47 protein-coding genes and 2 tRNA genes (1 of these 49 running past the window's edge) are annotated in these 57,671 nt (G+C 46.7%); 8 read left to right on the top strand and 41 right to left on the bottom strand.

What is annotated here, in order from left to right:
* The 6 genes from ACMN7X_RS00640 to ACMN7X_RS00615 form a co-directional block, all read right to left on the bottom strand.
* Window positions 1-1,654, bottom strand: the 5' portion of a protein-coding gene (locus ACMN7X_RS00640; RefSeq protein WP_418745581.1) for an NAD(+) synthase. It extends 263 nt beyond the left edge of the window; the window shows 1,654 of its 1,917 coding nt (coding positions 1-1,654); the start codon lies at window positions 1,652-1,654; the stop codon falls past the left edge of the window.
* Between the two features lie 38 nt (window positions 1,655-1,692).
* Complete coding sequence (locus ACMN7X_RS00635; RefSeq protein WP_418745603.1) at window positions 1,693-3,672, bottom strand: fructose-1,6-bisphosphatase; 1,980 nt, start codon at window positions 3,670-3,672, stop codon at window positions 1,693-1,695.
* Window positions 3,673-3,719: 47 nt separating this feature from the next.
* Window positions 3,720-4,478, bottom strand: coding sequence for a 4-hydroxy-tetrahydrodipicolinate reductase (gene dapB, locus ACMN7X_RS00630; protein WP_418745580.1), 759 nt, complete (start codon window positions 4,476-4,478; stop codon window positions 3,720-3,722).
* A 90-nt stretch (window positions 4,479-4,568) separates the two neighbouring features.
* Entirely contained in the window at window positions 4,569-5,459 is an 891-nt protein-coding gene (gene dapA / locus ACMN7X_RS00625; RefSeq protein WP_418745579.1) for a 4-hydroxy-tetrahydrodipicolinate synthase, read from the bottom strand.
* Between the two features lie 223 nt (window positions 5,460-5,682).
* Window positions 5,683-6,186, bottom strand: a complete 504-nt coding sequence (locus ACMN7X_RS00620; RefSeq protein ID WP_418745578.1) for a cob(I)yrinic acid a,c-diamide adenosyltransferase — start codon at window positions 6,184-6,186, stop codon at window positions 5,683-5,685.
* Window positions 6,187-6,240: 54 nt separating this feature from the next.
* Entirely contained in the window at window positions 6,241-6,867 is a 627-nt protein-coding gene (locus ACMN7X_RS00615) for a single-stranded DNA-binding protein (RefSeq protein WP_178042225.1), read from the bottom strand.
* A gap of 287 nt (window positions 6,868-7,154) precedes the next feature.
* On the opposite strand from ACMN7X_RS00615, the gene typA reads away from it, so the two are divergent.
* The gene (typA, locus tag ACMN7X_RS00610) at window positions 7,155-8,981 is read left to right on the top strand and encodes a translational GTPase TypA (protein ID WP_418745577.1); all 1,827 of its coding nucleotides are present in this window, start codon (window positions 7,155-7,157) and stop codon (window positions 8,979-8,981) included.
* A 138-nt stretch (window positions 8,982-9,119) separates the two neighbouring features.
* Here typA and ACMN7X_RS00605 read toward each other — a convergent pair whose 3' ends face one another.
* The 5 genes from ACMN7X_RS00605 to ACMN7X_RS00585 form a co-directional block, all read right to left on the bottom strand.
* Window positions 9,120-10,814 (bottom strand): ABC transporter substrate-binding protein, encoded by a 1,695-nt coding sequence (locus tag ACMN7X_RS00605; protein ID WP_418745576.1) that lies wholly within the window; start codon window positions 10,812-10,814, stop codon window positions 9,120-9,122.
* Between the two features lie 75 nt (window positions 10,815-10,889).
* Window positions 10,890-11,879, bottom strand: coding sequence for an ABC transporter ATP-binding protein (locus tag ACMN7X_RS00600; protein ID WP_418745575.1), 990 nt, complete (start codon window positions 11,877-11,879; stop codon window positions 10,890-10,892).
* Window positions 11,872-12,873, bottom strand: coding sequence for an ABC transporter ATP-binding protein (locus tag ACMN7X_RS00595; RefSeq protein ID WP_418745574.1), 1,002 nt, complete (start codon window positions 12,871-12,873; stop codon window positions 11,872-11,874). The genes ACMN7X_RS00600 and ACMN7X_RS00595 overlap by 8 nt, the downstream gene beginning before the upstream one ends.
* Before the next feature lie 14 nt (window positions 12,874-12,887).
* Entirely contained in the window at window positions 12,888-13,934 is a 1,047-nt protein-coding gene (locus ACMN7X_RS00590; protein ID WP_418745573.1) for an ABC transporter permease, read from the bottom strand.
* 17 nt (window positions 13,935-13,951) lie between these two features.
* The gene (locus ACMN7X_RS00585; protein ID WP_418745572.1) at window positions 13,952-14,869 is read right to left on the bottom strand and encodes an ABC transporter permease; all 918 of its coding nucleotides are present in this window, start codon (window positions 14,867-14,869) and stop codon (window positions 13,952-13,954) included.
* 257 nt (window positions 14,870-15,126) lie between these two features.
* On the opposite strand from ACMN7X_RS00585, the gene ACMN7X_RS00580 reads away from it, so the two are divergent.
* Both ACMN7X_RS00580 and ACMN7X_RS00575 read left to right on the top strand, forming a co-directional pair.
* Window positions 15,127-15,903, top strand: a complete 777-nt coding sequence (locus ACMN7X_RS00580) for an electron transfer flavoprotein subunit beta/FixA family protein (protein WP_418745571.1) — start codon at window positions 15,127-15,129, stop codon at window positions 15,901-15,903.
* An 11-nt stretch (window positions 15,904-15,914) separates the two neighbouring features.
* Window positions 15,915-16,838 carry an electron transfer flavoprotein subunit alpha/FixB family protein gene (locus ACMN7X_RS00575; protein ID WP_418745570.1) on the top strand — a complete coding sequence of 308 codons (924 nt, stop codon included), beginning with the start codon at window positions 15,915-15,917 and terminating at the stop codon, window positions 16,836-16,838.
* 155 nt (window positions 16,839-16,993) lie between these two features.
* Here ACMN7X_RS00575 and ACMN7X_RS00570 read toward each other — a convergent pair whose 3' ends face one another.
* From ACMN7X_RS00570 to thyA, 5 genes are all read right to left on the bottom strand, one after another.
* Complete coding sequence (locus ACMN7X_RS00570; RefSeq protein ID WP_418745569.1) at window positions 16,994-18,271, bottom strand: diaminopimelate decarboxylase; 1,278 nt, start codon at window positions 18,269-18,271, stop codon at window positions 16,994-16,996.
* Window positions 18,268-18,972 (bottom strand): TrmB family transcriptional regulator, encoded by a 705-nt coding sequence (locus ACMN7X_RS00565; RefSeq protein WP_418745568.1) that lies wholly within the window; start codon window positions 18,970-18,972, stop codon window positions 18,268-18,270. The genes ACMN7X_RS00570 and ACMN7X_RS00565 overlap by 4 nt, the downstream gene beginning before the upstream one ends.
* A 141-nt stretch (window positions 18,973-19,113) precedes the next feature.
* Window positions 19,114-20,139: a branched-chain amino acid aminotransferase gene (locus ACMN7X_RS00560; RefSeq protein WP_418745567.1), complete on the bottom strand. Its 1,026-nt coding sequence runs from the start codon at window positions 20,137-20,139 to the stop codon at window positions 19,114-19,116.
* 59 nt (window positions 20,140-20,198) lie between these two features.
* On the bottom strand, window positions 20,199-20,720 hold the full coding sequence (locus ACMN7X_RS00555) for a dihydrofolate reductase (RefSeq protein ID WP_418745566.1): 522 nt from the start codon (window positions 20,718-20,720) through the stop codon (window positions 20,199-20,201).
* Between the two features lie 12 nt (window positions 20,721-20,732).
* Window positions 20,733-21,563 (bottom strand): thymidylate synthase, encoded by an 831-nt coding sequence (gene thyA / locus ACMN7X_RS00550; protein WP_418745565.1) that lies wholly within the window; start codon window positions 21,561-21,563, stop codon window positions 20,733-20,735.
* Between the two features lie 187 nt (window positions 21,564-21,750).
* On the opposite strand from thyA, the gene ACMN7X_RS00545 reads away from it, so the two are divergent.
* Window positions 21,751-22,842, top strand: coding sequence for a GTP pyrophosphokinase (locus ACMN7X_RS00545; protein ID WP_418745564.1), 1,092 nt, complete (start codon window positions 21,751-21,753; stop codon window positions 22,840-22,842).
* A gap of 88 nt (window positions 22,843-22,930) precedes the next feature.
* Here ACMN7X_RS00545 and hflX read toward each other — a convergent pair whose 3' ends face one another.
* The 8 genes from hflX to ACMN7X_RS00505 form a co-directional block, all read right to left on the bottom strand.
* On the bottom strand, window positions 22,931-24,184 hold the full coding sequence (hflX, locus tag ACMN7X_RS00540) for a GTPase HflX (RefSeq protein ID WP_418745563.1): 1,254 nt from the start codon (window positions 24,182-24,184) through the stop codon (window positions 22,931-22,933).
* 75 nt (window positions 24,185-24,259) lie between these two features.
* A complete protein-coding gene (locus ACMN7X_RS00535; protein ID WP_418745562.1) occupies window positions 24,260-25,693 on the bottom strand; it encodes a tetratricopeptide repeat protein in 1,434 nt (477 codons plus the stop codon).
* A 61-nt stretch (window positions 25,694-25,754) separates the two neighbouring features.
* Entirely contained in the window at window positions 25,755-27,824 is a 2,070-nt protein-coding gene (locus tag ACMN7X_RS00530; protein ID WP_418745561.1) for an RnfABCDGE type electron transport complex subunit D, read from the bottom strand.
* Window positions 27,825-27,945: 121 nt separating this feature from the next.
* Window positions 27,946-29,172 (bottom strand): FprA family A-type flavoprotein, encoded by a 1,227-nt coding sequence (locus ACMN7X_RS00525; RefSeq protein WP_418745560.1) that lies wholly within the window; start codon window positions 29,170-29,172, stop codon window positions 27,946-27,948.
* A gap of 11 nt (window positions 29,173-29,183) precedes the next feature.
* Window positions 29,184-31,103 (bottom strand): acyl-CoA dehydrogenase family protein, encoded by a 1,920-nt coding sequence (locus ACMN7X_RS00520; protein WP_418745559.1) that lies wholly within the window; start codon window positions 31,101-31,103, stop codon window positions 29,184-29,186.
* A 92-nt stretch (window positions 31,104-31,195) separates the two neighbouring features.
* Window positions 31,196-31,600 (bottom strand): RrF2 family transcriptional regulator, encoded by a 405-nt coding sequence (locus ACMN7X_RS00515; RefSeq protein ID WP_418745558.1) that lies wholly within the window; start codon window positions 31,598-31,600, stop codon window positions 31,196-31,198.
* 145 nt (window positions 31,601-31,745) lie between these two features.
* Entirely contained in the window at window positions 31,746-32,585 is an 840-nt protein-coding gene (locus ACMN7X_RS00510; RefSeq protein ID WP_418745557.1) for a DegV family protein, read from the bottom strand.
* A gap of 102 nt (window positions 32,586-32,687) precedes the next feature.
* The gene (locus ACMN7X_RS00505; protein ID WP_418745556.1) at window positions 32,688-34,091 is read right to left on the bottom strand and encodes a PLP-dependent aminotransferase family protein; all 1,404 of its coding nucleotides are present in this window, start codon (window positions 34,089-34,091) and stop codon (window positions 32,688-32,690) included.
* Window positions 34,092-34,234: 143 nt separating this feature from the next.
* Between ACMN7X_RS00505 and ACMN7X_RS00500 the strand changes: the two genes are divergently transcribed.
* Window positions 34,235-34,305: transfer RNA gene (locus ACMN7X_RS00500), tRNA-Gly, on the top strand.
* A gap of 72 nt (window positions 34,306-34,377) precedes the next feature.
* Here ACMN7X_RS00500 and ACMN7X_RS00495 read toward each other — a convergent pair.
* From ACMN7X_RS00495 to ACMN7X_RS00480, 4 genes are all read right to left on the bottom strand, one after another.
* The gene (locus tag ACMN7X_RS00495; RefSeq protein ID WP_418745555.1) at window positions 34,378-35,349 is read right to left on the bottom strand and encodes a hypothetical protein; all 972 of its coding nucleotides are present in this window, start codon (window positions 35,347-35,349) and stop codon (window positions 34,378-34,380) included.
* Window positions 35,350-35,419: 70 nt separating this feature from the next.
* Window positions 35,420-35,719, bottom strand: coding sequence for a helix-hairpin-helix domain-containing protein (locus tag ACMN7X_RS00490; RefSeq protein ID WP_418745554.1), 300 nt, complete (start codon window positions 35,717-35,719; stop codon window positions 35,420-35,422).
* A gap of 331 nt (window positions 35,720-36,050) precedes the next feature.
* A tRNA-Ala gene (locus tag ACMN7X_RS00485) sits at window positions 36,051-36,122 on the bottom strand.
* Window positions 36,123-36,319: 197 nt separating this feature from the next.
* Window positions 36,320-37,327 (bottom strand): aldo/keto reductase, encoded by a 1,008-nt coding sequence (locus ACMN7X_RS00480; RefSeq protein WP_418745553.1) that lies wholly within the window; start codon window positions 37,325-37,327, stop codon window positions 36,320-36,322.
* Window positions 37,328-37,525: 198 nt separating this feature from the next.
* Here ACMN7X_RS00480 and trxA point away from each other — a divergent pair, with 198 nt between their 5' ends.
* Window positions 37,526-37,834, top strand: a complete 309-nt coding sequence (gene trxA / locus ACMN7X_RS00475; RefSeq protein ID WP_418745552.1) for a thioredoxin — start codon at window positions 37,526-37,528, stop codon at window positions 37,832-37,834.
* Between the two features lie 99 nt (window positions 37,835-37,933).
* On the opposite strand, the gene ACMN7X_RS00470 is transcribed toward trxA, so the two are convergent.
* The 9 genes from ACMN7X_RS00470 to ACMN7X_RS00430 form a co-directional block, all read right to left on the bottom strand.
* On the bottom strand, window positions 37,934-39,847 hold the full coding sequence (locus ACMN7X_RS00470) for a BMP family ABC transporter substrate-binding protein (RefSeq protein ID WP_418745551.1): 1,914 nt from the start codon (window positions 39,845-39,847) through the stop codon (window positions 37,934-37,936).
* Window positions 39,832-40,809, bottom strand: coding sequence for a carbohydrate kinase family protein (locus ACMN7X_RS00465; protein WP_418745550.1), 978 nt, complete (start codon window positions 40,807-40,809; stop codon window positions 39,832-39,834). Before ACMN7X_RS00465 ends, ACMN7X_RS00470 begins: the two co-directional genes overlap by 16 nt.
* Complete coding sequence (locus ACMN7X_RS00460; protein WP_418745549.1) at window positions 40,775-42,646, bottom strand: alpha-amylase family protein; 1,872 nt, start codon at window positions 42,644-42,646, stop codon at window positions 40,775-40,777. Before ACMN7X_RS00460 ends, ACMN7X_RS00465 begins: the two co-directional genes overlap by 35 nt.
* 70 nt (window positions 42,647-42,716) lie before the next feature.
* Window positions 42,717-43,814, bottom strand: coding sequence for an ABC transporter ATP-binding protein (locus ACMN7X_RS00455; RefSeq protein WP_418745548.1), 1,098 nt, complete (start codon window positions 43,812-43,814; stop codon window positions 42,717-42,719).
* 23 nt (window positions 43,815-43,837) lie between these two features.
* Window positions 43,838-45,457: a glycoside hydrolase family 13 protein gene (locus ACMN7X_RS00450; protein WP_418745547.1), complete on the bottom strand. Its 1,620-nt coding sequence runs from the start codon at window positions 45,455-45,457 to the stop codon at window positions 43,838-43,840.
* 2 nt (window positions 45,458-45,459) lie between these two features.
* Window positions 45,460-47,643 (bottom strand): alpha-galactosidase, encoded by a 2,184-nt coding sequence (locus tag ACMN7X_RS00445; RefSeq protein ID WP_418745546.1) that lies wholly within the window; start codon window positions 47,641-47,643, stop codon window positions 45,460-45,462.
* Window positions 47,644-47,659: 16 nt separating this feature from the next.
* Window positions 47,660-48,496 carry a carbohydrate ABC transporter permease gene (locus ACMN7X_RS00440; protein ID WP_418745545.1) on the bottom strand — a complete coding sequence of 279 codons (837 nt, stop codon included), beginning with the start codon at window positions 48,494-48,496 and terminating at the stop codon, window positions 47,660-47,662.
* Window positions 48,496-49,371 carry a carbohydrate ABC transporter permease gene (locus ACMN7X_RS00435; protein WP_418745544.1) on the bottom strand — a complete coding sequence of 292 codons (876 nt, stop codon included), beginning with the start codon at window positions 49,369-49,371 and terminating at the stop codon, window positions 48,496-48,498. Before ACMN7X_RS00435 ends, ACMN7X_RS00440 begins: the two co-directional genes overlap by 1 nt.
* Before the next feature lie 19 nt (window positions 49,372-49,390).
* Window positions 49,391-50,674 (bottom strand): ABC transporter substrate-binding protein, encoded by a 1,284-nt coding sequence (locus tag ACMN7X_RS00430; RefSeq protein ID WP_418745543.1) that lies wholly within the window; start codon window positions 50,672-50,674, stop codon window positions 49,391-49,393.
* Window positions 50,675-50,891: 217 nt separating this feature from the next.
* Here ACMN7X_RS00430 and ACMN7X_RS00425 point away from each other — a divergent pair, with 217 nt between their 5' ends.
* Window positions 50,892-51,743: an AraC family transcriptional regulator gene (locus ACMN7X_RS00425; RefSeq protein ID WP_418745542.1), complete on the top strand. Its 852-nt coding sequence runs from the start codon at window positions 50,892-50,894 to the stop codon at window positions 51,741-51,743.
* A gap of 54 nt (window positions 51,744-51,797) precedes the next feature.
* Here ACMN7X_RS00425 and ACMN7X_RS00420 read toward each other — a convergent pair whose 3' ends face one another.
* From ACMN7X_RS00420 to ACMN7X_RS00405, 4 genes are all read right to left on the bottom strand, one after another.
* The gene (locus tag ACMN7X_RS00420) at window positions 51,798-52,523 is read right to left on the bottom strand and encodes an amino acid ABC transporter ATP-binding protein (protein ID WP_418745541.1); all 726 of its coding nucleotides are present in this window, start codon (window positions 52,521-52,523) and stop codon (window positions 51,798-51,800) included.
* Window positions 52,510-53,223 carry an amino acid ABC transporter permease gene (locus tag ACMN7X_RS00415; RefSeq protein WP_418745540.1) on the bottom strand — a complete coding sequence of 238 codons (714 nt, stop codon included), beginning with the start codon at window positions 53,221-53,223 and terminating at the stop codon, window positions 52,510-52,512. Before ACMN7X_RS00415 ends, ACMN7X_RS00420 begins: the two co-directional genes overlap by 14 nt.
* Window positions 53,224-53,238: 15 nt before the next feature.
* Window positions 53,239-54,063, bottom strand: a complete 825-nt coding sequence (locus tag ACMN7X_RS00410; protein WP_418745539.1) for an ABC transporter substrate-binding protein — start codon at window positions 54,061-54,063, stop codon at window positions 53,239-53,241.
* Between the two features lie 98 nt (window positions 54,064-54,161).
* Window positions 54,162-54,809: a YigZ family protein gene (locus ACMN7X_RS00405; protein WP_418745538.1), complete on the bottom strand. Its 648-nt coding sequence runs from the start codon at window positions 54,807-54,809 to the stop codon at window positions 54,162-54,164.
* 133 nt (window positions 54,810-54,942) lie between these two features.
* Between ACMN7X_RS00405 and ACMN7X_RS00400 the strand changes: the two genes are divergently transcribed.
* Window positions 54,943-57,537, top strand: coding sequence for a transglycosylase domain-containing protein (locus ACMN7X_RS00400; RefSeq protein ID WP_418745537.1), 2,595 nt, complete (start codon window positions 54,943-54,945; stop codon window positions 57,535-57,537).
* Window positions 57,538-57,671: the final 134 nt, after the last annotated feature.

Raw genomic sequence — 57,671 nt, 5'->3', positions numbered from 1 at the left:
GATACAGGAAAAAGTCGTGGAGCTCATAAGGGCCGACCAAATCCTCGGTCTTCTGAGAGATTTCTCCCTCTTTTGGCGGAATCAATTCCGGGCTTACCGGCGTATCCAGAATATCCAGCAGCACATCTCTCAATGTTCCCGACTCGCAGGTATCCGCATAATAGCGCACCAAATGGCGCACTAAGGTTTTCGGCACGGAAGCATTGACGCCGTACATAGACATGTGGTCGCCATTATAGGTGGCCCACCCAAGGGCCAGCTCAGACAGATCGCCTGTGCCGATCACAAGGCCGCCGCACTGATTTGCCAGATCCATAAGCACCTGGGTCCGCTCGCGCGCCTGACCGTTTTCATAGGTGACATCGTGCTTTTCCAAATCCTGGCCGATATCTCTGAAATGAAGTGAGACCGCCTCCCGGATATTTACTTCCAAAAGCTCTGCGCCGAGTTCCCTCACAAGCTGACAGGCATTATTGTAGGTCCGATCCGTTGTTCCAAAGCACGGCATAGTCACCGCCTTAATTTCTTTTCGCTCAATGCCGAGCAGATCAAAGGCCCGCACTGTCACAAGCAGGGCCAGTGTGGAATCCAATCCGCCGGAAATGCCGACCACCGCATTTCTGCAATGGGTATGGGCCAGCCGCTTTTTCAGCCCCATGGCCTGAATCGACAAAATTTCCTCACAGCGTTTCCGCCTGTCCATATCCGCCGCGGGAACAAAAGGCCGCGGGTCCACACACCGCTCCAGTTCCAACGGCTCAACCTCCGTCTCAAAGGATATACGAACATAGGCGACATCCTCATTTTGGATAAATGTAGTCATACGGCGGCGTTCACTGCAGAGCCGTCCCAGATCCAGATCACCATAGACAATACCCGTCTCAAAGCGTTTCGATTCAGAGAGGCATACCCCGTTCTCGCAGATTAAATTATGCCCCGGAAAAACCAGATCCGTGGTGGACTCACCCTCGCCGGCCCCCGCATAAACATAGCCGCAGATGAGCCGCGCAGACTGGCTGCTCACCAGTTCTTTCCGATAGACATCCTTTCCCGTCGTCTCATCACTGGCCGATACGTTGAAAATTACCGTTGCCCCCGCCAGCGCATGGGATATACTCGGCGGATTCGGCGCCCATAAATCTTCGCAGATTTCTCCGGCAACCACAAATCCCGGCATAGAAGCGCAATCAAACAGAAGATGGGTGCCGAACCATGTCTCCTGCCCGGCCAGGGATATGAGCATCGGTTTTTTCACTCCCCGCTCAAAATGACGTGCTTCATAAAACTCAGAATAATTCGGAATAAAGGTTTTTGGCACAACTCCGAGGATCACGCCGTCCTTAAAGACTACAGCCGTATTATATAACTTGCCGTTCACCGCAAGCGGCATACCGACAACCCCGAGAATATCCATGCCCCGGGACACCTCCAGAAGTTTTTCCAGCTCACTGACACAGCTCTTCAGCAGCAATTCCTGGAGAAAAAGATCCCCGCAGGTATAACCGGTCAGACAAAGCTCCGGGAATACAACCATCCGCGCCTTATGCTCACAGGCTTCCTTCAACATCCTTTCTACCTGTTTCCGGTTATACTCACAGTCCGCCACCTGAATATCCGGCGTTGCTGCCGCTACTCTGATAAATCCGTCCTTCATTCCTGATTCCTCCAACTATTTTTCTCTCCGGGCCTTATCTATTTGCCCGCATTTTCCCGAAGCTTACCATTTCTGTAAGCCTTCAAAAGTAACTCCAGATCATTGATCTTCTTCTGAATGACCTTGCCGTTATCCGTGTCCGCCACATATTTGCGTTCAAGCAGTTTCTCAATGACATTAATGTCTTCGCAGATATCCGTTTCTTCTTTAATGGCCTTCTCCGCGCTCTCGAAAGGCAGATGGGTCACCAGTTTTAAGCCATAAGAATTGTAAACCAGCGTATAGCCTGCAATACCCGTCGTTTTCTGATAGGCCTTCGAAAAACCGCCGTCGATGATAAACAGCTTGCCGTTGCCCTTTACCGGGCTCTCTCCCTTTTTAAGTTTTACCGGCATATGACCGTTAATAATATGGGCCGTTTTCGGGTCCAGCCCGAATTCCCGAATGATATTATCGCAAATTTTCTCATTAACGTTTTCATCTTCAATAAGGCGGTAATACGGGTCTTTCCGCTCTTCATGAGTATCCTTCTCACCGAGGAAATACCGCTCAAAGGTAGCCATCTTCTCTTTGCCGAATACCGGAGAATTTTCATTTGTCCAGGCAAACCACATTAAATCCTGGCCATAGGCCTTCTCCTCGGATTCAGGCAGGTAATAACCCCGGCGGACGTTTTTCTCAATAAAATCATAGAGAGCTTTTCCTCTGTACCCTTTACCCTGAAGATAGACTTCCCTGAAACTTCCGTCCTCATTCATCGGCACACAGCCGTGATAATACAGATTTTGATTATAACATAAATACAGACTTCCCGATTTCAACAGGAACTGCACATGTTTCTGAAGCTTTTCACAATTCTTAAAGTTATGAACCAACCGCTTCATAACCTTCTCTTCCTCTTTTGATAATTGATACGGGTCGCTCCATATAATTGTCGGGAATTTCGTATCCAAAAGCTTATATGTACCGCCGTCGACCTCCACTGTCCAGTTTTCCGGGTCAATCTTATCCAGAAGCAGCCGGTTCTCCATCTTCATTCCCGGGCGCCGCTTAATGAGCTGCCCTTCCAGCTTAAACTGAATGATTGAAATCGCTTTATGCATTTTCATCTCCGTCTGCTCTTCGATCCGGCTCAGCATGTCCACTTCGCCGTGGTCCTGCACATGGAACAATTCACAGTCGTCATCCGCATAAACCTCCAGGGCGAAATTTGCCAGCGGCATCAGATTGATACCGTAATCATCCTCCAGCGTAGCCAGATTGCCGTAGCGGGCGCAAATGCGAATAACGTTGGCGATACAGGCCGCCTGCCCGGAAGCCGCGCCCATCCAGAGCAGATCATGATTGCCCCACTGAATGTCCACCGAATGGTAATTCATCAGATGATCCATAATTTCCGCGGCGCCGGAACCTCTGTCATAAATATCACCGACAATGTGCAGATGATCGATAACCAGCCGCTGGATCAGTTCACACAGGGCAATGATAAAGGCCCTGGACCGCCCGATACGGATGATCGTATCAATGATCCCGTTATAATAAGCCTCTTTATTGGTGATTTCTTCTTTTTCATTGATCAACTCTTCGATCACATAGGCGAAATCCTTCGGCAGCGCTTTCCGCACTTTCGAACGGGTGTACTTGGAAGCTACCCGCTTGCACACCTGGATCAACCGGTGCAGCGTGATCTTATACCAGTCATCCAGCTCCGGCTCCTCTTTTTCAATCAGATCCAGCTTCTCCGACGGATAGTAGATCAGCGTTGCCAGCTGCTTCTTATCCCGAATACAGAGAGAATTGCCAAACTCATCATCGATTTTTGCCCGGACAGCCCCAGAACCGTTTTTCAGCACATGAAAAAACTGCTCCGCTTCACCATGAATATCACTGAGCACATGTTCCGTCCCTTTCGGCAGATTTAAAATTGCCTGAAGGTTGATGATCTCCGTGGACGCCGAGGCGATCGACGGGTACATTTCCGACAGAACTTCCAGATATCTTGTCTGCAATGCGTCAATTTCGCTTGTTTTTTTGCTGTTTCCCATAATTGTAACCCCCATTTGTTTTATCCGGCAATGACATCATTCATCGTATACATGCCCGGTGCTTTATCCTTCAGAAAGTTTGCCGCAGAAATAGCGCCCTTCCCGAAAATTCCTTTTGAATAAGCCGTATGTTTGATCTCAATGACTTCATCCGGGCCGCAGAAAAATACTTCATGCTCGCCGACAATATTGCCTCCCCGAACGGCCTGAATACCAATCTCTTTCCTGCCCCGCTTTGCCCGTTCCTGACTGCGGTCTAATTTATAGGCATATTCTTTATTAAGGACCTCATTCATTGCATCTGCAATCGCCAGAGCTGTCCCTGAAGGGGCATCCAGCTTCTGATTGTGATGCTTTTCCACGATCTCCATATCATATCCGGCCTTTGCCAGGACCTGAGCTCCGATGGCCGCCAGCTTAAATACGGTATTTACGCCGAGAGACATATTGGCCGATCTTAAAATCGCGATCTTTTCAGATGCCTCCGCCACATGGGCCAGCTGGGCCTCTGAGAGCCCGGTCGTGCACAAAACAAGGGGCAGCTGACGCTTCACCGCATAGTCCACCACCGCGTCCACGGCCTTTGCCACGGAAAAATCCACGATCACATCCGCCGGAACATCACAGTCGTCTGCTTTTGTAAACACCGGATAACCGTTATCCATCGTATCCCGAATATCAATTCCCGCCACGATCTCCGCTTCTGTATCTTCCTTCGCCAGCCGGGTGATCACCTGTCCCATGGCGCCGTTGCACCCGTGCATAATAAATCTTACCATTCCAATATTCCTCGCTTTCCAATGTAAACACTATCGTAAAAAGCTGCACCAGATTGTCAAAAATCTGACACAGCTCTTTTTACCAACCCTTTATTTTAACGGAATACCCAAATCTTTCATCGCCTGAATCAATCGGGCTTTATTCGCCTCTTCCATCGGTGTCATCGGGAGTCTCAGCGGCCCCACTTCCATTCCCATCAAATTCATCGCTGTCTTTACCGGGATCGGATTCACTTCGCAGAATAAGGCATGGATCAAAGGAAGCATCTTCAGCTGAAGTTCCCGGCTTCCAACCACGTCCCCTTCCATAAATTTGGCCACGATATCATGGGTCTCCTTCGGACAGACATTGGACAATACAGAAATAACACCCTTTCCGCCAAGGGAGAGGATCGGCACTATCTGGTCGTCATTGCCGGAATAAATGTCAATATCCCCCTGGGTCATCTGCAGAATATCCGCCACCTGGGAAATGTTTCCGCTGGCTTCTTTCACAGCCACGATATTCTCGCAGGAATGAAAAAGCTCAGCCACTGTCTGCGGCATAATATTAACGCCCGTACGGCTCTGAACACTGTAAAGAACCATCGGGAGATCTGTATTCTGGGCAACTTTAGTGAAATGCTGGACAAGCCCTTTCTGAGTTGCTTTATTATAATATGGCGTCACAACCAATGCGCCGTCCGCGCCGGCTTTCTCTGCCTCCTGCGTCAGATAGATCGCTGTATGGGTGCAATTGGAACCGGTTCCCGCAATGACCGGGATCCGCTTTGCCACCTTATCCACAGCAAATCGAATACACTCTACATGTTCCTCCTCCGACAAAGTGGATGCTTCCCCTGTTGTCCCTGTTATAATAATACTGTCTGTGTGGTTCGCAATCTGAAATTCAATGATCTCACCCAATTTATCAAAATTCACCGATCCATCCTGTTTCATGGGGGTCACGATTGCTACGCCGGCACCTGTAAAAATGGCCATAATGAACCTCCTTGTCTTTTAACTGCCGCCCTTATTGATATATTATATTCCAAAAAACTCCGCCCATTCAGGCATTCCCTATGTCAGATGCTTCGCATAAAATGAGCCGGCATCTGCCGGCCCACTACATATTTTCCTATGAATTTTATATACCCAGGCAGCTCTCATCCTACCTTTGATAGTAGCATTTCTGCCATTTAATGTCAACCGTTCACTGACGGTTTTAGGCATCACTATCCGCTTTTTTTACGATTCCGATCTTTGAAATATAATCCGCCTCGGTTACCAGTTCCTCCGGCAGATTCCTGCCTGTGAGGATCAATTCCATCTCCTCCGGCTTTGCCTGAATCAAATGAATCACATCGGACACATTCAAAATTCCCAGATCCACAAGGCCGAGAATTTCATCCAGGATCAGCACATCGCACTCGCCGATCGTCAATACCTTTTTTGCGAAATTCACACCATTGAGTATATTGATACTTTCCTCCCGCTGCTCGTCCTCCGAAAGTTCCTCATAATAGCGATTCATCTTTTCAAAGCGAAATACCTTTACTTCCGGCTCAAGCCGCTTCAGATAATCCAGAGTCCCCGTATGCCGTCCCTTTAAGAATTGTATCATAAATACTTCTTTGCCTTCGCTGGCGCAGACCAATGCCCTTCCCAGGGAAGATGTCGATTTGCCCTGACCTTCACCACAGTATATTTTTACTAAACCTTTTTCCACAACATTCACCTCATTGTATGTTAATACCATATTTCTGAGATGTCGTCAATCCTTTTATTCAATACATTCGATTTTACTAACCGAAATCTCATAAGCGGTACGCCGTTCTACCTGGTCGCCTTCAATCCGTTTCTGATAAGTACGACTCTGAATCCGCCCCCAGAGGTGAATATGGGTCCCTACCTCAAATTTTCCCGCGAACCGGGCATTCCGTCCCCAGCAAATGCACGGAAGATAGTCGGATTTCCCATAGGGCCGGTTGACCGCCAGCAGCAGATCCGCGATCTCCCGTCCGAGAGGCGTCATCCGATAAACCGGCTGTTTGCAGATAAACCCATCCAGAAAAATGCTGTTCGGCTTCACATTTTCCGGCTCCTCCTCCAAAATTTCCACCTCACGCACAAACACCGAAAGAACCAGCCGGTTTCTTCCCTCCTCATGTTTATTATAGGATCGGAATTGCCCGTGGGCTTCCAGCGTCTGCCCTATGTAATTTTCCGTCACATCGATCAGCCGTTCGGAAATTAACAACGGTATTCTATCCACCATATTGCTGAGCCGCTGCACAACAACTTCCACCACATAAAATCCTTCTCCAAAAACCTCGTGACTGTACACAAACTCCGAATCCACAACCCCCACGATCGTTACCTGATTATTATCCAGCACTTTGTCTGCCATCCTTTTGTTCCCCTTTCTGTATATACAAGTTTTCATCTCGTTTAATATACTTATTCGATTCCGGATAGATTTAGAACCGAATTCTTAAATGACTTTAGCATGAATCGCGGATGAAATAAATTATCATTCATCGACAGGAAATCCCATAAAATGACGGCAATCGTCCAATTCCTGAATTCAATTATATTTTTCTTAATAAATTTTCTTGAAAAACCGTGGCATTATGGTAAAATATAAAAGTTGTCAGTAGTACATGTATGAATGGATTGGAAGGAACTGAAGTAATTATGAAAATCAAACGCGAAGATATCCGAAATATTGCGATCATTGCTCATGTTGACCACGGCAAGACAACATTGGTAGATGAATTATTAAAACAAAGCGGCGTTTTCCGAAGCAATCAGGTCGTTCAGGAACGGGTCATGGACTCCAACGATATTGAAAGGGAACGCGGTATTACAATCTTATCAAAAAACACAGCCGTATTTTATAAAAATACAAAAATTAATATTATCGATACACCGGGACATGCTGATTTCGGCGGAGAAGTTGAACGTGTTCTGAAAATGGTGGACGGCGTCATCCTTGTTGTTGATGCTTTTGAGGGACCGATGCCCCAGACAAAATTTGTTCTTAAAAAAGCATTGGAACTGGAATTGTCCATCATCGTCTGCATTAACAAAATCGACAGGCCGGAAGCCCGCCCGGATGAAGTGATCGATGAAGTTCTCGAGCTTTTGATCGATCTGGATGCATCCGATGAGCAGCTCGACTGCCCGTTTGTCTATGCCTCCGCAAAATCCGGCATTGCTATGCTTGAGCTTGACGAAGAAGGGCAAAATATGCAGCCGCTTTTTGAAACGATCATCGAACATATCCCGGCGCCGGAGGGCGACCCGGATGCCGCAACTCAGGTGCTGATCAGCACCATCGATTATAATGAATATGTCGGCCGTATCGGCGTCGGCAAAGTCAGCAACGGCACGATTCAGATCAACCAGGATGCTGTCATTGTCAATGCCCACGACCCTGAGAAAAACCGAAAGGTGAAGATCAGCAAGCTTTATGAATTTGACGGTTTGGAAAAGGTGGAAGTGGAAAAGGCAACTGTCGGCTCCATTGTTGCCATCTCCGGCATCTCAGATATCCACATCGGGGATACGCTCTGCTCGCCGGATTTCCCGGAACCGATTCCGTTCCAGAAAATTTCCGAGCCGACAATCTCCATGAACTTCCTTGTCAACGACAGTCCTCTGGCCGGACAGGAAGGCAAATATGTGACTTCCCGCCATCTGCGCGATCGTCTTTTCCGTGAATTGAACACGGATGTCAGCCTTCGCGTTGAGGAAACCGAAAACACGGACTGCTTTAAAGTCTCCGGCCGCGGCGAACTTCATCTCTCCGTTTTAATCGAGAATATGCGCCGTGAGGGCTATGAATTCGCTGTCAGCAAGGCCGAGGTCATTTATAAAAAAGATGAAAAAGGAAAACTTTTAGAACCGATGGAAATCGCCGTTATCGATGTTCCGGATGAATTTACCGGCATTGTCATTGAAAAGCTGAGCCTCCGGAAAGGTGAACTGATCGGTATGTCCAAGGCCAGCGGCGGCTACTCCCGGTTGGAATTCAACATTCCTTCCCGGGGCCTGATCGGCTACCGCGGTGAATTTCTGACTGACACTAAGGGCAACGGTATTTTAAATACCCTTTTCAACGAATACGGCCCATATAAAGGGGATATTGCCTATCGCCAGACCGGTTCCCTGATTGCCTTTGAATCGGGCGAAACGCTGGCCTACGGCCTGTTTAATGCCCAGGACAGGGGAACTCTCTTTGTCGGCCCGGGAGAGCGGGTTTACGGCGGTATGATCGTCGGCCAGAACCCGAAGGGCGACGATATTGAGCTGAACGTCTGCAAGGCCAAACATTTAACCAACACCCGTGCTTCCGGCTCTGACGATGCTCTCAAGCTGACACCACCCCGGATCTTGAGCCTGGAGGAAGCCCTTGACTTCATCGAAAATGATGAACTTGTGGAAGTGACGCCAAAGAGTATCCGGATGCGCAAGAAAATCCTCGATACAAAAATGCGTATGCGCGCAAATCGTAAATAAGAGTAAAAAAAATCTGCCTGGATTCCTTGAAACGGAATCGGGGCAGATGTTTTTTTGATAAAATAAAATATTCAATATTTGATTATACAACGAGGGCCCTGAATTTTCAAGGCCCTCTTCTTTATTTGACTGCTTTAATTATTCTGCAATGTCTGCATATTCAAAGTGCCAGTATCCATATGGTGAATGCCAGGAACCTGTAATCTTATCACTCTGCAGCCAGAAGTCATTATAGTATGCGATCGGCAGACAAGCCATATCTTCCATCATGATATCCTCTGCTTTGTGAAGAGCTGCGGAACGAGCTTCAGGATCAATTGTTGATCTGGACTCGTCGATTGCTGCATCAAATTCAGGATTGTTGTATTTACCATCATTGTTGCCGTTTGTGGAGTAGAGAAGTTCAATCATGTTGGAAGGATCTGTGTAATCTCCTACCCAGCCGTTACGGGAGATTTCATAATCGCCGTTACGACGCATTGGTGTGAAGCTTGCCCATTCAACAGTTTCAACCTTAAGATCGATACCGATCTCTGCCCATGCCTGCTGTAAGTACTCAGCGACAACTTTATGATAACCTGTATCATTTGTGGAGTATGTCAGCTGTGGAATACCTTCGCCGTTTGGATAACCGGCGTCAGCCAGTAACTGTTTTGCCTTTTCAACATTTGCTTCGAAGTCGGAGTTGTCCATGTATGGTTCTCCATTATTTGCATTTGACTGGAAATCGCTGCCATCTGTATCAACCCAGCCTGGGCCCATGAAGCTTGTAGCTGCTGTATATGTACCCTGCATCAGAGTTTCAGCAACATAATCACGGTCGATTGCAAGGCTTAATGCCTGACGTACTTCTTTGATGTTAAACGGCTCTTTATTCAGGTTCAAGCTTACATAGTATGTTCCGATGATCGGATCTACATAATAATCTTCGTTTCCTTCAAGGCTTGGAATTTCCTCTGTAGGAACATCTTTGATCATAAGAAGTTCGCCGGACTGGTATGCGCTGTAAGCTGCATTGGAATCCTCGATCAGTGCGAATGTCAGTTTGTCAAGTTTGATAGCATCTGCATTCCAGTAGTATGGGTTCTTACTCATTGTGATATGAGAATTTGGTACCCATTCAGTGATATGGAACGGACCGTTAGAGATATAAGTCTCTGCGGAAGTTGCCCATGCATCGCCATTCGCTTCAACTGTTGCCTGCTGTACAGGGCTTAATGTAGCGAAAGCTGCAAGGCTTCCGAAGTAAGTACATGGATTGCTGAGTTCAACGACAAGTGTCTTGTCATCCTGAGCTGTTACAGCAAGTGCTTCGATATCGCCGCCCTCTTCTTTGGCTTTGATAGCTGTGTCATAACCTTTAACCATGCCGAGTACAGTTTCAGCATAAGGTGCGGCTACTTCCGGGTCACATACACGTTTCCAGCTGTATTCGAAATCTTTTGCAGTAAGGTCAGAGCCATCGGACCATTTAAGACCATCTCTTAAATGGAATGTCCATGTGAGACCATCCTCGGATGTCTCCCAGGATTCAGCCTGTCCAGGCTGGAGCTGTCCATCCTTGTCTACAATCAGAAGACATTCGGATACTTCCAGCAGCATATTGCCGCCGTCAACAGCACTGTTCAGTGCAGGGTCCATAGTTTCAGGGTTTGGTCCAATCTGAACCTTGAGTTCTTTTTCGCCTGTTGCTTCAGCAGGTGCTGCGGTTTCTCCGCTTTCTGCGCTTTCTGTTGTTTCAGCACTCTTGGTTTCTGCCTCTTTAGAGCCGCAGGCTGCAAGGCCGAGTACCATTGTTGCAACAAGCAGGATTGATAAAATTCTCTTTTTCAAATCCTTCTCCTCCTTTTTACTTTTTTTATAAACATTATGTTTTCACATAAGTGCTTATCTCATTTTATTCACCGGCTAATTACATTTATCCAGATGATGACAGGCTACGAAATGTCCCTTGGCAGCCTCTTTAAACTCAGGCGCCTCACAGGCACACTGTTCATCCGCATACGGACACCGTGTCCGGAACCGGCAGCCCGACGGCGGATTCAGAGGGCTCGGCACATCGCCTTCCAGGGCGATTCGTTTGCTTGCTCTCGCAGTCTTCGGGTCCGCGATCGGAATTGCGGAAATAAGACTTTTTGTATAAGGATGCATGCTGTGCATCGTCAGCTCATAGCTGTCGGCCAGTTCCACAAGATTTCCAAGATACATAACGCCGATACGGTTCGATATATGTTTTACTACAGACAGGTCATGGGCAATAAAGAGATACGTCAGATTCATGCTCTCCTGCAGATCCTCAAACATATTAATGACCTGTGCCTGAATAGATACGTCAAGGGCCGAGATCGGCTCATCACAGACAATAAACTCAGGGGCAACCGCCAGAGCTCTCGCGATACCGACACGCTGCCGCTGACCGCCGGAAAATTCATGCGGATACCGGTTTGCATGTTCTGAGTTCAATCCGACTCTCTGAAGAATCCGGATAATCCTGTCATAGCGTTCCTGCTTATTCGCCGCCAGATTGTGAATGTCGATCGCCTCACCCACAATGTCTCCTACCGTCATACGCGGGTCAAGGCTGGCATATGGATCCTGGAATACGATCTGCATTTTTTTGCGATATTCCAACATATCGACTGCAATCTTCTTTTCTTTATCAAAAATCACTTTTCCATCATAGATAATTTTACCATCCGTCGGCTCATACAGCCGGAGCAGGGTACGGCCTGTCGTCGTTTTGCCGCATCCCGACTCTCCTACCAATCCCAGAGTTTCACCCCGGTTAATATAGAAGGATACATCATCCACAGCCTTTACATATTTTTTGTTTTTTCCGAAACCGCCCGCCGGAAAATACTGCTTTAAATGCTCAACCTGTACTAACTTATCACTCATTTGCTGCCTCCCCTTCCATCTGCGCCTTCTGATTCATCCAGCACTGGGTATAATGAATCTCACCAAACTCAGTCACCGGAGGCATCTCTCTCAGGCAGATCCGCATACATTGCTCACAACGGGGTGCAAACGGACATCCCTTCGGCGGATTGAGCATATCCACCGGCGTGCCCTCGATCGGCACAAGCCGCTCATGCTTTGTCGCATCCAGTCTTGGAATACTCTTTAAAAGTCCTTTTGTATATTCATGCTTCGGATTATAAAAAATATCATCCGTCGTGCCGTACTCAACAATTCTTCCGGCATACATAACCGCAATTCTTTCACACATACTTGCAACAATACCCAGATCATGGGTGATCATAATGATGGCCATTCCGAGCTTTTCTTTAAGCTCCATCATAAGCTCCAATATCTGCGCCTGAATCGTCACATCAAGGGCTGTCGTCGGCTCATCGGCGATCAGAAGCTTCGGCTCGCAGGCAAGAGCAATGGCGATCATGACTCGCTGGCGCATACCGCCGGACAACTCGTGCGGATACTGTTTTAAACGTTTCTCCGGCTCGTTAATTCCTACAAGCTCAAGCAGCTCTTTTGCCCGCTCGCGGGACTGTTTTTTATCTTTATCCGTATGCAGGCGGATAACCTCTTCAATCTGATTTCCAATCGTATATACCGGGTTCAGACTTGTCATCGGATCCTGGAAAATAATGGACACTTCATTTCCGCGCATCTTGCAGAAATCCTTTTCCGTCATATCATTAATATGATGTCCGTTAAAATCAAGGCTTCCCCCGATCAGTTTTCCCGGGTAGGCCGTCAGTCCCATCAGACTGTAAGCCGTAACCGACTTCCCGGAACCGCTCTCTCCAACGATACCGAGTACTTCACCTTCATTCAAATGTATCGATACATCGTTTAATGCCTTTACCTCACCGGCCGGTGTGAAAAAGGAAAGGCGTTCATGCTGTATATTTACCAAATATTCACTCATACGATACGCGCCTCCTAATTCTTAAGTTTCGGGTCAAATGCATCGCGCAGACCATCGCCCAACAAGTTAAAGCTCAAAATGATCAAACTGATCACCAGCGCCGGTATAAATAACTGATGCGGATTTGTATTCAATCCGTTGATCGCATCACTGGCCAGACTTCCGAGGGACGGCATCGGAACCGCAACACCGAGTCCGAGGAAGCTTAAGAAGCTTTCTGTGAAGATAGAGGACGGAATCTGAAGTGTTGTCGTAACGATCAGCGTTCCGATACAGTTTGTCAGCAAATGTTTTTTAATAATTCTTCCCGATTTAGCGCCCAGAGCTCTCGCCGCCGTTACATACTCGCTCTCTTTTAGCATCAGCACCTGGCTTCGAACCATACGCGCCATGCCGACCCAGTATAAAAGGGCAAAAACAACGAAAATGCTGATAAGGTTTTCGCCCATAACCGACATCCAGCCAAAGCCCGGAACCTGGGAAAGCTTCGCCAGAGGGTCCTTCAGCGCAAAGGACAGCAGAATAATGAGCAGGATATCCGGAATCGTATAAATGATATCCACAATACGCATCATAACCAGGTCCACCCATCCGCCGGCAAAAGCGGCCACCGAACCGTAGATTGAGCCGATCAGCAAAATGATCGCCGCCGCCACGATTCCGACAAGAAGAGAAATACGGCTTCCCATCATGACACGGATGGCATAATCCCGTCCCATCTTATCTGTTCCGAAGATGTGGGGGAATACCTTTTCCCCGGCATCGATCCGCTCCTGCTCTTCCACCGAATATTCCATCGGCTTCAGATTATTGGCGCCCTTGATCTGGGTCTTATAAGAATACGGATAAAAGGACGGAACAACAAAGGCGAACAGCATAATGATGATAACAACGATCAGGCTGACCATCGCCACTTTATTTTTGCGGAGTCTTCTGAAGCCGTCTTTCCAAAAGCCGACACTCTCCCGCATCACCACAAGACTTTCTTTTTCTTCATCCGTTGCCGGAAGAAAGTCATCGGGATTTAATTTTAATTGCAAACTAAATGGATTCTTTTCCATATCTGACTTTCCCCCTTCTATTTCAGCTTGATCCGCGGATCAACAATCTTATAAACAATATCAACCACCACATTCAGAATGATCATGATCGTGGCAAGGAAGATTGTTGTTCCCATGATCATCGTATAATCCCGGCCATTGATCGCTTTGATAAACTCTCCGCCCAGTCCCGGGATGGTGAAAATCTTTTCCACAACAAAACTGCCTGTCAGGGTATACGCCGCCATCGGTCCCACATAGGTAACTACAGGAAGGATGGCATTACGAAGGGCATGCTTAAACAAAGACACCTTCTGACTCAGGCCCTTGGCCTTGGCGGTACGCATATAGTCCTGCCCCAGCACGTCCAGCATGGATGAACGCATCAGCCGCATAATATAAGATGTCGGATAAGCCGACAGCGCAGCCACCGGCATAATATAACTGTTCCACGTAGTCAATCCCAACGTCGGAAGTATCTGCAGTTTAACGCCCAAAAAGTACAAAAGCAATGTACAGATGACAAAGTTGGGTACCGCCATGCCGCAGGTCGCAATGATACTTAATATACTGTCGATCACCGTTCCCCGCTTATATGCCGCAAATACGCCAAGCGGAATACCGAGGCAAAGCGACAGAAGGATTGCTCTTCCTCCAAGTCCGGCGGACACAGGGAACCTCGTCGTAATGATACTCATAACAGTACGTCCGCGCTGTTTCAGGCTGTCCCCGAAATCCCCATGAGCCGCATCTGATATATACGTAAAATAACGCTCGCTAAGTGGCTTATCCAGTCCGTACTTCGCTTCCAAAGCCGCTGTGGCTGCCGGACTGATGGCTTTTTCTGACAAGAACGGTCCGCCCGGAACCAGGTTCATCAGAAAAAACGTAATGGTTGCAACTGCCCATATGGTCACAGCTGCCAATACAATTCTCTTGACTATGTATTTTCCCATTTTTCCTCTCTCCCATAATCTTAATATCTATATCGTTAATTCGCACACATATAAAAACTTTGATGAATTAAAGCTGTCATGTGCAAAACTCACAAAATACAGGTAGTATTATATCATAAATTGTCTCAAATTGAAACTGCTAATTTTTTACATATTCGTGTTTTTGCATGTAAATTTATTTTTTTAATTGATTCTTTAATAAAAATATACTATAATATCAATAATAATTACTATTTTGGTTTTGAAGGAGGATTAAAATGAATATTTATGTTTTGATGAAACAGGTTCCTGTCATCTCAGATATAAAAATCAATCACCAAACATTTAATGTAGAACGAGAAGGCGCCGGAACAATGATGAATCCTGTGGATGTTCATGCCATCTCCGCAGCGGTGGAACTCAAAAAAAATCTCGGCGGAACAATTACCGTTTTAACCATGGGCAATGAAACCTGTGAAGTTCAGCTTCGCGAAGCCGCCGGTATGGGGGCTGACCATCTGGTACGCATCACTGACACAGCCTTTGCCGGAGCTGACACTCTTATCACAGCTAAGGTTCTTGCCGCCGCTGTCCGGCATCTCGGCGCTCCCGACTGTATTTTCTGCGGTCAGGCTTCCCTGGACGGTTCCACCGGGCAGATCGGCGCAAAACTGGCTGCGCTTCTGAATATCGGCCTTCTGAACAATGCTTCTCAGATTGATATTGAAGAAAAGGGCCTTACCATTCATCAGAAGGCAGGAAAGGGATATGATGTCTGGCAGGCCGATTTTCCTCTTGTATGCTCAGTGACAGAAGATGCCAATAAACCGGTGCCGGTGACCATCAAAGGAAAAATGGCGGCAAAAAAAGCGGTGATCTCCGTTTTATCCAATGCCGACTTAAATATCGCACCGGAAGATCTCCATTCCCCATCCCGAATTGAAGCCCTCTTCCCGGCCGCCAGACAGGAGGCCGGCATGCGGATCGCAGGCGGAACGGAAAAAGAATCGGCAAAGAAACTGGCAGATATTCTCTTTGAGAAACATTTTATATAGGAGGATCTATCATGGAAAAATTTAATGATATATGGGTATTTATTGAAATGTCTGAAAATGCGCCGAAACGCGTCAGCCTTGAATTACTTGCCAAAGCATCCGAATTGGCGGAAGAAGCCGGCGTTCAGGCAATTCCTGTGATCTGCGCGGATGCCGCCGACCACTCTCCGGAAACCATTATCAGCGCCTTAAAAGATGTCATCGAGAAATCAGCGCCTTCCGCTTTTCTTTTCGGCTCCACGCCTCTTGGCAGAGAAGTGAGTGCCGGCCTCAGTGCGGTAATGAATCTCGGTATTGCCGCCGACTGCACTAATGTTATGTATCGTGAATCCAATAAGGATCTGCTCTTTATACGTCCGGCTTTTGACGGTAAACTTTATGCTTCGGTCTCTCTGGATACGACACCCCAGATTGGAACTTTTTCTACGGGCATCTTTCCTCTGGAGGGCAATGCGCCGGATATTCAGGCCAACGCAAAGACATTGTCCCTGGCTTCCGACGGCAGCGAGATCAAAGCCCGCCTTGTTAAGTTTATTGAAGACGCCGGTCTGGCTGATTCAAACATTGAGGAAGCCTCTGTCCTTGTTGCCGGAGGCCGCGGCGTCGGCAGCGCTGAAGGCTTTGACAAGCTCCGTGAACTGGCCCGCCTCCTCGGCGGAAATATTGCCGCTTCCCGCGGTGCCGTAGAAGAAGGCTGGATTTCCAAAGATTATCAGGTTGGAGCCACCGGCAAAACCGTTACTCCGAAACTCTATTTTGCCTGCGGCATTTCGGGCGCAGTTCCCCATGTTGTCGGCATGAAAGATTCTGAGATCATTATCGCCGTCAACACGGATCCTTCGGCCCCGATCTTTGACATAGCCCACTACGGTATCGTCGGCGATCTGCATAAAGTGATCCCTGAACTTATTGAGATCATTAAGCAGACCCGGTAACAATCGAAGTCCCGGACTTCTTACGTGAAAAAGCCATTGCCCGGACAGTTCTTCCAAACTGCCTTTGACAATGGCTTCTTTTTTTACATAAATTATAAATACTTATACCCATTCGGGCATCCCGTATGTCAGATGCTCCGCATGGGTGCGCTTCGTCAAGCTCCGCGCAATAAGGTATCCATCACATGGTCAAAATCAAAGGTTGCAAAATAATCCGCCGGAGTCTCCGCGCGGCGGATCATCCGGGTACTTCCGTCCTCTTTGAGTAAAATTTCCGCAGAACGGAGTTTTCCGTTATAGTTATAACCCATTGAAAATCCATGAGCGCCCGTATCATGAATAATGATCAGATCTCCGATATCGATTTTCGGCAATTTCCGGTCAATGGCAAATTTGTCATTATTCTCGCAGAGAGAACCGGTCACATCATAAACGTGGTCGCACGGCGCATCCTCTTTGCCTGCGACGGTGATATGATGATAAGAACCGTACATCGCCGGCCGCATCAGATTGCAGGCACAGGCATCCAGCCCGATATATTCTTTATAAATATGTTTTTCATGAATAGCTCTGGCGATCAAATGTCCGTAAGGCGCCAGCATAAAGCGACCCATTTCTGTGAAAATTGCCACATTGCCGAGCCCCGCCGGCACAAGAATATCTTCAAAAGCCTGCCGCACGCCCTCGCCGATCGCCATAATATCATTTGGCTCCTCATCCGGATGATAAGGGATGCCGACGCCGCCGGACAGGTTGATAAACTCAATGGATGCTCCCGTCTCCTCTTTTAATTCAACTGCGGTTTTAAAAAGAATCCGGGCCAGCGCCGGATAATATTCATTTGTTTTGGTGTTGCTCGCGAGGAAGGCATGTAATCCGAAATGTTTAACGCCCTTCGCCAGCATTTTTTTATATCCCTCGGTCAGCTGTTCCCTTGTAAAGCCGTATTTGGCTTCTCCCGGCGTATCCATGATACCGTTGCTCAGTTCAAAATTTCCGCCCGTATTTAAACGGCAGCACATGGTTTCGGGCAGTTTTCCCAACACCTTTTCCACAAAATCAATATGGGTAAAATCATCCAGGTTGATAATCGCTCCGAGCTTCGCCGCCATCTCAAACTCCTCCGGCGGCGTTGCGTTTGAGGAAAACATGATCTCACTGCCGCTGAATCCGCAGGCATCGGACATCATCAGTTCCGTCAGCGAAGAACAGTCTGAACCGCAGCCCTCTTCTTTTAAAATTTGTAAAATATATGGATTTGGCGTCGCCTTCACCGCAAAATATTCTTTAAATCCTTTATTCCACGAAAAAGCCGCATTCACTTTACGGGCGTTTTCGCGAATACCTTTCTCATCATATAAATGAAATGGCGTCGGATATTTTTTTACCATTTCTTCCAGCTGCTCCTTTGTCACAAACGGGACTTTCTTCATTTTGATTCATTCCTTCCTGTCAGTTCGATTATTTTTATTTCATTGCTCAATGAGTCTTTAAACAGATCCACAAGATTTTTCTTTCCGGAATACAGACACGCGGACTGTTCTCCGTTGCCCACATCCCCTGTCAGCACTGTGGCCGAATCCACGATAACGCCTACCTGCCCCGGTTTCCTTTCAGCAAGATAAATCCGGGCATTTGGAAGCTCATAAGGCGGATTCGTAATGATAACCACCTTCAGTCCCTCCGCCGCCCGCCGTTCAAGAATCCGGCGGTAACTGTCCACTGTCTGGTTTTCCCCCGAAAAATAGAGCCGATACACCGCATTTTCCAGCATATGGCAGATCTTATCCGATATATGGACGTCTCCCTGAATGGTAATATAGCCTTCCATAGCCTCCGTCCGCACCGGAAGCTGTTCTTTCAAAAACCTTTTTACCTGCTCCAGGCGCTTTATCTTATTATTGCTGAATTCTTCAATATCCACAGGAATATAACGTACCGGGGTTCCCTCCATCAGCCTGGCCGCTCCCTTATCCACCAGGCAGGCCAGCGCCGTATAGGTGTTGGACCTGGAAATACCCGTGCGTTTCGCCGCTTCATATCCCGTCAGCGCCCCGTCAGACAACAGCGTTAAATATAAAGAGGATTCCTGCCGTGTAAGTCCAAAACACATCAAAGCGTCGTTCAAATCCATTTTATCACCTCTTAGTATTTCTTTACAGGAACACTATATTACAATATATAATAATTGTCAATATCCTTATATGCCTATTTTAAAAAAAGCATCCTCCGCCCAAAACAGAGAATGCTTTTTGTCTATTTATCCAGTATTTAATTACACAATTTTATGGATCCAGCCTTCCGGCGCTTCGATAGTTCCCATCTGGATACCGGTTAAGGTATCATATAACTGCTTTGTGATCGGTCCCATCTCTTCCATACCGCTTGGGAAGCAGATGTCTTTGCCGTGGTCTACAATCTTTCCTACCGGAGAGATCACGGCAGCCGTACCGCAGAGACCACATTCCGCGAATTCGCTTAACTCGGACAATTTTACTTTTCTCTGAGTAACCTTTAATCCAAGGTAATGCTCGGCAACATATACGAGAGAACGCCTTGTGATCGATGGAAGAATGGAATCAGACAACGGGGTAACGATCTCTCCGTCCTTTGTGACAAAGAGGAAGTTGGCTCCGCCCGTCTCTTCAACATAAGTACGTGTTCCCGGATCAAGGAAAAGATTTTCGTCAAAACCGTTGGCATGGGCCGTCACATTGGCATGCAGGCTCATCGCATAGTTTAATCCGGCTTTGATATGACCCGTTCCATGAGGAGCTGCACGGTCAAAATCACTGACACATAAAGTAATCGGTTTTGCGCCTTCTTTAAAATATGGACCTACCGGTGTACAGAACAGACGGAACTGATATTCCTCTGCCGGTTTGACACCGATAACCGGGCTTGAAGCATACATATAAGGTCTTATATACAAAGTTGCACCGCTTCCGTAAGGAGGAACCCAGGCCGCATTTGCCGCGACAACTTTTTCGACAGCTTCAATAAATCTTTCCTTTGGGAACGGCGGCATCTCCATCCGCTTTGCGGAATCCATCATACGCTCTGCATTTAAATCCGGCCGAAAAGTAACAATACTTCCATCCACTGTCGTATAAGCTTTTAACCCCTCAAAAACTTCCTGGCAATACTGAAGGATGCCGGCACATTCATTCAGCACGATCGTTGCATCCCCGGTCATATAGCCTTCCTGCCACTGTCCGTCTTTATAATCCGCAACATATCTCTGATCCGTTGTATGGTAAGCGAACCCGATATTCCCCCAGTCCATATTTTTCTTTTCCATAACAATTCCTCCATTCGTTGTATATACATATATTCGTCAATGAACCAATTATAGTCTTATTAATCCATAAAATCAATAATTTCTTTCAATTTTGACTTGCGAACATACATTTTAAAACAATATTCCAAATCAAAATAGGTTTTTTCCTCACTGTCGGCAGCGACAACAAAGTCCTCCATGGCATCCAGATCCGGAAACCATGTATCTGCCTGATAGGCATAGTCCATCACCGTCACATGGGCCACATCACAATAAGGCAGCATCTGTTCATAAATACTCGCGCCGCCAATGACATAAATATCCTCGGATTTAAAGTTCTTCAGATAATCCATGGCCTCATCCACACTGTGGACAACCACGGCTCCCGGCACCTCATAACCCTTCTGCCGGGTGATGACCACATTTGTCCGATTTTTCAGAGGGCGGCCGTTCGGAAAACTTTCCAACGTTTTCCGTCCCATGACGACCACTTTTCCTGTGGTCGTCTCTCTGAAAAATTTCATATCCTCAGGAATACTGTTCAGGAGTTTATTCTGATAACCGATAGCCCAGTTTTTATCCACCGCCACAATAATATTCATCTTCCGTTCCTCCTAAACCGCTACCGGGATGTTTTTGATCTGCGGCCCGGTCTTATAATTATCCAGCCGCACATCATCCGTTGTAAAATCATAGAAGTTTTTGATCTCCGGATTGATCCAAAAGTCCGGCGCCGGATAGGTTCCCCTTGAGATCAGTTCCTTCACCAGCGGAATATGCCGGTCATAAATATGGGCGTCGGCAATGACATGCACCAGTTCTCCCGCCTTCAAACCGCTGACCTGGGCAATCATATGAAGCAGCACCGCATATTGAACCACATTCCAGTTGTTGGCCGTCAAAATATCCTGAGAGCGCTGATTCAGCACTGCGTTCAATTTATCATCCGTCACATTAAAAGTCATGCTGTAAGCACATGGATAAAGGTTCATCTCATGCAGATCCTGATGTACATAAATATTCGTCATAATCCGACGGCTGTAAGGATTCTCCTTCAGATCAAAGAGCACCCGGTCCACCTGGTCCATCATGCCTTCCTTATACTGATGCTTCACACCAAGCTGATAGCCGTAGGCTTTGCCGATGGAGCCGTCCGAATCAGCCCATTCATCCCATATATGACTCTTCAAGTCATGAATATTATTCGACTTTTTCTGCCATATCCAGAGTATTTCATCCACTGCGCTCTTAAACGCTGTCCGGCGCAGAGTCAGCGCCGGAAACTCTTTGGACAAGTCATAGCGGTTCACCACGCCGAACCGTTTGATCGTATAGGCATAGCTGCCGTCCTCCCATTTCGGGCGGACCTTTTCTCCTTCCGTACTGTATCCGTGATCCAGAATATCCTGGCACATATCTATAAACAATTTATCTGCGTAACTCATTATTATCCCCCTTCTATCCCGTATTTCAGATGCTTCGCATGGACGCGCTTCGCGCGATAAAGTATACCATATCCGGCCGATATTCGTCAAACCTTATAATTATGAGCGCATATTTTTTATTACCCAAACTAATAAATATATGATAAAATACTTATATATCTTAAAACTTTAAGAACGGAGCAAGACTATGAATGAACAATTATCAACGATTATGTCTGAATACTACCAGAATATTGACATTTACAAAAAGCTTTCCCACGATGTGAATGACATAATCAACACCCTGCTGGAAGTCAATCACATCAAGATTTCCAACATGGCTATCCGAATCAAATCGGAAGACGCACTTCGAAACAAAGTTATGTATAAAAATAAATATTCTCATCTCGATGAGATCACCGATGTTCTCGGCGTCCGCATTATTACCCTTTTTGAAAATGATGTGGATACGATTTTTGACCTTTTAGAAAAAACTTTTGAAATATGCGAGATTGTGGACAAGAGAAAAAAAGAACGGGGCAGCCGCATCGAATTCGGCTACAATTCCCTTCATGTGGTCGTTAAATTTACGGATAATCGATGCGAGCTGGTAGAATATCAAAAATTTCAGGACATCCGTTTTGAAATTCAGATTCGTACCGTCCTCCAGCATGCCTGGGCGGAAGTGGAACACGGTCTCGGCTACAAGTCCTTTTATGAACCGCCGATGAGCGTCAAGCGCAAGCTGAACCGTCTGGCCGCCACTCTGGAGATCCTGGATGAAGAATTCGAAAATATCCGTTATGACATCGCCTTATATAATAAGAGCTTCGACAAGGTGGAAAAAATATTAAAAACAGATATCAATAAGGATTCCCTCATTGCCTATGTGAACAACAGCGAGTTTTTAAACCAGCTTGTGGAGCGCATTGCCAAAGAGCAAAATTATGAAATTGTTAAAGATCCCAGCTTTATCAGTCATCAAAAGCTGGCAACCAAGCTGACGATGTACGGCTATCAGTATATCCATGAATTAGACGCCGATATTCACCGTTATGAAAAGACGATCTATCATATCGGCCATGAAATGTGCAACCGCATTTATCATGATAATACCAGCATCAACCTCTATAGCTGCATTATGTGGTTTACCTTTATCCCGGTCATCAAAAATCTGATTTCCGGTATGGATTCCACATCGGATGATGTCCTTGAGGACGTTATTTTCGAAACCTTTAAAAAGAATAACAGCTCGATCTTTGAGGTGTTTAATCAAAAAACCATGCCGGAAACGATTTAAAGTTTCCGCAGCGTATTCAGACATAAACAAAGCCTGACCGGGAGCGGCTTTTCCGCTTCCCTATCAGGCTTTTTATAGGTCTGTTCAATTAAAATTCCAACTGGGCGTAAACATCCTTCGGCACATAGGCTCGGATAAAAATGCCGTCGGCCCGATATTCCTCCTCCAGAAGCTGGCCATACTTTCGAATCACGGCGATATCCCCGGCTTTCGGATAGGCAAACACCCTCTCAATAAGTATTTTACTCCGGCGCAAAATGTCTTCCATCGCCTCTTTCACGTCATCCAGGCCAATTTCCTGCTTCGCTGAAATCTTTAACGTCTTTTCCGCCCGGAAATCTTTCATCACCGCATCCGCCTCTGCGACACAGTCCATTTTATTAAACAAAGTGATCACCGGCTTATCGCCGACTTCCAGCTGATTCAGCGTATCATAAACAACATGCATATGAACATCCATCTGCGGGTTTGAAGCATCCACCACATGAAGAATGATATCGGCATATTTTGCCTCCTCCAGCGTACTCCGAAAGGCCTGTATCAGATGATGCGGGAGCTTTCGGATAAAACCAACCGTATCCGTCAGCAAAATCTCCTGACCGCTGTCCAGTTTTAAATTCCGGGTCGTCGGATCCAATGTGGCGAACAGCTTGTCCTCCTCCAGAACATCCGCCCCCGTAAGCTGATTCAGCAGGGTAGATTTTCCCGCATTGGTATAGCCCACGATAGCTGCCACCGGAACCGGATTCTTACTGCGCTGCTGACGGGCAACTTCCCTGTGGCGTTTCACCGCTTCCAGCTCCTGCTTCAACTGGGAAATACGGTCGCGGATGAGACGCCGGTCCACTTCCAGCTTTTTTTCACCCGGCCCTCTTGTGCCGATACCGCCGCCCAACCGGGATAAAGACTGTCCGAGGCCGGTCAGCCGGGTTGCGCGATACCGAAGCTGGGCCAATTCCACCTGAATCTTCCCTTCCCGTGTCGACGCCCGCTGGGCAAAAATATCCAGAATAATTAATGTTCGATCCATCACCTTTGTATCCAGCATATCCTGGAGATTTGCCAATTGGGCAGGAGACAATTCATCATCGCAGATAATGCCTGTGGCATCCTCCTCCCAGATCAGCTGTTTCAGCTCTTCAATCTTGCCCTTGCCGAGATAAGTTCCCGGATGAGGCGCCTCCCGGTTCTGAATCAATCTGCCGACAGTTACAGCTCCCGCGGTGGCCGCCAGTTCCGCAAGCTCATCCAGCGAGCTTACCGTATCGTCGCCCTCCTGAAAAGCAACGCCGACCAGCACTACCCTCTCCGTCAATTTTTTTGTTTCATATACTTCTGCCATATTACCTCTTCCATTCCGGCCTGCCGGCCATTACCATCTGCCGGTTATACTGTTCTGCCGGACAGCAGGCTTCCATCACCGGATTCGTGTCTGAATAAATGTTTTCTCCCGCACCGCGGCGGAGTCATCCGAATACTTTTCAAGATAGACATTAATATACTCCAAAGCCTTTTCCCAATGTCCGGCCCGTTCGGCAGCAGATATCTGATTTTTGGAAATGTTTCTATCCAACAAGCGGTTATTCAACGCAACGCCCTGGGTAAAAATCGTTTCCGCCTTATCATAATCTTCCATCTCCATCAGACATAAACCATAGGAATTATACGCCTCGGCATCACCGGTAACCGAAGCCAGATAAGTCTCAAAATACTGACAGGCCAGCGCATAATCCCCCGGAGTTTTAGCCATATTAAGTTCGGCCATACTGAGATTTGCAGAGATCTCCCCCTTATCCAGCGCCTTCTGAATCTTCTCTTCCGCCGCCGTCAGATCTCCAAGCTTCAGATAGATATTCCCCTGATTCACCAAATCCCTGCCCCGGCTGCCGCCAAGCTCCAGCGCCTCATTTAACACCGCTTTGGCATCCTCCGTCTTATTCTGGGCCATCAAAGCCTCATAGAGTGCCAGATATATTTCATAATTCTTTTTATCTTTTTTAATTGCCGTCCGCAGATCAGCCTCCGCACTGGTGCCGTCGCCGACCTTGACATACTCCATACCCCGCAGCATGTACGCATCCGCTGAATTTTCCGCATCCACGATCTGGGAATAGGTCATCACCGCATCCACATATCTGCCCGCTTTATCCTGGGTTTCCGCCTTATAATAGAGCACATCAATTTCCGTGCCGGAAAAACGGCTCTCCTTTCCATCCAGCGCCTTATCAAATGCTTCCAGCGCCTCATCATAATTTCCCTGATAGAGCAAAGAGATTCCCATAGCCCGATGTACAAGCTGGATATCCTTATCCCGTTTCATCAGTTCCAGCGCCTTATTAAAAGAGGCCATCACATCATCATACAGCTTCAATTCACTCTGCGCCATTCCCTGATTCATATAATACTCGCCGTTTCCGCCGTCATATTCGATCGCTTTGGCAAAATAGGCATTGGCCATCTCATAGTCCGCCTGCGCATAGGCGTCCAGCCCCTTATTATTCAGCTTATTTCCCTCTCCAAAATTCCGCACTACAAAAAACAAAACACAGACAAGGGCAATCACCAAAAGTACCTGGATAATGCGCCCGAAAATATTGCCTGAACGGCGTTTTCTTCTCTTTTTTGACGATGCCGTGCGTCTTTTTGCGGCAGTTTCCGGCCGGGAGGCCGAAGGTCTCCGGCCGCTCTGCCGCCCATCCGCAGTCCTTTTTTTCTTTACTTTTTTTCGTCTATCCAAATGATCCCTGTCCGAAACGCTTCTCTTCGAAGCGGTTTTCTCCAGAGCAGTCCTCTCTAAAGAATTTTTTTCCGGGACCTCTATTTTTTTTGCTCTCCGTCGTCTTTCTTCCATGGCTTCCTCCATTCAATATCATTAATATTATAGGGGGTTGCCCTGAAAAAGGCAAGGCTTTTTAAACTCTTTTCACAGTTGGAAATTCTAAAAAAGGCACGGCCATGTCCATGCAGGCCACAGCAAAAAAAACGCTGCCTGCTCCAAGCCCGGCAGATTGGAATAACAGGGTCAGCAAAGCGGATAACAGGGCAAATATCCACCGTCCTGCCCTGGAAGGCGGCATCGTCTCATAACTCCATATCAAGTAGGCCGCCGCCAGCCATACGGAAGCCGACAAAAGATTTCCGCTGTTTCCAATACTCAAAACCGCCAGAAAAACCAACGGGTAGACTGCAGGACACATCCTCCGCAGGCACATCCACAGAAGTGAAAGGACAGCAAAGGGCCAGAGAGATTCGATCATCGGCAATTCAAAGGGTGAAAACAGCATTTTTCCAACGAGCACCGGATGAATCAGCGATCTTCCAATGCCGCCGAAAACCTGTTTTCCCAGAATAATGGCTGTAACTGAAGCCAAGGCCACCTTCCAAAAAGGCGTATTCAGCGGAAACAGCAGGGTCAGCAGCAGCCCTGTAAAAACCGCAGAGCCGTCCCTGACAGATACATATTCATTTCGAAAAACCTGCCAAAAATATTCTGCCAGCGGCGCGCAGAGAATTCCGACAAGAAACATTCCGGCCAAATGGACGCTCTGACCCGGATGTTTATAAAAAACCGCCCCGATTAACGGAAGAAGGCCGAAAATACTCTGTTTCATCATATCGTAAATCGTTCCCCGCCGGTGAATATGGGGCGGGCTCTGACTCGTCCGCTCCAACGGTTTTAAATGCCGGAATATCTTTTTATCTTCCGGAATATCGATGTAATCCCCCGGACTGTCCCCTTCTGTTCTGGCGGATTTTGCTCTTATACGCCCCTTCTGCACCTGTCCGATATATTCGGTCAGCCGTCTGCCGGAGGGACACACGTAGGAGCACAGGCCGCATTTAATACATTCCGAGGCCCGGAGTTTTTCCGGAATTTCTCCGCCGGATATATACTTTTCCTCTATCTTATCCGGCATTAATCCGAGCGGACATACCTCGCGGCACAAACCGCAGTGGATACACGGGGAAACAAAGGTCCGGGCCGGCCTCAACACAAGCAGGCCGCAGGTTTCCCGGGTCACCCAGGTATTTGGCCCGTCCACCGTGCGCCCTCCCAGGGGCCCTCCGTGGACGATCACCGCTTCCTCAGGCTTTCCTCCGCAATAATTAATAATATCCTGAACATTTGTCCCTATAGGGACCCACAGGTTTTTCGGGGCGGAAACCTCCCCTGAGACCGTAATCCCCACCCGGGTCCAGGGTTCTCCATCGTAAACTCCGTCATAGAGGGCCGCCATCTCCGCCACGCTGACTACGGCCGCCTTTTTCTTTCCCCGCCCAAGCACTTCTCTGCAGATCATTTTTTCATTGCCGTTAGGATACCGGCGTTTCATGGATACCACCCACAGAGGTCGCCGGTTTCCCATGTTTTTTTCATATTTCTGCACGGTCCGCTTCATCCGCGCAACGGCGTCAAAAGCATCCTCATTGATACATATATAGATGACCTCCGCTTCCGCTGCCATCGCTCCGAGGATCGCCCCGATCACAATTTTTCCCGGACTTTCCATCATCAGGCGGTACCCGGAAGTAATATAGGGTTCATTCGCAAAACCATTGACGATCAATATCTCCGACTTCGGCAGTCTTTTTTTCGGCAGCCCTATTCTGTACATTGCCCGGGCGATCGCCTTCCTTCCAAAATCCACGGCAAAGGGATGCCATTCCCCGGCTTTTTCCCTCTCTCTTCGTATTTTCACATAAGGCTCAAACACACCGGGAGCCCTCTGATAATCTGTTATCTCCTCCACATACCCGGCAACACTTGCGTGAACGCAGGCATCTTCCTCGGAATCCGCCTCTCCGATCACCTGTCCCTGACTGACATATTCCCCCGGAAGCACCGTCGGACGGCAGATAGTCTCCCCATTCTGGCTGAGGGAAATGCAGACCCGCTCCGGCACATAGCCCTCAAAAGCCTTTTCCCGGGTCAACTGCTCCCACGCTTCTTCATACACATTTATTCCACGACTTCTGCCCATTTGTCACACTCCATCCTCAAATTTCCTGAATAGTATGTGTGCCGGACATTTGATTTATTCGTAAAAATACCCGATATTCATCCGCAGACAAAGGCGGAAAATATCGGGTATTCCCATTTAATTATTTATTTTTTTCTTCTTCCATAGATTCAATGATGGCATCGGCCAGTACATCCAGCTCATTCGCCTTCTCCGCCTTCAATGTGGAGGCCAGAGACAGCCGGCTGCTGAGTACCGTCATATTCTTCATTTCATTCTGAATAAATTTCTCCATCAGATCGCCGGATTTGCAGGCCCAGGATCCATTTTCCACAATGGCAAATGTTCTGTTCTGAAGATTCAGAGCCTTCATATCCATCAGATAATTATGCATTACCGGATAGATTCCCAGATTATAGGTCACACTGGCAAGGACAATATGACTCAAACGGAAAGTCTCGGAGATCAGATAGGACACATGGGTGTTGGATACATCATACATCACCACATTCGTCATTCCCTTTTCACAGAGTTTTGCCGCCAAAGCCTGAGCCGCCGCTTCCGTATTGCCATACATGGAAGCATATGCGATCATAACGCCCTTTTCCTCCGGCTCGTAAGTGCTCCAATGCTGATATTTATCGAGCAGATATCCGAAATCAGAACGCCAAACCGGGCCGTGAAGCGGGCAGATATACTTAATGTCATTGACAATGCCTGCCGCCTTTTTCAAAAGGAGCTGTACATGCGGGCCGTATTTGCCGACGATATTGGTATAATAACGTCTCGCATGATCAATCCAATCCCGGTCGAAGTTCACTTCATCATTAAAAAGCTTACCGTCCAGCGCGCCGAAGGAACCAAAGGCATCTGCCGCAAAGAGAACGCCGTCTGTCACATCAAAGGTAACCATGGCTTCCGGCCAGTGTACCATCGGTGCAGCCACGAAGGTTACCGTATGCTTTCCAAAGCACCGGGTATCCCCTTCTTTGACTTCATCCAGTGTGTGGCCGTTAATGTCAAAATCAAACTGGCGCATCAGCATAAATGCTTTTTCCGTGCTGATAATAGTCACATCTGGATAGCGGAGAAGCACTTCCTCGATGGAAGCGCCGTGGTCCGGCTCCATATGATTAATGACCATATAATCCAGAGGACGCCCGTTGAGAACATGTTCCAGATTCTCAAGGAACTGACGGCAGGAGGACCAATCGATGGTATCAAAAAGAACCGTCTTTTCATCCATCAACACATATGCGTTATAGGAAACTCCTTCCGGAATCGGGTGAATATTTTCAAACAATGATAAACGGTGGTCATTCGCACCAATCCAATATAAATCTTCTGTCACATTTCTGACACAATACATGGCTCTTCCTCCTATTCTTCAATAAACTGTTCTTTGCCTTCGCCGCATTCCGGGCAAACCCACTCTTCCGGCAGCTTCTCAAACAATGTTCCCGGCATTACTTCACTCTCTTCATCGCCGATCTCCGGATTATACTCATAACCGCAGCCGCTGCAGATATAACTCTTTCCGATCGGTTCCGGCTTCGGAGGTGTCGGGCGTTTCATTTTAACCATCGGTACCGGCGCCGGCTGTTTCGGTTCGCCGTTATCCAGTGCCTCCGCCAGCAATGGAAGGATCTCCATCACATCGCCGACAATGCCGTAGTCACAGTTTTTGAAAATCGGCGCGTTGCCGTTTTTATTGATCGCCACAATTGTCGAAGCATCTTTTATACCTTTCAGATGCTGACTTGCTCCGGAAATACCGCAGGCAATATAGAGATTGCCTAGGAACTTCTGTCCGGACATACCCACATAGCGGTCCATCGGAACATATTTCAATGTTTCAGCCACCGGCCGGGAGGAACCGATCGCTGCGCCTGCCGCCGCTGCCAGCTTTTCAATCAGCTTCATATTTTTCTTTTCGCCGATACCCTTACCTGCGCTGACAACACGCTCCGCCTGGCTGATTGGCGTATCCATTGCGATACCTACGCTGAAGTCATAACCATCTTTTTTCAGATTTTCAACAAGAGAAGCCACCTTCTCTTCCGCGCTGCCGCTCTTAAAGATCATCTTCTTGCGGATACCCGTCACAGCCGGTTTTCTTGCCACGCTGCGGCTTCCGCCGCCGGAGGAAGATTTCGGCAGTTTGCCGATCAGATGAGAAGCGATAACCACTCTCTGAATTTCATTCGTACCTTCATAAATCGTCGTGATCTTTGCATCTCTGTATGCCCGCTCTACATCCATACCTTTCAGGAAACCGCTGCCGCCGAAAATCTGAAGAGCATCATTGGTAACCTCCAGGGCGATATCGGAAGCATACATCTTCGCCATCGCCGCTTCCATGGCGTACGGCTCATGATATTCCTTCAATTCCGCCGCACTGTAGATCAGCATACGGGCACAGCGAAGCTTTGTCGCCATATCGGCCAGTTTGAAGGAAATCGTCTGCTGCTGACAGATCGGTTTGCCAAACTGTTCTCTCTCCTTGGAGTATTCCAGTGCATTCTCAAAGGCGCCCTGAGCAATACCAAGGGCCTGGGAAGCAATACCGATACGTCCGCCATCCAAAGTAGACATGGCGATCTTAAATCCGTCGCCCTCCTTGCCGAGAAGATTTTCCTTCGGAACTTTAACATCATTGAAAATCAATTCTGCCGTGGAGGAAGAACGAATACCCATCTTGTCATAATGGTCGCCAAACTCAAATCCTTCCCATCCCTTTTCCACGATAAATGCAGAAATGCCGCGGGTTCCGATATCCGGTGTTGTCACAGCAAAGACGACATATGTATCTGCCTTCGGTGCATTTGTGATGAAAATTTTGCCGCCGTTCAACAGGTAATAATCCCCTTTAAGAACTGCTGTCGTTTCCGTACCGCCCGCATCTGAACCTGCATTCGGCTCAGTCAGACCAAAAGCGCCGATTTTCTCACCCTTTGCCAGAGGCACAAGATACTTCTGTTTCTGTTCTTCCGTACCATAGGCAAAAATCGGCCAGCTGCCAAGGGACACATGGGCTGAGAGAATAACGCCCGTACCGCCGTCCACCCGGGACAATTCCTCAACGGCAATCGCATAGCTCATGACATCGAGACCGGCGCCGCCATATTCCTTCGGATATGGAATACCCATGAGATTCATCTCTCCCATTTTCTTTACCGCTTCCATCGGAAATTCATTATTCTGATCCATCATAAAAGCGTAAGGCTTAACCTCTTCTTCCGCAAACTTCCGAATCATCTGACGGAATTCCTCATGAGCTTCTGTCGTCTTAAAATACATCGCAATTCCTCCTTTTTCATATTCATAATTAAATTTGATAAATTTTATCCACTTTTGTCGTATAAAAAAGAACAGGTTTTCTTCCAATCAAATCAAATTCCAATCAAGCCGCCAAGCGTATGCTTTTTTAATTCATCTTCCAACACCCGCTGAATATCTGTCAAATTATTGTGAATAACACAACAGTTATGATTCTGCTGTCTTCTGGAACACTTGTACCCTGCCTCCATACAGGCTGAGATCCGGGTCTCACTGCCCATGGCCTGAGCCAGCTCATAAAGCGTCACCTGCCCTAAATCACAACAAATCCGGCATCCTCCGCCATTCCCCCGGGTGATATCCACCATACCGGCTTTGGCAAGTTTCTTCAAAATCTTATAGCCAAACTGCTGAGGTACCCATTCATGACTGCATATATCCCCCATCGTCATCTGCTCCCCGGAGGCCAGCGCTGAAAGCATTCTCAATGAATAGTCGATTTCCTTTGTAATCAGCATATTATACACACCTTGTTCTTTCTTTATGGTTCTATACTATCAAACTGGATAGTTTTTGTCAAGTTAAATTTGGGATTTTGTGGTAATTCTTCTCAAAAAAAAGAAGCCCGAAATTATTTTCAGACTTCTCTGTTTTAATACTCTGTTAAAATGCGATAACGATACCGCCGTCATTGGCATATAACGTTCCCACACCTGCCGTATCCGCAACAATGATCCTTTGGAACGGATAACGTTTTTCTATCTCTTCCTTAACATACTGAGCTCTCTCCGGACAGTTGCAATGGGAAATGCCAAATACGCGATCTTCAAAATCAGATACCCGGTTTCCAACTTCCTCAACCATCTTTTTCAATGCTTTTTTTGTCCCCCGCCCCATAGCGCACTGCTCGATCGTTCCTTCCGGCGTTCCCATCATCACCGGCTTGATATTCAATACGCTGACAAGCGTTGCCTTCATGCCTGTCAACCGGCCATTCTTCCGAAGATGGTCCAGATTCTCCAGGACAAACAGTGTATGCCTCCGACTGATATAGGCCTCCACCTGCTCTACAATCTCTTCAAAGCCGGCGCCCTTCTCCGCGTATTCCTGGATCTTCAGAGCGATCAACGTCTCTCCGATACAGGCAGAGCGGGAATTAAACACATAAACTTTTTTATTCGGGAATTTTTCTTCAATCAACCGCTGGCCGAGCACAGCGCTGTTATAAGAACCGCTTAATTCAGCGGACAGTGTAATACAAAAAGCCGTCACTTCATCCTCCCCATAGGCTTTTTTATAGTCTTCCGGCGATGGACAACTGGATTTCGGACATCCGTCAAAATCTGCCACAGCCTTTATGAATTTTTTCTGGTCAAATGAATCGTCGTCAACAAATTCCACACTATCCACCTGCAATGTCAAAGGAACGATTTTAATCTTGCCTTCCTCTTTCATCTCCGGTGTCAAATCCAGACAGCTGTCTCCAATAATGCGATAGTCCATTTTTATTTCCTCCACACATAGTTTTAATTACTACTAATCATAACATGGAACGGACATTACGTCAACATTGGATATCCATAGAATTCCGGAATCTGCCCCATTTCAATCGTTTCCATTAACACAGCGCTCAAGGATTTCTATAGCCTCCCCCATTTTCTCCCTGTCTATGCCTGAATAATTCAAAACGATCACATGCTGCTTCGCCTGCTCCGGCCGATGATAATATCTGGACAAACAAGAAATCCGAAGCCCCATCCGCCCGGCCTTCTCTTCCAGCAAGGTATCCGGCATCTCTGTCTGCAGCTCCATCAGAAAATGCAGGCCGGAATTTTCTTCTTTAATTTTTATCTGTCCCGCCAAAGGACTCTTTCGTATGCTTTCCAGCAAAATATCTCTCTGATTCCGATAGTAATTGCGCATCCGATTAATATGCTTTTCAAAATATCCCCCCGAGATGAACCGGGCCAGCGTGTACTGCTCAAAATTAGAAACTGTGCAGGAATAAAATCCAAGTTTCTCATAAAACTCCTTTAAAAGTTTCTGCGGCAGCACCATATAGCTGATTCGAATCGTGGAAGAAAGACTTTTGCTGAAGGTATTCATGTAAATCACCTTATCCATCACGTCGATGCTCTGCAGGGCCGGAATCGGGCGGCCAAGCAGACGAAATTCACTGTCATAATCATCCTCGATAATATATCGCCTGTCGCTTTTAGAAGCCCATCCAAGCAATTCATAGCGGCGGCTGATTGGCGTCACTCTTCCCGTCGGAAAATGATGGGAAGGCGACAAATGAAGGATATCTGCCCCGGAAGCTTCAAGCACCCCCGTACATACTCCGTTCTCATCCATCGGTATATAGCATAAGTCCACCCCGTGACTCGTATAAATCTGAGCAATCTTCTGATATCCCGGATCTTCAATCGCATAAACTGCTTTATTGCCAAAAAGCTGAATAAGCAGGCCATATAAATATTCGGTTCCCGCCCCGATAATAATCTGCTCCGGCGATACACCGATGCCCCGGAACTGGTATAAATGATCGGCAATAGCCTTTCTCAATTCCATAATTCCACCGGCCGGCGGCGGAAGGAGCAATGTTGAATCCTCCCCGGATAAAACCTCCCTCGTTAATTTTGCCCAGATTGAAAAAGGAAAATTGGCATGACTTGTCCGATTGCTTATAAAATCGGCAAAGCAGCTCTCTTCCCTTGGCTTTTCCGGCAATCGGCGGACTTTCTCCGGCTGCTTCTCCGAAAACGTCTTCACTTCGGAAACAAAATACCCCCGTTTCGGCAGAGAATAAATATAGCCCTCAGCCATCAGCTGCGCATAGGCATTTTCCACGGTGATCGTACTTATATCAAGATTTTTGGCAAAGCTCCGCTTTGACGGCAATTTATCCCCGGACTTTAATTTTCCGTTCATAATATCATTTTTTATACATTTATACAGATACTCGTACAAACTGTCTGACCCTAAATCAACAAAAGAATAAGTAAGCATTGTCTCTCCGGCCTCCAATCTGACCATTCCAAATTATTTTCAAATGAGTATTTTTATATGGTCAAATTGAATTATAATTCATATCATAACTTTTGTAAATGTCTTGAAAGAATAAAAAAAAGGTGCTATAATAATAACACCGTGCAGGGTTAGTATATCGGTAATACAGCGGCTTCCCAAGCCGCGGAGGCGGGTTCGACTCCCGTACCCTGCTTTTTTTATATTCAAAAATGCTAAAGGGAGAAGCTGCCTTTTACACAGCTTCTCCCTTACAAATATCTTCTGTTTATGGATTTACCACTACCGTTTCTTTAGCATAATCTTCATAATTGTCATAATCATATGCGTCCAATTCAAATTCAATTTCCTCAACCTCGGAAATATCATTTTCCTCCAACTCATCCGAATACCATGACATTGTACTGAATCCGACAGTTTTAGGATTAAGCACCACCGCCCAGTACGCCTCTATCATATAACCGTTAATTGAAACGTTCTCAGCATCAAACATCACCTGATTATCTGTCTTGTTTTCCACATATAAATTCAGATCATAACAGCCATACTCTTCATCCATTTCAGCGCCAATTGCTGTAACCTTTACAAACTCATTATCAATGAGAACCTTATCCGTCTCTTTTGCTTCTCTGACATAGGCCTCTGCATTCTCTTCACCGTAAGGATATACATGGACATCAGCACCTGCGACATCCTCCCAGCTCTCCGACTCAAATACATCGAACTGTAATCGAATGTCCGTAAGTTTATCGATATCATATGCTTCCAAATAATCTTCATCAATTTCAATCGTTTCATTCGACTTTTTCTGAGCAGCGACTTCCGCACCCATATAGATAAATGAATCCGCCTGAATTCCGTTGATTGATGCATGTTCTATTGAAACCGTATAGGTTTTATCCTCTGATTTGTTTTCAATATATATTTTTAATTCAGGCCCATACTCCCCTTCCATATCTAATCCGGTGATCTTAATGCAGCAGTTTTCATCATCAACAGCCGTTATTTCTTCAAATTCTCCCGGCTGCTCTGACTTCTCCTTTTTCTTTGCCTCTTCTTTTTTCTTGGCATCTTCTGCATCTTTTTCGTCTTTTTCATCTGCCTCCTCGGTTTCTTCGACGCTTTCAGATGCTTTTTCATCCTTTGTTTCTTTTGTTTCCTTCGCTTCTTTACCTCCGCATGCCGCCAGAGACAAAACTAAGATTGCTGTCGAAACAACACATAAAATCCGTTTTTTCATCGTAAACTCCTCCTTAATATGATAATTAGATTTTATCACATTAAAGCATTTATTTCAATCCAAAGAATTTTTATTGATTTGATTGAGGTGTATATGTTTTATCTTTCCAATACCACCATTTCAGCTTTTCCGGCTCATGCGTTTCATGCTCTGCATAATAGACGGCCAGCCGGAAAACATACAAAATACACCGGTCCTCCTGAAAGCCTTTAAACAGACAGTCCTTTACATATAATTCTTCCGGGTCCTTCCCCTTTAAATCCTCAATGGTTTCAATTCCGATATGACGCAAATGCTGCTCTATGTTTTTCCCTACGCCGGGAATCGTTTTTAAATCGTTGTTATCTCTTTTTTTATCTTCCATTCCCATTTTGGTTCCCTTCACATATATTCTGTTCACAGTATATCATAAAACATTTCTTTTGATAGATTCTTTATCTTTCCCTAATCCTTTTTATAGTCTTTTAATTTGTTGAACACATTTTCTTCACATTTTATGTGTATTATATAATCATACCGAATAACAAAAGCAAAGAAGTAAAATAACATTATCCCCTCTTAAAAGCCGAAGATTCACCTCTTCGGCTTTTGTATTTGTCCCTTTGAAAACTCAGCAAACAAATAAGAAACAGTCGTCCGGCAGGACGGCTTAACTTATGCCAAAAACTGAAAAAAGCCTTGAAGATCAAGACTTTTTCAAATGGAGCATAGGGGACTTGAACCCCTGACCTCCACACTGCCAGTGTGGCGTGCTCCCACTGCACCAATGCCCCAAATTATGATATTATTTACAACGCATATATTGTACCATAAAATGTCCGGGATAACAAGATTTTTTCTGCAATCCCGGACATCTTTTTCAACTTTTTTTCAACTGACCTTTTTTTAACTTTTAGTTACTTTTCACGGCCCCGCCCGAACAGCTGCGAAATCGTCCACCTGCGGTGTCCGCCGCCCTTTTTAAGGGCTTTTATTCACCAAATTCTTCCGCACATTTTTTGAGCATGTCACGGATCGGCAGATTGTATGGGCAGCGGGTCTCACAGGCACCGCAGTCCACACAGGCGCCGGCCTTTACCGGCATAGCCGCATAACGTTCCTTTGCCCAATCGCCGAGACCATAGCGGTCCAGATATCCCTGGAAAAGGAAGCAGCCGGAAATGTTGATTCCCGCCGTACACGGCTGACAGTAATTGCAGCGGCGGCAGAAATTCGTGCCGAGCTGTTTGCGGACCTGTTCCATCGCCGCCAGTTCTTCTTCTGTCAGCGGCCTTGTATCCTCAACGGCTTCCCTGTTCTTTTCAATCTCAGAAACATCATACATGCCCGGAATAACGACGGTCACATCCGGGTTGGCGCAGACGAAACGCAGCGCCAGACGGCCATCCTCGATCGCGCCGCCGGCCAGCGGCTTCATATCGATAAAACCGATATTTTTCTCCCGGCATTTATGTATCAGTTCTTCGCCCTGCCTCTCCACAATATTATACGGGAACATGATCGTCTCCACCCAATCCATCTCAAGAGCCTTTTCAAAAACTTCAAGAGAATGGGCCGTGAGACCCAGATGTCCGATTTTACCGGCCGCCTTGGCTTCCAGCAGGGCCTCCAGCGCACCGTCCGGCCCGATCACCTGCTCAAGCTGCTCCATATTCGGATTATGGACCTGGTATAGATCAATATAGTTTGTACGAAAATTATTTAAACTTATCTCTATATCCTTTGCCATGGCTTCCCGGGTGCGGGACATGCTTTTTGTCGCCAGTATGAATTTATCTCTCATACCTTCAATCCCTTCCCCGATAAAGCTCTCGCTGACTGTATAGCCTCTGGCCGAATCAATATAATTGATACCTTCTTCCGCCATCCTCTGCATTAATTTTTTTGTACCCGCCGCATCGATCCGCTGGATCGGAATACCTCCGAAGCCCATGCGGGAGATTATTAATCCCGTTTTTCCGAGTGTTACGTACTCCATCTTTTCAACCCCTTTGTATGTCTTTAACTCACTACTTATGATACGATATTTGATATTTATTTTCAATTAGCATTTTTAAAAATGGACTGTCTTTTTCCCCGCGAATGTGATATTCTGATTAAGACAACCTGTTTTTCCCGGATATGCATGAAAGGATGCCCGCCGGGGGAAATTAGGATAAAAGAAAGGAGTAGTATTATGGCTGTTATTGAATTGACCCAGGAAAATTACCAAAAGGAAGTCATTGAATCTGATAAACCGGTTCTCATCGATTTCTTTGCCACATGGTGCGGACCTTGCAAGATGGTCTCCCCGGTGGTTGATGAGATTGCCAATGAGCGCCCGGACATTAAAGTATGCAAACTGGATGTGGACAGAAATCTGGATCTGGCAAGAAGCTTCCAGGTAATGAGCGTTCCGACACTTGTCGCCATGAAAAACGGTGAAATCGTCAATAAAATCATCGGCGCAATGCCAAAAGCTCAGATTTTAAAAATGTTTGATTAAAAGAAGAACCGTTCCCGGCCTGACCCTCGGAAATCGAGACTCAAACCCCGGAAACGGTTCTTTTTTGCAATATTTAAATGATAATTTTCAAATCTTCATTCAGGCCTTTCCCTCAAAGCCCTGAGTGGAAACTACCGGTTTTGCCTTTTCGACCAACTCTTCCATTGCCGGAATATAGCCGACCACATTTTCCGCCAGCCAGTCCATCGTTACAATTTCCTCCGGAGAAAATGTCCGGTCCATATCTCTCTGAACAACACCTTCCTGGGAATATAATACTCCGGAAAACGGATTGAAATCACCGGAAGAAATGGTATTTTTAAGCAATTCGATCAACCGTGCCGTACCGATCGGCAAATGTTTGGAACAGATCACCTCAACTGCCCCGGCGGACATTCCCCACCAGTAATTTAACCCGCGGGTCTCATCGGATATTTCATCCTCTTTCCAGGCGCCCTTCATCAATCTGCGGATCAACTGCTCATAAAATTTACCCCAATGCCACACAGGCATAGCCAGATTTACCGGATAATCCCCGCCGTCCCAATATAATCCAAAATGCCTGGACGCCAGCTTCGGCGTAATCATATCCTGACCGGAAATATAAGAAATTTCCTGCTTCCTGAAGGTTTCAAAGGGATCATGGCCCTTTAAGGTCGTCCATTCCAGATATATTTTAGCCCGTGGATTCACCATTTTAGCTCCCAGCGCAAAAGCATTGATGTTGGCTGTCATCCCATAGATCGGATAATCCGCCAGATAGCCCACCTTATCATTTTCCGTCATGGCCCCGGCGATGGCCCCCATCAAAAACTTTGCCTCATACATCCGCGCATAATAGGTTCGTATGTATTTATGGGATGTATTCAGGGAACAATTCAATATCTTCACTTCCGGATGTTCAATGGCGGCCTTTAAGCTTCCCTTCAAAAGAGGCGGCGATGTGGTAAAAATCAGATTATTTCCATCCGCAATGCTCTTTTCAATGATCTGCCCGATATTTTCCTCTGAAGCCCCGTCATAGCAGGACGTACGGATTTCATCCGAAAAAGCTTTCTGCAAATGCTGACGACCCAGTTCATGGGCATAAGTCCAGGCCGATGTTTCCGCCGTTTTCTCATGAATAAAAGCGATATTCAGCTTTGAGGCGCTGATCGGAAGAAGATGGGCAAGGATATCAATCTTTTTTCCGACCTTCACCTCCGGGGACATACTCAATTCCGGGACACTGCCCTCTCTGAGTTTTAATTCCTCCCGGGATTTCAGAATCTTTGCCTTTAACTCAGATATACTGAGATTTAAAAGCTCCGAATAATCATATACCTTGAGAAATGCCAGTAAAGCGTCGTCCGCTGTTTTCCCCGGATGGTTTTTCTCTTTTTCTTCATAAATGGATTTAAATCTTAGGCGAAGGGAATGAAAACTCATCCGGTCTTCATCGCTCCACTTTTCATCCGGCCGCTTTCCGACAAGCCGCTGAAGTTTAGCATAACTTCCCACCTCGGAAAAGCAAAGGTCATTCAGCTCGGACAGGCGGTAAAAATCAACAAATTCATAATATATTCGATTTTCCTTTTCCCCGGTTCTCGCCGGCAGAATCCGGGTGACCATCCCCGGAACGGCGACAGCGCCTACGCATTTGAGAACGCTGACCCGCTTATTGCCTTCCTCCACATAAAATCTGTTCATGAACTCATAAGCCTTGATCGGCTCCCGGATTCCCTCTTCAATATGGGCTTTATATAAAGACATCCATTTCTGGGCAAACTCCGATTTCTCAGACAAAATCGGATAAAAACTCCTGCTGAAAGACACGCCTCTCCCGGAATTTTTTGTACCCGCGATCTGTTCCATCGGAATCTGAACCAGGCCGAGGGACACCTCTCCGACGGTCATCACATGATTTTTCTCAATATAATCATCAAGAACAGGCAGTTCCTCTTTTTCCTTCTTCCCAAGCCGCATATATTTTACATATTCAGAATAGGGTTCACCACTTAATTGCAGAGACATAAAATTTCTTCCTTTCGCGGCATGACGCGAAGCGCGCCCTTTCTTGTTGTGATGATCGATGCCGCCGCATTGGCAAAACTGAGCATTTCACCCAATTCTTTTTCGTCGTATTCTTTCCATCCATGGGTTAAAATATAATGGAGGATACAACCGCAGAATGTATCTCCCGCGCCTGTCGTCTCTATTGTGTGTTCCTGACTGTAGGCCGCCCTGAAAACAGAGAAATTATTTGTGTAGGCACGGCTGCCCTCTTTTCCAAGGGAGAGCAAGATCAAAGGAATATGAAATCTCTGCTGCAGCATACGGATGCCCTCATCAAAATCCTCAAGCCCCGTCAGCCACTGGATTTCATTATCGGATATCTTTAAAACATGACAGTGTTCCATGCCATATAAAATCTCCTTCTTTGCCTCGGAAAGCGACTTCCAGAGAGGTTCTCTGAGATTCGGATCAAAGGACATGAGAGCGCCGGATTCTTCCGCGATCTGAATTGCCCTGCGCGTTGCCTTCCGACAGGTTTCATCTGTCATAGACAGAGAACCGAAATGAAAAATTTTGCTGGAAGCGATCAAATCTTCATCAATATCCGCCTCAGAGAGCATCATATCCGCCCCCGGATTGCGATAAAATGAAAACTCCCTGTCACCGTCAGCCAGCGTATGAACAAACGCAAGGGTCGTATGAACGGTTTCATCCCGTTTAAGTCCCCGCGTATCAATCCCCACTTCTTCCAGAGCTGATTCCAACCGGTCGCCAAACATATCTTTTCCGATTTTTCCGATAAAGGCCGTCTTATGCCCGAGACGGTTCAGCATGGCAAGCACATTACACGGCGCCCCGCCCGGATTTGCCTCAAATACCGGATTTCCCTGGCTGCTGAAGCCATTTTCCGTAAAATCAATCAATAATTCTCCTAACGCTGTCACATCATAGGTTTTCAACCTTATCTCCTCCCGGCTCATTTTCTTTTTTTAAATAGTAGAACCCGTAGGCCGGAATAGGAACGCCGGAAGCCTTCATCGGGCGGCCGGAGATCATATCCACATACATGCCATCGGTTTCATTAATCCACACCATCTTATCATATTCACTGAAATTAAACAAGCCGAGAAGTTTATCTCCTTCATAATATCTTCCAATACATAAAGTACTTTCATCCCATGTATCCAATGTCCATGTATCCGCATCCGCCATAAATACTTTCTCGGACCTTCGGATTTTTTCCAACCGGTCCAACCGGCTGAATATCTTCCCCGCCACAGTGGATGTATCATCGATTTGGGCCGCTGCTTTCCAGTCCATGGAGCCCCGATGGATATATCGGGAATCTGCCGCCTTATTCGGGTTATTTTTATAAGTATAATCATTTAACCGGCCGATTTCATCACCGCCGTAGATGACCGGAATCCCCGACTGCATAAACATATAGGCGTGCAGCATCACATCCAGCTGAACCGCTTTTTCAACCGCCTGACTATCCTGCTCAGAAAGAGCCTTCTCAATGCCGCACATAGATGCCGTCGTACCGCAGAAGCGGGCATCACCGGTAACCGGGTCCGCATTATAAAGTTCTCCGCGGCTGTTGCTCATCCCCGCAAAGCCCTGAAAATAGTCGTTCAGATACTGTTTGTGGGATCGCTCGGCAAGCCCCTCCTGCATCAGGGATGCGTAATCCAGTCCCCAGCCGATATCATCATGACACCGCAGATAATTGAGAAAAACATATTCCTTCGGCAGCCTGTTTACAATATCCAGCTGCTGCTTTAACAGCCGTGTGCTCCGGGTCGCCACCGTATGCCAGGTCGTCGCCATCGTTGTAACATTATAAAGCATATGACATTCCGGTTTCTCTACAGTTCCAAAATAAGGAACGACCTTTTCCGGCTCCATGACCACCTCACCGAGAAGTAAAATTCCCGGGCAGACGATCTCGCTGATCATCCGCATCATACGGACAATCGTATGCACCTGAGGAAGATTTCTGCAGGACGTATATAATTCCTTCCAGATATAAGGCACCGCGTCAATGCGGAAGATATCAATTCCCTTATTTGCCAGAAACAGGAAGTTATACATCATTTCATTAAATACTCTCGGATTTCGATAATTCAGATCCCATTGATAAGGGTAAAATGTCGTCATTACATATTTCCCCGTATCCGGCAGCCAGGTGAAATTTCCCGGTGCGGTCGTCGGAAATACCTGCGGCACCGTATTTTCATAAATCGCGGGCACTGTAAAATCATCAAAAAAGAAATACCGGCTTTGATACTCTTCGTCACCCTTCCGGGCTTTTTTCGCCCATTCATGATCCTCCGATGTATGATTCATAACAAAATCCATACAAATATTCATTTTTTTCTCATGGCAGGCCGCCGTCAAAGCCTCCAGGTCCTCCATCGTGCCAAGTTCTTCCTTAACTCTTCGAAAATCGGCCACCGCATATCCGCCGTCGGAACGGCCGTCCACCGTATCCAGAAAAGGCATCAGATGAATGTAATTGACATTACACTTTTCGAGATAGTCCAGCTTATCCCGGATACCCTTCATATTTCCCGCAAAATTATCTATATAAAACATCATGCCGAGCATGTCATTTTTCTTATACCAGCTCGGCTGTGCCTCTCTTTCCAGATCAAGTTTTTTTAAATTCTTATTTCTCGCCTCATAAAAGCGGCGCATTTCACTGCACAATTCAGCGAACATTGTCTCATTTTCATACAATTCCATATAAAGCCATTTCAATTCATCCAAATGGCCGCGAAATCTGGTCTCAAACGCATCTGCTGTTTTGCTCATTTTCTCTTCTCCCAACCATCGTTTTTCTCACAAAGGAAGCCAGACCAGGCAAGTCCGGCTTCCCTTCGCCTTACTGACAGATAACTTCTTCTGTTTCTTTATCAAAAACATGGATTTTCTCTGCATCAAATCCCACACGGATATCATCTTCCGCTCTTACATTGACATAAGCGGGAACCCGTGCCACCAGTTTCTGTCCATTGGCTTTCAAATACAGATAAATTTCAGAACCCATAAGTTCCGTCATATCCACGTGGCTGTCCACAGCAGCCGATTTATCCGCTGCAGGATCCGCTGCCTCCACATGAATATCTTCCGGGCGGATACCCATGACAACTTCTTTGCCGACATAGGCAGACAGTTCTTTATTCTTCATTGGAATACGACTGTTTCCGTAAACAAGGACAACACCGTCACCCTCTTTTTCCACGCGGACATTCAGGAAGTTCATCTGAGGAGAGCCGATGAACCCGGCAACAAACATATTGCACGGATAATTGTAAAGATTCTGAGGTGTATCTACCTGCTGAATATATCCGTCTTTCATAACAACGATTCGATCGCCCATTGTCATGGCTTCCGTCTGATCATGGGTCACATAAACAAAGGTTGTCTGCAGACGTTTATGGAGCGCGGCGATCTGACTCCGCATCTCGGTACGCAGCTTTGCATCCAGATTGGATAACGGCTCATCCAGAAGAAATACTTCCGGATCACGAACCATCGCACGTCCAAGAGCAACACGCTGGCGCTGACCGCCGGATAATGCCCTCGGCTTGCGGTCAAGATATGGCTCCAATCCAAGGATTTTAGCGGCTTCATTAACCTTCTTGTCGATTTCGGCCTGAGGGACTTTACTCAGTTCCAAAGCGAAAGCCATGTTCTTGCGAACCGTCATATGCGGGTATAAAGCGTAATTCTGAAATACCATCGCAATATTTCTTTCCTTTGGAGATACATCATTGACAACGCGGTCGCCAATAAGAAGCTCTCCTTTGGATACGCTTTCCAGTCCGGCGATCATCCGAAGGGTCGTGGATTTTCCGCAGCCGGATGGGCCGACAAGCACAACGAATTCTTTATCTTTAATCTCCAGATTCAGATCCGGAACAACAGTTACTCCATTATCATATGTTTTTTCTACATTTTTAAAAGTAATACTTGCCATGATACATACCTCCCGTTATCATTCTATTTTCTTGAAATGTACATTCTGGCTTCATAAGGCCGGAAGATTTCCGGTGTCTCAGCGGAACTGTAATTTCCGATCAAAAGCTCCATATGCTCCCATTCCGGTTTCAGCGGACATGTCCGGCTGCGGCCGAAAAAGTTACATATAACAAGAAGCCGATCCGATCCATTTTCCCGCCGGTAAGCAAAGAAATCTTCATCTTCCTCCAGCAGCAAACGAAATGTACCGTCAATAAACACATCGTAAGTCTTTCGCAGCCGGATTAATTTCTGATAGCAGGCAAATACGGAATTCTCATCACAGATCTGGCTCTCCGCATTGATCGTTTTATAATTCGGATTGACATTTATCCACGGAGTTCCCCTGGTAAATCCTGCATTTTCCGAAGTATCCCACTGCATCGGCGTCCGGGCATTGTCCCGGCTTTTTGCGTGTATGGAAGCCATAATATCTGCTTCATCATATCCCTTTTCAAGCCGCTCCCGGTACATATTTCGTGTTTCAATATCTCTGTATTCTTCGATGGCATAAGAGACGTTGGTCATTCCCAGTTCTTCTCCCTGATAGATATAAGGCGTCCCCTGCATACCGTGCAGAAGGATAGCCAGCATTTTTGCCGATTCCACACGGTATTTTCCATCGTTCCCCCATCGGGATACGATGCGGGGCAGATCATGATTATCCCAGAAAAGACTGTTCCAGCCGCAGCCGTATAATTCTGTCTGCCATCGTTGAATTATTTCTTTTAATTTAAGGAATGGCAATGGTGCCAGATCCCATTTTTCTTTTCCTTCTTCCTGGTCCAGCCCAATGTGTTCAAACTGAAAGACCATGGAAAATTCACTGTCATCCGGATTGCTGTACAGCTTCGCCAGTTCCGGCGTTGCGCCCCAGGCTTCGCCAACCGTGATCAGATCCCGGCCTCTGAAGGTCTCCCGGCTCATTTCCCGCAAAAACTCATGAAGTCTCGGCCCATTCGCCGTAATCTTTCTGTCCGGTTCCTTTGCGATCTGATCCATCACATCCATGCGGAAACCGCATACCCCTTTATCGATCCACCACCGGATCATCTCATAAATTTCCCGGCGCACCTTCGGATTCTCCCAGTTTAAATCCGGCTGCTTCACTGAAAACTGATGAAAATAAAACTGTTCAACTTCCGGGCACCACTCCCAGGCGGAACCTCCGAAACAGGCTTTCATGTCATTCGGCGGATGTCCCTCTTCGCCGTCTCTCCACACATAGTAATCATGATAGGGATTCTCCCGGCTTTTCCTGGCCTCCAAAAACCAGCGGTGCTCATCCGAAGAATGATTCACCACCAAATCCATGATGATTCCGATATGATGTTTTTTTGCCTCCCGGATCAGCTGTTCCATATCCTCCAGGCTTCCGAACATCGGGTCTATATCCTGATAATCCGAAATGTCATATCCGTTATCATCCTGCGGCGACCGGTACACCGGTGAAAGCCAGACGGCATCCACCCCAAGCCTTTCCAGATAATCCAAACGGCGGATAATGCCGTTTAAATCTCCGATACCGTCACCGTTGCTGTCCTGAAAACTTTTCGGGTATATTTGGTAGACAACTGCCTTTTTCCACCATTTTTCTTCCATGATCATCTCACCTGCTTAAAATAATATTGATACGCCTGATACTCTCCGCATTTAAGAGGCAGCGGAAGTCCAACCTCCATCAGAGCATCCGCACCATAAATGCGTCCGCTCTCCTGTTCCTGATAGAATCTTCCGCTTTCCAGCCCCTTGAACCGTACATAACTGGCGGTCATATTGCCGTGAATCTCAAGCATAACAACACTGGCCAACACTTCCGCACCGTCCTCAGATACAAATTCCCAGGCAGCCAATTCATCCTCAAATGGATTGCTCAACCGGTAATAAAGACCATTCTGCACAAGCGGTGCATAGCTGCGATACTTTTTGATCTGTTCCCGGATGATATCTTTCTCTTTTTCGGTCAGATCGGCAAAACTCATTTCATAGCCGAACACTCCCGCCATCGCCACGATCCCCCGGGTTTCCAGCGAAGTGATACGGCCTGTCTGCTCATTCGGCGACACGGAAACATGGGAGCCGACCGTCCCGGCCGGATAACCAAAGGAAGTCCCATACTGGATCCGAAGCCGGTCCAGGGCATCCGTATTATCGCTGCACCAGATCTGCGGCGTATAATACAACATTCCCGCGTCAAAACGTCCGCCGCCGCCGCTGCAGCCCTCGATCAGAAGATTCGGATAACGGGCCATGAGCCGCTCCAGGAAATCATAAAGGCCGATCATATAATCATAGGCTATCCGCCCCTGCTCCCCGGAAGCTGCCGAATACATATCACTCATGCTTCGGTTCATATCCCATTTCAGATACTCGATATTCCCCTGATCAAGCACCCGGCAGACCTGATCAAAAATAGCATCCACAACTTCTTTTCTCGTAAAATCCAGGATCAACTGATTCCGCCCCATAACCGGTTTCCTGCCCGGCATCCGAAGGGCCCAGTCCGGATGGGTTCGAAACAGATCGCTGTCCTCATTGACACATTCCGGCTCAAACCAGATTCCGAATTTCATCCCGAGTTGATTAATTTTTTCTATAAAATCTTTTAAAGGTTCTCCTAACTTTTCTTCATTGACAACCCAGTCGCCCAGACTGCTGTTATCATCATTTCGCTTCCCAAACCATCCGTCATCCATCACCAGCATCTCAATACCGAGATCCGCCGCGGAAGCTGCCAGATCATAAAGCATCCTGCCGTCGAAATGGTAATAAGCCGCTTCCCAGCTGTTGACAAGGATCGGACGGGCCGCCTCTTTATATTTTCCCCGGCACAAATGTTTCCGACAGCATCTGTGGAGATTCCGGGATAACCTTCCAAGTCCCTGACTGCTGTAGGTGAGAATGGTCTCCGGGACATAAAAGGTATCTCCCGCTCCCAACGGATAGGAAAACTGCTCTTCCTGCAGCCCCAGAAGCACCCGGATCTGATGATACTGATCCATCTCCGCTTCTCCCTGAAAGCTGCCGCTGTACACAAAGGAAAGGGCATAACAACCGCCGAAATCTTCATTTGTATCCGGGCGGGCCAGAATCATCAGCGGATTATACTGATGACTGGAAGTTCCCCGGCGGCTTCCGATCTTAAAAGAGCCGTGAGATACAGGTATTCTCTGAAAATTGCGTTCCATCGCATGACGACCGTAAAAACTGATGATATCATAATTTCCTGTCACAAAATCGAGACAGGCACTCTGGACTTTTTCTAAATGCAGGCTGTCCTCTCCGGCATTGATGATCCGGGCACTGCGTGTGATCACATCACATTCCGGAAGCACGCCGTATAAAAGAACCACCTGAAGCTTTGTCACCGTATCCTCCAAAAGAATCTCCAGTGTCTCCGCTTCTGTTTCGTCGGCATACACTGCTGGCAATCCTTTGATCCCATATTTTCCTTTTTTAATTTCATAACCCTGATATCTCAAATCACAGCCATAGGAACCGTCCCCATTCTTTACAGATATGGCGGGGCTTCGAAAATCCCCGTTCCCCTGACATGGAAATTCCTGAGGCAGAGCATCCATGGAATAGGTCCGATCCGGGCCCACATCATATGGGTTTCCCGAGAATCCCCGGTCCGCATAGGTCAGCAGATAATCCATTGTCCCTTCCGTTCTTCTTCCATAATACAGGTGCAGCAGAAATCCATATTTATCCACCTGCATCTGATAGGTTGAGTTATCCGTATGAATCGTAAAAATATTTTTGTCACTCTCAAAAAGTATTGCCATGTTGCCACTCCTTCTATTACTTTACAGCACCGTTTACGACGCCGTTCAAAATCTGTTTCTGACAAATCAGATAGAAAATCAACAACGGCAGCAACGCCAATAAGTAAGAAGCAAACGCAAGATTGTAATTTGCTCCGAACTGGGTTTGGAATGTCATCTGAGCCAGCGGCAATGTATTCATGCCGCTGCCGGACATGATGACCAACGGCGTCATAACGTCATTCCACGTTCCCAATGCCGTCAGTACGGCAACCGTGGCATGCATTGGTTTCATGATCGGAAAAATAATACGCCAATAGGTCGTCCAGGTGCTCGCACCGTCCACCCGCGCCGCTTCTTCCAGCGCTACCGGAATATTTGTCAGATATCCTGAATATAATAACACATTCATCGGCATATAGAATACCACATAACAAATAATAACACCAACAATATTTGCAATTCCCAGCTGGGCTGTCTGCTTGACCAGAGGCATCATCAAAATGGCAAATGGTACGAACATACCGCTGACGATGAATAAGTATACGAATTTATAAAATTTGCTCTTTGCCTTGTTGCGGCCGATGGCATAACCGATCAGCGAATGAACCACGATGGAAATAACCACGGTAACGCCCGTAACAAGCACACTGTTCAATAATGAATGCCAGAAATCCGTTACCCGCATGGCCTCGGCAAAATTATCAAGGCTCCAGCTCTTCGGGAGAGATAAGATTCCTGAAATACTGTTTGTCATTTCACTCGGCTGCTTAAAAGCAATGACAACAGTCATATACAGAGGAAATATAATGGTGACCAATCCGAGGATCAACAGTATGGTTACCGGCCAGTTTATATCACTTTTTCTTTTCATTATAACTGCTCCTCCTTCTTACCTGTAACGGTCATCTGCACCACAGAAATAATAACGATCATGATAAAGAAGATAACGGCGTTCGCACTCTGAAAGCCGAACTGTCCGCCCGCCATACCATTGTTATAAATCAAGTAAGAAATAGACTCTGTACTCTGGGCAGGACCACCCTTTGTCAACGCTACGATCTGATCGAATACCATCAGGAAATTCTTCATGCACAGCACCATATTAATACTGAAGAACGGAAGAATCAACGGGAAAGTTAACTTTTTAAATTTGATCCATCCGGAAGCGCCGTCAATAGCACCGGCTTCATAAACATCCTCCGGTACCGTCTGCAGGCCTGATATGTAGATGATCGTGTTCATCGCGATGGACTGCCATGCACATACGATCACAATTCCCACCCAGGCCCACTTTGTGCTGGCCAATATACTCGTGCCGTCGCCGCCGAGCATCTGCATAAATGCCGGCAGAATATAGGCAAAAAAGTAATTGAAAATATAGCCGACAACCAATGCGCCCAAAATCTGAGGAATAAAATAGAAACCTCTTAAAGCGCTTTTAAATTTAATCTTGCTGTTCAGCCCAAGGGCCAGAACCAGGCTGATAATATTCACGACAATCGTCGTCACCAGGGCCAGCTTGATCGTAAACAGATAGGATTTCCCGACACGGGCATCCTGAAACAGATCAATATAATTTCGAAGGCCGACCCAGTCGTAACTTCCATATCCTTTATAATTTGTAAAACTATAGATAAAACCACGGATCAACGGAATCGTATTAAAGCCAATAAACAGTAAAAGTATCGGGATCGTCATCAGCAAAAACGCCCGTTTTGTTTCGTTCATTTTTTTCTTATCTTTCATTGTTCCCTCTCCTTTCACATTATTCTCCGTGTTTGGCTTCGTAATCTTTAACCATTTGGATGATATCCCGATTATACCGTGTCCAGTCCTTATCAAATTTCGCCAGGAACGCATCCACATCCTGTTCGATCAACAAAGTCTGAATCTGGGCGTCCACCGCCATTTCCGACGGATAATAATGATCCTGATAATCTGTCATTTTTCCTTCGGAAATATATTCCCTCATGCCGTCAACTTCCGATGCAAGTTCAAATTCTTCATCTTTGCAAGGGACCGCATTCTGGTTATCCAGATAAGCCTGTACATTATCATGTTCTAAGAGGAAATCCAGCACTTCATAAGCAGCTTCCTTATTTTTACATTCGCTTGTAATACAAAATTGTAAATCCACACCTGAATTCAAAACATTTTCCTCTTTATTATTACTTCCCGGCATAACAAAGGAATCGATATTCATATCCGGATTCACGGATTTAATCTGAGGAACCGCATAACTTCCGATGGCAAACATCGCTGAATCCCCATTGGCAAAAGCCGTACACGCATCATTATAACCGTAGGCAAAAGGTCCCGACTCTCCGTATTTTATGAGCTCCAGCATTTTCTCTGCCGTTTCTCTATAAGCATCCGTAAAATTCGCCTCGCCCCTGTTGACCTGCTTGCATATATCCGCATCGGCCAGATCGACAGCCAGAGCATTCCATGGAGCCAGACATGTCCATGTATCCTTAAAACCGAAATAAAACGGGAGCATTCCGTCGTCCTGGATCTCTTCGCAAAGCGCCATCAGTTCATCCCATGTTTCCGGGATTTCCCATCCGTGCTCTTTAAACATATCTCTGTTATAAAGAATACCCGCTGCATTTGCCACATAAGGCACACCGTAGGTTCCCTCCGTCGGAACGAACTCCAATCCCTCCAGAATATCTACATAGGAGGATTTTATTGTGGAAAGTCCTGCGTAATCCGAAACATCTGCCAGGATTTCCGCATCCACAAAATAGGAATAATTAATGTCACCCCCAATACCGATGATATCCGGATAATCTTCCCTTGTAAACCGTGTCTTTAAGATGGTCATCGCATCATTTGGCGACTCGATCTTCAACAGGATATCATCATGAGTCTCATTAAATTGCTGTTCCAATTGTTCAAATACCGCAACCGCTTCCGGCTTGTAATGAACCAACTCAATGACGGTCTTTCCATCTGCCGATTTATCGGCACCGCCGCAGGCTGTCAACAACGCCGATGCCGCAATCGCAGAAATCAGAAGGACACTTAATCGCTTCTTACTTCTCATTTTTCCCTCTCTCCTTTTCAAGAAAAAGCTGTTTATCTGTGCTGATTTTATTATAACATGCCATTATGCGTCTGCTAAATAGCACCTTTTATGGGTTTATATACCTTTATGCTATTTTTCTATAGTATCAATAAAGTCATCTAGCATTTTGGTATATTTCAGGTTATAATTGTAAGAGAGCCCAAACAATCCGTCCATTTATAAAGGAGGCTTCCCTATGGAAAACTGGATTTTTTCCATCTTTCCCAATGAAACTTTTGTGGACCTCGGTCTTTACCAGTTCGGTTGGGAAAAATGCACCCCATCCCACTCCTTCGGCCCGGCAGCCCGAAATCATTTTCTCTTCCATTATGTGATTTCCGGCACCGGAGAACTCCGGGCTGATGACAGTAAAGGGATCACCCGTGTCTATCAGATCAAAAGCGGCCAGGGCTTTATGATCTTCCCCGGTCAGGTTACAACTTATACCGCTGATCAGAATCTGCCATGGGAATATGTCTGGCTGGAATTTGACGGACTCCGGGTCAAAGAAGCCGTTGAAATCGCGGGCATATCGATGGATCATCCCGTATACCATGCGAAATTCAAGGATCTGCGCGAAGAAATGATGAAAGAAATGATGTATATTATCCATAATAAAAGTGCGGCGCCGTTTCATTTGATCGGCCATCTCTACCTGTTTATGGATTATATGACCCGTTCCGCCGCTCTTCCGAATGTTCCCAAGGGCAGCAAACTGCAGGACTTCTATGTTAAAGAAGCCCTGTCATTTATCGAACAGAACTTTCAAAATGATATTTCTGTAGAGGATATCGCCTCTACCTGCGGTCTGAACCGCAGCTATTTCGGAAAAATATTTAAAAATGCCGTCGGAAAATCGCCTCAGGAATTTTTGCTGAACTATCGGATGATCAAGGCCTGCGAACTGCTGAAGCTGACCCAGCTGTCCATCGGGGACATCAGTTCCGCCGTCGGCTATGATAACCAGCTTCACTTTTCCAGGGCCTTTAAAAATATTTACGGCATATCCCCGAGGGACTGGCGTAAACAAAACCGGCTGTCCATCTAAAAAAATCGCTGCATCAGAACTTTAATGATCTCTGATACAGCGATTTATTTTTTATTATAATACTTTGGAAAGGAAATCCTTCAACCGGTCATTCTGAGGATTCCCAAAAAATTCTTCCGGTGTATTCTGCTCAAGAATATAACCGTCAGCCATAAACATAACTCTGGAGGCGACTTCCCGGGCAAATCCCATCTCATGAGTAACAACCACCATCGTCATTCCCTCATCAGCCAGCTGCTTCATAAGATCCAAAACCTCGCCGACCATTTCCGGATCCAGCGCCGAAGTCGGCTCATCAAAAAGCATGACTTCCGGATTCATCGCCAGGCTTCGCACAATGGCGATACGCTGCTTTTGTCCGCCGGAAAGCTGCGCCGGATAGGCGTCAGCCTTATCCTCAAGCCCTACCCGCTTCAAAAGTTTCATCGCTTTTTTATCCGCCTCTTCCCGGGTCATAAGCTTAAGCTTGATCGGCGCCAGCGTGATATTCTCTCTAATCGTCAAATGAGGGAACAGATTAAAATGCTGAAATACCATCCCCATCTTCTGCCGGATCTGATTGACCTCTTTGGATTTTGCCTCCGTGATATCCTTTCCCTCAAAAACAATATGTCCGGAGGTTGGTTTTTCCATTAAATTCAGGCACCGTAAGAATGTACTCTTGCCCGAACCGGAAGGGCCAACGATAACGACCTTTTCTCCCTGATCAATATGTTCATTTAAATCCTTAAGAACATGATTGTCCCCAAAGGCTTTATCAAGATGCTTAACGTCTATCACTCTGGGCCAGCCTCCTTTCAAATATTGCCAGTAACTTGGTAAGAATGATAACAACCACCAGATACATGGCAGCGGTGATCAGAAGAGGCGGCAGCAGATCATAGGTGATCGCGCCCACATTCTGAGCAGCCTTTGTCACATCCCGCACGGCAATCGTTCCGACGATCGCCGTCTCCTTGATCAATACAATAAATTCGTTGCCGAGGGCCGGAAGGATATTTTTAATGGCCTGCGGCATGATGATGCTGACCATCGTCTGCCCCCATCCCAGTCCGAGGGACCGGCCGGCCTCCATCTGTCCGGCATCCACGGCCTCAATGCCCGCACGGATGATCTCAGCCACATAGGCGCTGGAATTGATTCCGAAACAGAGCACCGCGGCAACGATCGGCGATGTATCCATCTTCGCAAAGATGATAAAATAAATGATAAGAAGCTGAACATAAACCGGAGTTCCCCGGATAATACCGATATAGATATTGGCTATCCAGTTGAGAAATGTCAATATGATATTTTTCTCCACATGATTCGCCGTATATTTGATCACGGCCAAAATCAATCCGACGGCCACGCCAAGCAGTACCGCAAAAAGCGATATAATTAAAGTTGTCTTAAAACCGTCCAGATAAGCCACATAACGGTCGCTTACCAGAAAAGCCTTTTCTATTCTTTCCCATGCTGATATAAACCAATTACCCACACCGTTACCTCAATCTTATTTTGTTGTATGATTGATCGTGAATTCGTCAACCTTACCTTCATCTACAAGTTTCTGCAATACTTCATTCATCTGATCCAGCAATTCAGTGTTGCCTTTCTTTACGGCAATCGCATATTTATCTGTGAAAAGCTCGCCTTCAAGGATTTCCAGATCATCATTGGCTGCGACAAGCTGTTCTGCAGGCAGGGAATCCATAACGATACAGTCAATTTTATCATTCTTCAGTTCCATGGCGGCTTCCGCGTATTTGCCGTACTGTTTTACTTCACATCCTTCATCACCGCAATAGAAATCTGCTGTTGTCCCTGTCTGAACGCCGACAACCGTGCCTGCCTGAACATCTTCAACAGAGGCAAGCTTGCCCGCATCCTTTTTAACAACAACCACCTGTCTGGATGTTGCGTATTCAATGGTGAAATCCATTTCTTCCTGACGCGCCGGCGTTACGGAGATACCTGCTGCCGCAAAGTCAACAACACCCTGCTGTACCGCCAGCAACGCGCCGTCAAAGGTCATATTCTGGATTTCCAGTTCTTTGCCCATCGCCTTTGCGATCTCATTGGCGATATCCACATCCACGCCGATAACTGTCTGTCCATCTTCTGTATATTCATATGGCGCAAATCCGGCTTCCGTAGCCATGATCAGTTTTCCGGAATCTCCGGCAGCTGCACTCTCTCCGGCAGTCTCTGCGGTTGTTTCCGCAGTTGTTTCCGCGGTTGTCTCTGCAGCCTTTGTCTCTTCTTTTTTGGAGCCGCAGCCGGCCATCATCGATACAGCCAGCGCCAGCACGCATGCTAAACTTACCATTCTTTTCATAATTTCTCTCCTCCTGATAATTGACTCTCTAAATATTTAACATTCTTCAGTATACATGGACAGGCTATAAAATGCAAGTATTTTCGTATAAAAATACATTAAAAAATAATCACTTCGCCTTCGGCCACAGCACAATAACATTCATCCAACATTTCCAGTTCCGCCCTTCCACTGGTCGCTTCCACAATTTCTTTACAGAGGCTGTCAAAATTCCCTTTTTCTATCAATATTTCCACGACTACTCTTTCCGTATATTCCGTATTCAGGGTAATTGCCGGACTTTTCCCGAGAATATACTGAATTTTCCCAATTCCGTTATAATCTGTATAAATTTTCATCCGACGGCATAGTTTTTTCTCCACGATCAGACTGTTTTCCAGTCCCGCCTGAACCGCCTGACTGTAGGCCCTCACCAGTCCCCCCGTTCCAAGAAGGGTCCCGCCGAAATACCGTGTTACGACCACGCATACATTATGCAGCCCGGCGCCCAGAAGCACGTCCAGCATCGGCTTTCCCGCCGTCCCCGACGGTTCGCCGTCATCGCTGCATCTGGAAATCTCATTTCTTTCTCCCAGAATAAAGGCGTGACAGTTATGCCGGGCATCCCAGTATTTCTTTTTTATCTTCTCTATAAATATTACGGCGTCTTCTTCCGAATGAATCGGGCATACTGTTGCTATAAAGCGGGATTTTTTTTCAACGATCTCTCCCTCGCCGCCCCGATAAACAATTTTAATTTTGTCCATCCTGCTCAAATCCTTTCGATTTTATGTAATATACTACACAGTGTACCATTAAATCGGCCATAATTCAAAATTTTCTTTGCTTTCACTGCATATCTTTGTTATAATGTACATTTGTAAAGGAGGCTAAAATTTTATGGACTACAGTAAACACGGAACACAGAAAAAAGAAAAACATATACGTTCTGATATTCCTAAAGCCAAACATAAAGTCAGTTTTAATATATTCCGCATTTTTATTTTCGCTCTGATCGCCGTCGGCGTCATGGGCATTGCTGCCGCCGTCGGAGGACTCCGGGGCGTATTGGACAGCGCCCCCCAGATCAGTGTGGAAGATGTTATTCCTGAGGGCTATAAGTCTTTTATTTATGACAGAGATGGAAATCTTCTGACTCAGCTCTATCAGCCGGAGACAAACCGTATCCAAAAAAGTATCAATGAAATACCAGAAGTTCTTCAGAATGCTTTTATCGCTTTGGAAGACGCCCGTTTCAGGGAACACAACGGTATTGACCCGAAGGGTATTGTCCGGGCCTTCTTCGTCGGCATTACCTCCGGCGATTTTTCCGAAGGCGCAAGTACCATCACTCAGCAGCTTTTAAAGATCAATGTCTTTGGCGGCGGTGATGAGGATTCACTGCTTTTAAAATTTAAACGTAAATTTCAGGAACAGTATCTGGCCCTCGAACTTGAAAAAACCATGTCCAAGGATCAGATTCTGGAAGCTTATCTGAATACGATCAACCTTGGGGCATCCACCTATGGTGTTGAAGCGGCTTCCCAGAGATACTTCGGTAAATCCTGCTCGGAAGTCAACGCTTCGGAAGCGGCGGTTCTGGCAGGTATTGCCAAGAGTCCGACCTGGTACGACCCGATATCCTACCCGGAAGAAAATAAAGAGCGCCGGGATAAAACTTTAAACGATATGCTTGAGCAGGGTTATCTGACTCAGGCAGAATATGACGAGGCTATGGCAGACAATGTTTATGAGCGTATTGCCGCCCGCGCCGAAGAGCAGAGTGACAATCATCGCGTGTTCACCTATTATGAAGATGCGGCTATCCGCCAGGTTCTCCAGGATTTGGAGGAAAAACTCGGCTACACCTCCGAGCAGGCCGTCAATAAGCTTTACGGCGGCGGTTTAAAAGTATATCTCGCCCAGGACAATCAGATGCAGAATATCGTGGATGAAGAATACCGCGATGACTCCAACTTTGGTTACAATAATGCCCTCGGCCTTGAGTGGCGCTGTTCTGTTCTTGAGGAAGACGGAAGCACCTCGAATTACGACCAGCTCACCATGCAGTACTGGTATTGGAACAATGAAAATTCCAGCTTCAGGCTGATCTACAACAATGCGGATGAAGCCTGGGGCGATATCAATCATTATAAAGAAGCATTGGGTATCACCGAGGAAAACACCCTGGCCGAAAGTTTCTATCAGCCGTACGCCATGCAGTCCTCCTTTGTACTGATGGATCAGCACACAGGTGAAGTCAAGGCGATTGCCGGCGGCCGTAATGAAAAGCAGGAAAGCTTGTCCTTCAGCCGTGAAACTCAGGCCACCCGCCAGCCGGGTTCCTGTTTCAAGATTCTCGGATGCTATCTCCCGGGAATTGACGCCGCCGGAATGACACTGGCAAGTTCAACGATGGATGCGCCTTATACGACTCCGTCCGGCTATACGCCGAGCAACTGGTATTCCGGTTACTGGGGACTGACAACGGTGCGTAAAGCCATCACCCAGTCCATGAACGTGGTCACAACAAAATTCTTCGTGGAAGATGTCGGCCCGGATCTTGCGATCGATTACTGCCGCAAGCTCGGCATCACCACGCTGACGGACAGCGATTATGTAGAATCCTTCGCCCTCGGCGGTTTGACCTATGGCGTCACCAATCTGGAAATGACCGGCGCCTATGCAGCCATCGCCAACGGCGGTAAATATGTTCGGCCGGTCTTCTACTCAAAGGTTCTCGACCGCGACGGCAACGTTCTTCTGGATAATACGAATCCGGAAGGCGAGCAGGTCATTAAAGAATCCACGGCCTACCTGCTGACAAGCGCCATGAGAGATGTTATTACCCAGGGTACCGGCGGTCCCGTCGCATATGGAATGGATTATGGCATGGATATCGCCGGAAAAACCGGTACAACCAGCGACAGTAAGGACCTGTGGTTTGTCGGCTATACTCCGTATCTCACCGCAGGAATCTGGCTTGGCTACGATCAGGCTTATTCGATGGAAGGCCAGTTAAGTGAATCTGAACATGAAATCTTATGGGGAAGAATCATGGGCCGGATTGATTCGGAATGTGGTTATGAACCGACTTCCTTCACCGTGCCGGACAGCGTCGGAACACGGACAGTCTGCTCCAAATCCGGAAAACTTGTCGGAACCTCCGTATGTACGGCAGTCACTGAATACTTTGATTTATCGGCCCTGCCAAGCGGCTATTGCAACGATCATGTCGGTGCGACGATCTGTAATGTCTGCGGCGGTATCGCCAATGAAAATTCAAAGGAAACTTCCTATAAGGAGTACAGTTCATGGTCTCAGATACCGAGTTTTTCATGTAAATGTCCTCCGGAAACCGAATCCGTTGAAAGCACGAATTCGGAAACACCGCCGACAACAACTCCGAGTACGGAGCCTCCGATCACACCGCCGACAACACCAACAACACCAACAACACCGGCTGACCCGACAGCGCCGACACCGGTTGGCTAATTTAGATAACCAAAAGGGGCTGTCGGTTAATAGACAGTTCTAAACAGGGAGGTATGTGACTCGTCCGAGTCACATACCTCCCTGAAATTTTTCTATAAAAAGAGAAAAAGATGGCTAACGACAACCATCTCCTC

The organism is Frisingicoccus sp., from assembly GCF_048388605.1.
Classification (GTDB): domain Bacteria; phylum Bacillota; class Clostridia; order Lachnospirales; family Lachnospiraceae; genus Frisingicoccus.
This window is presented reverse-complemented; position numbering and strand designations above follow the sequence as displayed.

Excerpts from the sequence above, each read along its gene's own strand:
- ACMN7X_RS00405 (WP_418745538.1), bottom strand. The coding sequence starts at position 54,809 with ATGGACAAAATTAAAATTGTTTATCGGGGCGGCGAGGGAGAGATCGTT.
- ACMN7X_RS00565 (WP_418745568.1), bottom strand. The coding sequence starts at position 18,972 with ATGGATTTGAACGACGCTTTGATGTGTTTTGGACTTACACGGCAGGAA.
- ACMN7X_RS00525 (WP_418745560.1), bottom strand. The coding sequence starts at position 29,172 with ATGTATTGTGTCAGAAATGTGACAGAAGATTTATATTGGATTGGTGCG.
- ACMN7X_RS00595 (WP_418745574.1), bottom strand. The coding sequence starts at position 12,873 with ATGAGTGAATATTTGGTAAATATACAGCATGAACGCCTTTCCTTTTTC.
- ACMN7X_RS00570 (WP_418745569.1), bottom strand. The coding sequence starts at position 18,271 with ATGAAGAAAGTCCCGTTTGTGACAAAGGAGCAGCTGGAAGAAATGGTA.
- ACMN7X_RS00515 (WP_418745558.1), bottom strand. The coding sequence starts at position 31,600 with ATGCTGATTACAAAGGAAATCGACTATTCATTGAGAATGCTTTCAGCG.
- ACMN7X_RS00465 (WP_418745550.1), bottom strand. The coding sequence starts at position 40,809 with ATGAGCCGGGAGGAGATAAGGTTGAAAACCTATGATGTGACAGCGTTA.
- hflX (WP_418745563.1), bottom strand. The coding sequence starts at position 24,184 with ATGGCAGAAGTATATGAAACAAAAAAATTGACGGAGAGGGTAGTGCTG.
- ACMN7X_RS00615 (WP_178042225.1), bottom strand. The coding sequence starts at position 6,867 with ATGGCAGACAAAGTGCTGGATAATAATCAGGTAACGATCGTGGGGGTT.
- ACMN7X_RS00490 (WP_418745554.1), bottom strand. The coding sequence starts at position 35,719 with ATGGGAATGGAAGATAAAAAAAGAGATAACAACGATTTAAAAACGATT.
- dapB (WP_418745580.1), bottom strand. The coding sequence starts at position 4,478 with ATGGTAAGATTTATTATGCACGGGTGCAACGGCGCCATGGGACAGGTG.
- ACMN7X_RS00455 (WP_418745548.1), bottom strand. The coding sequence starts at position 43,814 with ATGGCAAGTATTACTTTTAAAAATGTAGAAAAAACATATGATAATGGA.
- ACMN7X_RS00495 (WP_418745555.1), bottom strand. The coding sequence starts at position 35,349 with ATGAAAAAACGGATTTTATGTGTTGTTTCGACAGCAATCTTAGTTTTG.
- ACMN7X_RS00400 (WP_418745537.1), top strand. The coding sequence starts at position 54,943 with ATGGACTACAGTAAACACGGAACACAGAAAAAAGAAAAACATATACGT.
- ACMN7X_RS00585 (WP_418745572.1), bottom strand. The coding sequence starts at position 14,869 with ATGGGAAAATACATAGTCAAGAGAATTGTATTGGCAGCTGTGACCATA.
- ACMN7X_RS00410 (WP_418745539.1), bottom strand. The coding sequence starts at position 54,063 with ATGAAAAGAATGGTAAGTTTAGCATGCGTGCTGGCGCTGGCTGTATCG.
- ACMN7X_RS00575 (WP_418745570.1), top strand. The coding sequence starts at position 15,915 with ATGGAAAAATTTAATGATATATGGGTATTTATTGAAATGTCTGAAAAT.
- ACMN7X_RS00600 (WP_418745575.1), bottom strand. The coding sequence starts at position 11,879 with ATGAGTGATAAGTTAGTACAGGTTGAGCATTTAAAGCAGTATTTTCCG.
- ACMN7X_RS00560 (WP_418745567.1), bottom strand. The coding sequence starts at position 20,139 with ATGGAAAAGAAAAATATGGACTGGGGGAATATCGGGTTCGCTTACCAT.
- ACMN7X_RS00470 (WP_418745551.1), bottom strand. The coding sequence starts at position 39,847 with ATGTCTCTGCAATTAAGTGGTGAACCCTATTCTGAATATGTAAAATAT.
- ACMN7X_RS00590 (WP_418745573.1), bottom strand. The coding sequence starts at position 13,934 with ATGGAAAAGAATCCATTTAGTTTGCAATTAAAATTAAATCCCGATGAC.
- ACMN7X_RS00430 (WP_418745543.1), bottom strand. The coding sequence starts at position 50,674 with ATGAGAAGTAAGAAGCGATTAAGTGTCCTTCTGATTTCTGCGATTGCG.
- ACMN7X_RS00510 (WP_418745557.1), bottom strand. The coding sequence starts at position 32,585 with ATGGACTATCGCATTATTGGAGACAGCTGTCTGGATTTGACACCGGAG.
- ACMN7X_RS00435 (WP_418745544.1), bottom strand. The coding sequence starts at position 49,371 with ATGAAAGATAAGAAAAAAATGAACGAAACAAAACGGGCGTTTTTGCTG.
- ACMN7X_RS00440 (WP_418745545.1), bottom strand. The coding sequence starts at position 48,496 with ATGAAAAGAAAAAGTGATATAAACTGGCCGGTAACCATACTGTTGATC.
- dapA (WP_418745579.1), bottom strand. The coding sequence starts at position 5,459 with ATGGCCATTTTTACAGGTGCCGGCGTAGCAATCGTGACCCCCATGAAA.
- ACMN7X_RS00450 (WP_418745547.1), bottom strand. The coding sequence starts at position 45,457 with ATGGAAGAAAAATGGTGGAAAAAGGCAGTTGTCTACCAAATATACCCG.
- ACMN7X_RS00480 (WP_418745553.1), bottom strand. The coding sequence starts at position 37,327 with ATGGAGTACGTAACACTCGGAAAAACGGGATTAATAATCTCCCGCATG.
- ACMN7X_RS00555 (WP_418745566.1), bottom strand. The coding sequence starts at position 20,720 with ATGAATATTATTGTGGCGGTGGATAAAAACTGGGCTATCGGTTATCAG.
- ACMN7X_RS00425 (WP_418745542.1), top strand. The coding sequence starts at position 50,892 with ATGGAAAACTGGATTTTTTCCATCTTTCCCAATGAAACTTTTGTGGAC.
- ACMN7X_RS00505 (WP_418745556.1), bottom strand. The coding sequence starts at position 34,091 with ATGCTTACTTATTCTTTTGTTGATTTAGGGTCAGACAGTTTGTACGAG.
- ACMN7X_RS00530 (WP_418745561.1), bottom strand. The coding sequence starts at position 27,824 with ATGGGCAGAAGTCGTGGAATAAATGTGTATGAAGAAGCGTGGGAGCAG.
- thyA (WP_418745565.1), bottom strand. The coding sequence starts at position 21,563 with ATGAGTTACGCAGATAAATTGTTTATAGATATGTGCCAGGATATTCTG.
- ACMN7X_RS00545 (WP_418745564.1), top strand. The coding sequence starts at position 21,751 with ATGAATGAACAATTATCAACGATTATGTCTGAATACTACCAGAATATT.
- ACMN7X_RS00445 (WP_418745546.1), bottom strand. The coding sequence starts at position 47,643 with ATGGCAATACTTTTTGAGAGTGACAAAAATATTTTTACGATTCATACG.
- ACMN7X_RS00535 (WP_418745562.1), bottom strand. The coding sequence starts at position 25,693 with ATGGAAGAAAGACGACGGAGAGCAAAAAAAATAGAGGTCCCGGAAAAA.
- ACMN7X_RS00580 (WP_418745571.1), top strand. The coding sequence starts at position 15,127 with ATGAATATTTATGTTTTGATGAAACAGGTTCCTGTCATCTCAGATATA.
- trxA (WP_418745552.1), top strand. The coding sequence starts at position 37,526 with ATGGCTGTTATTGAATTGACCCAGGAAAATTACCAAAAGGAAGTCATT.
- typA (WP_418745577.1), top strand. The coding sequence starts at position 7,155 with ATGAAAATCAAACGCGAAGATATCCGAAATATTGCGATCATTGCTCAT.
- ACMN7X_RS00520 (WP_418745559.1), bottom strand. The coding sequence starts at position 31,103 with ATGTATTTTAAGACGACAGAAGCTCATGAGGAATTCCGTCAGATGATT.
- ACMN7X_RS00460 (WP_418745549.1), bottom strand. The coding sequence starts at position 42,646 with ATGAGCAAAACAGCAGATGCGTTTGAGACCAGATTTCGCGGCCATTTG.